The following is a 51,402-nucleotide window of genomic DNA, read 5'->3' on the forward strand; positions in this document are numbered from 1 at the left end:
CGCGCGCAACCGATCCGAGACGAACTCCGCCAGCCGGTTGACCGGGTTCTCGCCCGGGGTCTTCCGGCTGGAGATGAACGTCAGCAGGCATATGGTCGAGAAGATCGCGAAGGGCCAGCCGATCACGGTGGCCGCCGACGCTGCTCCCTTGTCCGCCAGGCTCTGGCCGAGCAGCAGGGAGGTCTGGAACGCAAAGAGCAGCAGGCCGGCGATGGCAAAGGCCGCGCGGGATTGCGCGCGCTTCGCCGAGAGGCCGAAGGGTACGGCCAGCAGGGGCATCAGGGGCAGCACCAGCGCCCGCGCCAGTCGCGAGTAGAGTTCGGCCAGCAGGGTCTCGCGAGGGAGGGCCGGCGTGGGGCCTCCGTAGCCCATACGGGCCAGTTCTGTGAGGGTGAGCTCGGTTTCCTCGCCGCTGCCGCGGCTGCGCAGCAGCCGCGCTGCCGGAGCCAGGGGAAGGCGCACGGTCAACTCAGAGAAGGTCAGGAGATGCGGTGCGCCGGTCGGGTTCGTGCTCAGCTGCTGACCGTCCCGTAGATCGAGGGTCACACTTAGGCCGTCCTGGTTGTGATGGATGTCTGCGGTTGCGGCCGTCAGCACGTCCTCGCGGCCGCCAGGCGAAAGCCGGCGCAGGAACACCTTCTGCAGTCGCTGTCCCGTGGGGTCCACGCCCTCGGCGGTCAGCAAGAGGCTGGGGTCTGGTGACAACAGGGCCCTGGGCTGGATCTGGCCGCTCCAACCGGCGTTCTCGGCGGCATGCAATACGGCGCGATAACCGTAGCGGCTGTAGGGCTGGATGAAACCATAGAGCAACAGGCTGAGCAGCATCAGCACCACGCCCAGCGCCACAAACGGCGCTGCGATCCGTCCCAGTGACATGCCGCTGGCCAGCATGGCGTCGATCTCGGATTCGTTGTTCAGACGGTTCACCACCACGAACAGCGCGATGAAGAAGCCGACCGGCAGGATCAGGCCCAGATAGTGCGGAGCAAGGTTCATCATCAGCCCCACGAGGTAGCTGAACCCGTCCTGTGTCTGCGCCAGCAGATCGAACGATCTGAGCACCCGTTCCAGCAGAAAGGCCAGCATGGTGCTCGTCAGGACGGCGGCCATGGGGCCGAAGGTACGGCTGAGCAGGTAGCGGTTCATCAGGCCGCCAATCGTGGGGCGCATCCATGCTGGCTGCGGGGCGGCCCTGGAGGTCCGCGCCGTCGAGGTCATCGGCGGGCGGCGCCCGAACTGCGGACCCTTATCCACAGGACGATGAGCGGGAGCGGCCAGATCCGTGTTCATGTTCGACGACCGTCTGTCCGCAGCGAAGGCATCGCCTGTCGCCGTCTGGACCTGGCAAGAGTGCAAGGCATCACTCGCCCGGCAATGGCCCGGCGGCGGTCAGCCCGCCGTAGGCTGGTTGCAGCAGACGCGGGCCGGAAGCGCGAGTGCGCAAGCCGGGTCGCGGTGCGGCCATGGCTTCACGATAGACGCTCACCATCTGGTCCAGAATCCGGGGCCACAGATAGGCCGCGCTCTCCAGATGTGCCGCGCGGCCCATCGCCAGGCGCCTGGCCGGGTCATCCATGAGGGAGAGGATCGCCTCGGCGTAGGCGCCCGGGTCATGCGAGCGGCAGAGGATTCCGGTTCGCCCCGGCTCCACCAGGGCCCGGCAATTGGGCGCGTCGGCGCATACCATGGCCAGTCCCGAGGCCATGGCCTCAAGGTTCACATTGCCGAACGTCTCGGTACTGCTGGGATTGAAGAAGATATCGCCGCTTGCGATCGCCGTCGCCAGGGCGTCTCCAGAGAGGAAGCCGGTGAACACCGCGTGGGGAAGGCGTTCCCGGAACCAGGGCAGGGCCGGGCCGTCGCCGACCACCAGCACCTGGACCGGACCGCGGGCAGCCTCCAGCGCCTGGATGGTCTCGACGAAGACTCCAAGACCCTTTTCCATAACCACCCGCCCAAGGAACACCACCACCGGGCGATCGTCGGCAAAACCGCGGGCTCGCCGCCAGGCGTCGCTGCGACGTTCCGGATTGAAGAGCTGCGGCTCCACGCCCCGCGCCCAGACCCGCGCGCGCGCGGCCGGCGAGTCCCGCTGCACCTGCTCGGCGATTGATGGGTTGGGGGCCAGCACATAGTCGCAGCCGTTGTAGAAGGCGGCCAGACGCCGTTCCATCCAGGGCTTGAGCAGGCCAAGGCCGTAGTAGTCGAGGTAGCTCTCGAAGTGGGTGTGCAGGCTGGCGACCACAGGCACATCCAGTTTCCGGGCCAGGCTCTGGGCCGCCGAGCCCAGCAGGTCCGGCGCCGACAGATGAATGATGTCGGGTTTGAACGCTCTGACATCCTGTTGAATGTGACGCGGCAGCCCCATGGCCACGCGGTACTCCGGCCGCAGTGGAATGGCGAATGAAGGCACCGAGACCAGTTCTCCGACCGGCGCAAACGCAGGCTTCGGGGCAGTCGGCGAATAGATGCGAACCTCGACGCCGGCCTGCGACTGGAGGTGGTCTACCAATCTGTTGAGGGTCTTGTTGGCGCCGTCGAGTGTGCAGTTATAGTTGCCCGAGAACAGGGCAACGCGCGCCGGTCGCTGCAGGTAGGCGCTGCTTGTGGGCCGCTCTGTGGTCATTGATAGTCTCTCGAACATGAAATTGGCCGCCTGGTGGAGAGGCGCCGTCGAACGGGCGCCATCTCAAGCATCCGGGGCCCGCCCTTCCGGTAAGGCTTTGTGCGCGACGTCCTGTCACGTAGCGGCCTTACGGAGAGCTGGGCGATTCGCCGGTCACTCCGGCGTGACGCAGCGCCAGGGATCTGACGGCCCGGGCGGCATATCAGGGGTGGAAGATGCGAATAGTCGATGTGGCGGAGTTCTATGCGCCGAACGGTGGCGGCGTACGGACCTACATCGATCGCAAGTTCATAGCTGCCGCCGAGGCGGGCCACGAGCTTTTCGTCATCGCTCCGGGCCCGAAGGACGGGTTCGAGGCGCGCCCGGGCGGCGGAGTGATCTGGGTGCGTTCGCCGGGGTTGCCGTTTGATTCCAACTACTGGATGTTTGTCCATGCTGGCCCGGTGCACGCGCACCTCGACCGGCTGAAGCCCGATCTGGTCGAAGCCTCGTCGCCCTGGCGCGGCGCATGGATTGTTGCGAGCTGGGCAGGATTCGCTGCGAAGGCGATGTTCTGGCATGCGGATCCCGTCGCCTCCTATCCCCAGCGTTGGCTGGCCCCCCACGTCGATCCGGACCGAATCGATCAGCTCTTCGCGGGGTTCTGGTCTCACCTCCGTCGCTTAGCGACTTACTTTGACAGTTCGGTTGCAGGCAGCGTCTGGCTTGGCAGACGGCTGCGCGATCTGGACATGGGGCCCCTGGCGACGATCCCTCTGGGCGCCGACTGCAGCGCATTTTCCCCTGCGCTCCGTGACGACGCGCTCCACGCCGGGCTGGTCAGCGATCTGGGCCTGCCGCCGGATGGCAAGGTGCTGCTCGGGGTCGGACGATTTCACCCGCAGAAGCGCTGGCCGATGATCGCCGCCGCCGTTGCTGCGGCAAATCGCCCCGAACAGCCGATTGGATTGCTGATTCTGGGCGACGGTATGGATCGCGCGCGGGTGGCCCGGGCGGCGCGGCGCTATCCCAACGTCCAGTTGATGACGCCCACGCGGGATCGAAGCTATCTCGCCAAGCTGTTCGCCAGCGTCGACGGCCTCGTGCACGGGAGCGAATCAGAGACCTTCGGACTTGTGATCGCCGAGGCGCTGGCTTCGGGTCTGCCAGTGGTCCTTCCGGATCGCGGGGCCTGCTCGGAACTCGCCCCGCCGTCGGTGCGCGAGATCTATCGGTCGGCAGATGTGGGATCCGCAACGGCGGCGATTCTGCGCCTGTTCGCCCGCGACCCGGTTGCGCTGAGGGCCGCTAGCCTGCAGGCCGCAACGGAAGTCCGAAGTGACAGCCAACATTATGTCGAACTGTTCGACCTCTACGACCGGCTGATTCGGGACAGGCACGCCGAAAGCGCCACGGCCGTATGACCCTGGAAACGCCCGATGCATCCGGCGGACCTGAAACCCGCAAGGCTCGACTGAAGCGGATTGCGCTGGCCGCGGCGCCTTGGGCGGGCGGCCTGTTCGCGATCGCGCTGTTCATCGTCACGCTACTGCAACTGAGCCAGGTGTCATCGGAAGCCCTCGCCACCGTTCAGGGGCTGTCGCCCGCTGTCTGGTTGGTGTTCGTCCTGCTCTATCTGGCTCAACCCGTGGCCGATCAGGTGATCTTCCAGCGGCTCTGGCGGCTTCCTGTCCGCAGTTTCGGGGTGATGATGCGCAAGGTGGTCATCAACGAAGTCCTGTTCGGCTACAGCGGCGAGCTCTACTTCTACGTCTGGGCCAAAAGCCGGGCGGATCTCAGCGAGGCGCCATTCGGGGCGGTCAAGGACGTCAACATCCTCTCGGCTCTGGGCGGCAACGTCCAGACCCTGATCCTGCTGCTGGTCAGTGCGATCAGCCTGACCCGGATCGATCTCGCGCATCAGCTCGGTCCCGCGCTGTGGCCCGGTCTTGCGATGGTCGCGCTGACCTTCGGGGTGTTGCTGTTCCGCAAACGGGTGTTCTCGCTGACGCGCCCGGAGCTGGTCTTTGTGGCGTGGATCCATACCGCGCGGATGATCGCGACCACAGGGCTGACGTTGTTGCTCTGGTCGCTGGCGCTGCCTGAGGTCGGGCTGGGCGTATGGCTGGTGCTGCTGGCCAGTCGTCTGCTGCTGGCGCGGCTACCTTTCGTGGCCAACAAGGACCTTGTCTTCGCCAATCTTGTCCTGGTGCTGATGGGTGCGGGATCTCCTGCGGCCCTGCTGCTGGCCACCCTGGCCATCGCAACGCTGATGGCCCATCTGGCCGTAACTCTGATCGTCGGCGCGCCGGATCTGGCTCGTGCGGTGTCACGGATACCGAGCCGCCGCCGCGAGACACTCACCTGAGACCTACAGATCCGGGAGAACGGGAGGGTCCCGGCACCATAGCTTGTCGCCTGCCGCCCCGGGGCCTAACAAAGCGTGGCTTCAGCCTTCCTGCCCCACCGCGAGACCTCCCGCGCATGCGCCAGTTCACCTTCGGAGAGATCACCGAGGCGCTGGCGGGTCTGCGGGACCAGACGCGCGGCGCGGCGGATGAGCGGCTGGCCTTCATCCACTTCTGCCTGACCCACCTGGCCAGCAGCCGCGCGCAGTTCCTGCAGGATCTATGGGTGGCCTGGGAACTTGGGTCGTTGCGCGACGGCTACTTCGTGGAGTTCGGCGCCACCGACGGCGTGAAGTTCAGCAACAGCTGGTATCTGGAGCATGAGCTGGGCTGGCGAGGCATTCTGGCGGAGCCCGCGCACGTCTGGCAGACGGCGCTGCGACAGAACCGCATTTGCCACATCGACACGCGCTGCGTCTGGATCGAAACCGGTCGCACCCTCACCTTCAATCAACCCGAGATCGCCGCCCACGCCACCATCGACAGCTTTTCCGACAGCGACATGCACGCCGAAAGCCGCCGTACGGGCGCGCGTTATCCCGTGGAAACCGTCTCGCTCAACGACCTGCTGGCCTTCTGGAACGCCCCGCGCCGCAGCGACTATATGTCCGTCGACACCGAGGGCTCGGAGCTCGACATCCTGCAGCATTTCGACTGGTCCGCCCATGATGTGCGGTTGATCACGGTGGAACACAACCATACCGAACGCCGGGCGCTGATCCACGCGTTCCTCACCTCGACGGGCTATGTGCGCAAATTCGAGGCTCTGTCCAACGTCGACGACTGGTACGTCAAGACAGGCGCCGGGTAGGGCGTCCGTGGACCTCAAGCGCAGCGCCCGATTGCTTCTGATCACCAAGGCGATCCGGGGCTATGGCGATGGCTTCACCGCCCTGCTGCTGCCGGTCTATCTGACCAGCCTGGGCCTTGGGCCGTTCGAGGTGGGTCTTGTGGCGACAGCCGCCATGCTGGGTTCGGCCATCCTGACCCTCGCAGTTGGCATGGCCGGCCACCGGGTCAGCGCGCGCGGCCTGCTGATGCTGAGCTGCCTTCTGATGTTGATCACCGGCCTGGCGTTCTCCCAGGCCCAGAGCTTCTGGCCTCTGATAATCGTGGCGTTTGTCGGTACGCTCAATCCGTCCAGCGGCGATGTCAGTGTCTTCGTGCCGTTGGAACAGGCTATGATGGCCAACGCCGGACCCGACGCAGACCGGACGACCCGCTTCGCCATGTACAATGTGGTGGGCGCCGTGGGCGTGGCGCTGGGGGCCCTTTCGGTCGGCCTGATCGATCCGCGACCCGCCTGCTGGCCCGGCCCCGCAGCGATATGCTGGAGGCTGCCTTTGCGCTCTATGGCCTGATCGGCATCGCCGCCTTCCTGCTTTATCGCCAGCTGCCGAAGGAGGCGGCGGAGGTCACGGCCCAGCGCACGGGCCTTGGCCCTTCGCGCAAGCGGGTGTTCCAGCTGGCCGCGCTGTTCAGCCTGGATTCCTTCGGCGGGGGCTTTCTGGTGCAGTCGCTGCTGGCGCTTTGGCTGTTCCATCGGTTCGACATGTCTCTGGCCACGGCAGGCGTCTTCTTCTTCTGGACCGGGCTGTTGGGTGCGGCCTCGCAGTTCCTCGCCGGGCGGATCGCGGGAAGGATTGGACTGATAAACACGATGGTCTTCACCCATGTGCCCGCCAACCTCTGCGTCATGGCGGCAGCTTTTGCGCCGACACTGCCGATCGCGCTGGGCCTGCTGATTGTGCGCGCGGCCCTCTCCAGCATGGATGTGCCGGCCCGCACCTCATACGTGATGGCGGTGGTGACGCCGCCCGAGCGGGCGGCGGCGGCGGGGATCACCAATGTACCACGCAGTCTGGCCGCAGCTTTAAGCCCGGCGCTGGCTGGAGCCCTCTTCACCGTCTTCGTATTTCCCTGGCCGCTACTGATCGGTGGCGGCCTGAAGGTGGCCTATGATGTGCTGTTGCTGAACCAGTTTCGGCACGTGAAGCCGCCGGAGGAGCTTTAGGTCGCCAGCAGCTCATCCACCCTGCGGATGTCCATGACTTCCGACGCAATCCCGCCGTCCAGCCGCATCACCTTGTTGCAATAGAGCTTGAGCAGCGGCGCCTCGTGGGTAGCCAGCACCAGGATGCCCGCCCGCTCCACCAGCTTCAGAAGCCGCTTGTGCGCCAGCTTCTGGAATTCGGCGTCCCCGACGGCGATCCACTCGTCCATCAGCAGCACATCGCAGTCCACTGCCGTGGCGGCGGCAAAGGCCAGACGGCCCTGCATGCCCGCCGAGTAGGTCTTTACCGGCATCGCCAGGAACGGTCCGAGACCGGTGAAGGCGGCGATCTCGTCCATCCGCGCATCGATCTCCTTCGCCGTCAGCCCTGCAATGCGGCCGCGCAGACGGATGTTCTCATAGCCAGTCGCCGAGGGGTCGATACCCAGCCCCAGGTCCAGCAGGGCTGCGATCCGCCCCTGTACCTCGATCACGCCTTCATCCGGCTCATAGGCGCCGGACAGGGCCCGCAGCAGGGTGGTCTTGCCCGAGCCGTTGTGACCGATCAGGCCGAGCCGGTCGCCGGCCTCCAGCTTCAGGCTGACGCTCTGCAGGGCGGTGACGTCGGTAACGCCCGAATGGCGGCCCAGTCGCCCGCCTACGGCCACGCGCGCCAGCGCCTTCTTCAGCGACTTGGCGTCGACGCCATAGACCGGGAACCTGAGCGTCAGGTCCGTACAGGTGATGGAGACGGGGGGCGGCTTCATAGGTAGTGCACAATCCGGCGGCGCGTCCGGGCGAAAATCAGGAAGGTGACGAGCCAGCCTGCCACCGCCATGCCGACCAGAAACAGATAGGTTCCAGGCGCGACCGGCGTACCCAGCAACGGCGCGCGTACCGCCTCCAGCAGGTGGTAGAACGGGTTAAGGTCCAGGAACGCCTGATAGTCCTTCAGACGATCCGGTTTCCAGAAAACCGGGCTCATGAACAGGGCGAACTGCATCACGGACATCACGATCTGCGGAATGTCGCGGAATCGCGCCGAGGCGATCCCCACCAGCAGCGACAGCCAGCTGGCGTTCGCCACCATCAGCACCAGCCCCAGCAGCGCCATGGGCGCGTCGGCGGTCCGCCAGTAGCCGTAGAAGATCAGCACCCCGACCACGATCACCAGATGGTGCGCCAGGTTGATCAGGTTGCGAAACACCGTGCGCCAGACAAACGTCAGCATCGGCAGGCTGGTCTGGGAAAGGATCCCCGCCGCCTGCACAAAGGTGTCGCAGCCCTCGTTGATGGTGCCGGTCATCACCGCGAAAAACACGATCCCCAGCGCCACATAGGGCAGGAAGATGTGCAGTTCGATGGAGAACAGGTTGGCGTAGAGAAACCCGATCCCCAGGGTCATCAGACCCATCGAGAGCGTGATCCAGAAGGGTCCCAGGATCGACCCGCGATAGCGCGAAGACACATCATGCCAGGCCAGCGACCAGGCCAGCCCCAGCCGTCCGAACGAATTGCGCAGGTCCCGTCCGGCCATCTGTAGCTGGAACAGCGTCCCGCGCTGTCCAGTCCGCAGCATATGGGTGGCGGTATCCATGGCCTCTCCCGGGCGAAGGCGGGGAGGTAACAGGCAGAGTCGCGGGGCGCAAGGCAGAGGGTCGGCCCGAACAGCGGTAACGCGCCGTGCAACCGTGCAGCGCCCGCGTCAGACCATCACCCGCAGTTGAACTGGATACGCTGTCGCGGTTGTTCCGGACTGGTCACGCTCTACTTTGTGGTCTTCTGACGCGTCGAAGCCAGCAGGCCGATCAGTGCGGCTGCCGCCGTGAGCAGGGCCGCAGTCGAGGCGATGGGATGGGCCTTGACCTCGGCCACCGCCTTGCGAGCAACCGCCTTGGCAGGCTCCGGTGTGTTGTTACCGATCATCGTGGCGGCATCGCGCAGCGCCTTGGCCGCAGCGGCGACGGCGTGTTCAGCGTCATCGGAGAGCCCGTCTGCGGCCTTGTGTAGCGCCTTGGCGAGATCTTCCAGTGAGTCTTCGGCATTGTGCTTGATTTCACGAACCAGTGACTTGGACATGGGGTGGGCTCCGTAGGGTTGTGCGGCTCCAACTGAGGGCGCCTGACGGGGATCGGCATTGATGCGCATCAAGGGCTGACGTGTCGCCACACAAACCAAACGCTCCGCATCGGCTTGGCGCCGCACCGGGGTTGGCTGTAAGCCGGGTGCCGTGGCCATCCCCCCGACCCACATGCCCGCGCGACGACCGCCTGCTGAGCCAGGTCTGGCCTATGCGTCGCATTCGCTCAGCCTGGAGGGTTCGGGCGTCTGGCTCATCGTGCCTTGCTACAAGGTGGGCGAGCGCGTCCTGCGGGTTCTGGCGAAAACGCCCAACTGGATCGAGGGCGTAGTCTGCGTGGACGACGCCTGTCCCGACGCCACCGGCGACTTGATCGAGGCTCGAAACACCGATCCCCGCGTGGTGGTGATTCGCCTGGCGCTGAACCAGGGGGTGGGCGGCGCCACACTGGCCGGTTACGCCGAGGCTGTCGCACGAGGCGCCCGCGTGCTCGTCAAGGTCGACGGCGACGACCAGATGGACCTGGCCCACGCGGCCCAGCTGGTGGCACCCATCCTGCTGGGCGAGGCCGATTACACCAAGGGCAATCGCTTCACCTCGATCAGCCATCTGACCGCAATGCCGACCGTCAGGGTGCTCGGCAACGCCATGCTCAGTTTCGCCGCCAAGCTCTCGACCGGCTACTGGAACATCTTCGACCCGACCAACGGCTACACGGCGCTGGAAGCCAATGTGGCCCGGCTGGTGTTGGAAAAGCAGGTGTCGCGCCGTTTCTTCTTCGAGACTGACCTTCTGTATCATCTGGGCACGCTGCGCGCGGTCGTCCGCGATGTTCCAATGCCGGCACGCTACGCTGACGAGATTTCCAACATCCGGATCAGCCAGATCGTGGGCCCGTTCGCACTCCAGCACGCGCGGAACTTCGCCCGGCGGGTGGTGGGTCAGTATTTCGTGCGCGACTTCAACGCCGCCACGCTGGAGCTGGTGTTCGGCCTGATGTCCACCCTGTTCGGGGTGGCCTATGCGCTGAGTTATCTCGCCAACCGGACGCCGGGCCAGGCCGCGTCGGCCGGTGTGGTCATGCTGGCCGCCCTTCCGGTGATTCTGGGCGCCCAGTTTCTGCTGCAGGCGATGAACTTTGATGTCCTGAACGCTCCCAGCCGCCCGATCCATCCTTATCTCGCCGTCCTGCGGGATCTTGCGACCGAGGATCAACCTTGATTTCGGCCCGAGGCGTCCCCGCGCGCTGGGCCCTGTGGCTGGTACTGGCGTCTGCGCTCATCGGAATGCTGGCGCTCAACTGGCCGGGACATATGTCTGTCGACTCAGTGCTCGCCCTGCACGAGGGGCGCTTCCAGGTGCGCGAGACCTGGAATCCCGCGATCTTCGGCTGGCTACTGGGCGTTCTGGACGGCCTGCATCCCGGCGGAGCGCTGGCGACCGTGCTCAGTGGCGTGCTGCTCTTTGGCGCCTGGATGGCGCTGCCGTGGCTCAGGCCGCGCACCACCTGGCTGGCCCCCGTTCTGGCGCTGGCGGTGATCGTCCTGCCGCAGGTGTTGATCTATCCGGGTATCGTCTGGAAGGACGTCTGGTTTGCCGTGGCGACGCTGGCCGGCTTCGTGACGCTTGCCTTCAGCGTCCGCGATCCTCAGCGGCGGGTTCCCTGGGTCGGTCTGGCGATCGCGGCGCTGCTCTTCGCGGTCGCAGGCTTACTCCGCCAGAACGGTCTGATCTTCGCCTTGCCCGCGGCACTGGCGCTGGCCGGGGCGCGATCCCGCTTAGGCTGGGGTTCGGGTATCCGCCTGGCGCTGGGCTGGCTGGTCGCCGTACTCGCGCTGGCGCTGATCCTGAGCGCTACGGCCCGCCCACAGGGTGTCGGCGCACCGGACAATGCGGGCGGCAAGGGGGTGCGACTTCTCCAGAGCTACGACCTGGCCGCCGCGGCTGCAATCAGCCCGAACCGGCCCACGCCCAGGATCGACGCTGTCGCGCCCGATGTCGGGGCCTACCTCCGCGCCAACGCAGACCGGCTCTATTCGCCTGAGCGGGTGGATGTGCTGACAGCCGACGCCTGGCTGGGCCAGAATTTGCCGCGTGTGCCACGAGACGTCGTCCAGGCCGAGTGGCTGGACCTGATCACCGGTGATACAGGCGTCTATCTGCAGGGTCGCCTGCTGGCGTTCCAGCAAGTGGTCGCAACGCCGGCGATAATGCGTTGTCTTCCGGTCCACGTCGGGATTACCGGCCCGGCCCGGGCGCTGGGCGAACTGGGTATTCCCGGTCGGGCCGACGCCCACGACGGGCGAATCTACAACTACGCCACCTGGTACTTCGACACCCCGGCGATGTCACATCTCGTCTACGCCGGGATCGCGTTCATCGTCTTCGTCTGGCTAATGGTCCGGCGAGATCCGGCGGACCTGGTGATCGCCGCGATGATGGCTGGTGCGCTGGGCTTTGCGGCCAGCTTCTTCGCGATCTCCATCGCCTGCGACTATCGGTACCTCTACGTGCTCGATCTGGCGGCGATCACGGGCGCGCTCTACCTGGCCATTGATCCTGCGCTGCGCCGCCAGAGATCGTAGGGGCGTCTATTCGACAGCCAGAGCTGCGTCCATCTGGGCGTCAAGCTGGGACAACAGGGTGAGTGCGTCCTGCAGTTGCGCCTGATCGGCCCGCCAGCCGGCTTCCAGCCGTTCGATGTCGGCGCGCAGCTCGGCCTGAAACGCCGTTGCGCCTTCGAGCTGTTGCCGGGTCGCCAGCAGGTCTGCGCGTGCCGCCGCCAGGTCCCGCGCCGCGGGCGACACAAGCATGCCAAACTCCCGGTTACGGCGCTCCAGCTCGGCGGCGGCTGCGTCCAGCACAGCGCGATGCGGCGATGCGCCGGCGGCGGCGGCCTCGAACCAGCCCAGAACGTCTGCAGCCAGCCGCCCCGCCCAGCCCAGCGCCTCAAGCCCGCCCGCGCTGGCATTGTGCCGCAGTTCTGGAGTCAGGAAGGTGTCGATCTTGCGGGCTGCAGCCTCGGTCAGCCCTGGCAGGGGCGCCCCATGCGCCGCCTCGATCCGAGCGGCCTCCTTACGCCAATCGGCCAGCAACGCGTCATAGCCGGTGAAGGCGCGTGGCAGATCGCGGGTGTAGGCCTCCGCCGCCAGCATGTAGGCGCTCCAGACGAGGACGGACTTCTCAAGCGCGAAGCCGTCGCGCCGCCCCAGCGAGCCGGCCACATCCAGCGGATGACGCACCGGGATCACGCACCGCACAGCAATCTGGCGCTCCGCCAGCACCGCCCGCCACATGGGCAGGAGCACCGTTGCGCGCGGGTCCTTCATCAGGGGCCAGGTCGTCTTGCGAAACTCGACGTCGAACAGCCGGCCCGCCCGCATCTGCCAATCGGCCTCGAGCGCGGGGGGCAACGGCCGATAGGGGTAGGCAAACACATCGTCCCATGCCGAGCCGGCGGCGCGCAGCCGCTCATCGTTGAAGATCGCGATCTTCCAGGGTTCGAAGTAGCCCTTCTGGTTGTGCTCATCGCCCGGCATCACATTGGCCGGCAGCGACGCTCCCGCCAGAGCCAGCAGCTGGGTCACCGCCGAGGTGCCCGAACGATGCATGCCCAGCACCAGATAAGCCACGCGCGGGCGCGGTGTCCTGACCGGTTTGGGCGTCGACCTTGAGGGTGCGGGTGCGCGGCTCATCCTGATGCAGGTGGTACGGTTCAGGCGCGGCCGCCGCAAGCGGTTGATCGCGCCGGGCAACTGTTGCAAACCAGCCGGGCTGCCCCGAACAGGAACCGTGTCGCCATGGCCGCCCCGGCCCGAGCTCTCTCACGACCGAGCGCCGAGGACCTCCATCGGGTGATCGCCAGCGTTTTCGACGAGGCGTTCTACCGGGCGGTCTACGACGACTTGCCGGCCGAAATTGATGCGCTTTGGCACTACCGCGTCCAGGGATGGCGTGAAGGCCGTGACCCGGCCCCGTGGTTCTCCACGCGCAGCTACTTCTTGGATAATCCCGACGTTAAGCGGCTACGCCTCGAGCCGCTGTTTCACTATCTCACCCAGGGCCGCGACGAGGGCCGGGAGGTCGCACCTTCTAGCGACGCGCGCGCCTACTATGTCGCCGCCGCCTGGTCGCCGCAGCCGTGGCGACCCCTGTCGCTCGGACAAGCCCCCGAATCGCGGGCAGCCACCATTTCCGAGGCGGAATCAGACGCCGCCATTGCCCGGGAGTTCGACGCGACCTTCTACCTTGCGGCCAATCCGGACGTGGCCGCCTCCGGGATGGATCCCCTCGTTCACTTCCGCCGTACAGGTTGGCTTGAGGGTCGCGACCCGACGCCTGGCTTCTCGGTCCGCGACTACCTGGACGCCCACCCGGACATAGCCGTCAGCGGCCTCAACCCGTTTGCGCACTACGTCATCGCTGGTCGCGCCGAAGGGCGGGCCCCGCGGCATGACCTGGGCCCGGAGTTTGACGTCATCTCGCGGCTGCGTCCGATCGCGGACCGTATCGAGCGCGCGGTGCGGGTCGGCGCCAATCTTCAGACTGATCCGGAAGAGCGCCTGAGCGCCGCCCTGATGGCTCTGCGGCCGGGCCTGCACATCACCTTCAGCCACGACAACTACGTCGAACATTCCGGCGGCCTCCAGCTCTGCGTCCGCCGTGAAAGCCTGCGGTTTGCGCAGTTGGGACGGGATCATATGCATCTCTATCCCGCCGCTTGGTGGCCCACTGTGCGTCGGGACGATGAGCCGGGGCCTCTGGGTGTCATGTTGAACGGCGTGAACCTGGGCGTGTTCGAGCCACACGCGATTCGTATGGTTCTGGGGAGGCTGCCGCCCGGCGGCCGTCGCTCTTTTGCGATCCACAGCCTGCTGGGCCACGCGCCGGACGAAACGGCTGACATCCTCGAGGCAGCCGGGTTGCGCGAAGGATTCTTCTGGCTCCACGACTTCGCCAGTCTCTGCGCAGGCTTTCACCTCCAGCGAAACGATGTGACGGACTGCGGCGCGCCGGCTTCCGACAGCGCGGCCTGCGGCGTCTGCCTCTATGGCGACCACCGCGCCCGCCACACTGAGGCGCACCAGCGGCTCTTCGAGCGCCTCTCGCTGACGGTCGCCGCGCCTTCACAGAACACGCTCGACTTCTGGCGTGCCCGGACCACGCTCATGCCGCCGCGGGACGTGGTTCTGCCCCTGGCGCGTCTCGTGTCGGCAGGTCCCGCGCCGGCGGCTTCGGGGGCCAGGCCCCTACGTGTCGCCTTCGTCGGCATGCCCGTGCCTCTGAAGGGCTGGCCGGTATTCAGCGCCCTGGCCCGTTCCTTTGCTACGGACCCGCGGTACGCGTTTCTTCACCTCGGCGGACGCCCGGATCCTGCGACTCCTGCCGCCTTTCACCGTGTTATGGCGACGTTGGAGCGACCCCAGGCCATGCAGGACGCGGTGGAAGCGCTCGAGATCGACGTAGCCCTGATCTGGCCGGCCTGCCGCGAGACCTTCTCCTTCACCGCCTACGAGGCGGCAGCCGGCGGCGCCATGGTCGTGACCGGCCCGGACAGCGGCAACGTGGCGGCCTTTGCCGCGCAGCGAGGTCGGGGTCTGGTTCTGGATGGAGAGGCGGCCCTGAGCCATGCGTTCAGCACGGGCGAAATCCTGTCTCTCCATCGCCACCGGCGCAAACCCCGGCGCTATCGGCTCGCCTATAGCGGCATGACCGGTGACCTGGTTGGAGCGGGCTCATGAAAGCCCGGATCGAGATGTTCGCCGCGCGGCTTGGCTGGAAGGCAACGCGCCCGGAGCTGGACCCGGATAGCCGGGTCGTCGCCCGCGCCTTCGACCGCGCCTTCTACCTGACACGCTATCCCGATGTCGCGGCGTCTGGCGCCGACCCTCTGGAACACTTCATGGCGCACGGCTGGCACGAAGGTCGGGATCCCAACCCTGACTTCTCGGTTCTGGAATATCTCGCGGCCTTTCCGGATATCGCCGCATCAGGCGCCAACCCGTTCCTCCATCATCTCACTCACGGTCGGCCAAAAACTGCGCCGCAGGAGGCTCCGCTTGGATTCCGGTTTGAGCTGATCGAGGGTCTGACGCCCATTGAAGTCCGCCTCGCCCGGCTGCAATCGATCAACGTGCCGCTTCTGCCCGAAGACGATCTGTATGCCGTGCTTTCCACAGCGCCGGACGGGCTGGCGCGGGTCCATGTGACCTTCAGCCAGGACAACTACGCCACCAATACGGGCGGCCTGCAGTTCACGATCCGACGGGAGGCTGCGCGGCTTGCCGAGCTTGGCCGGGACCATCTGCACCTGCACGGTGCGCGACCCTGGACCCTGGTGCGCGGACCGGATGACGTCGAAGCCCTGGCCGTCGTCTGGAACGGTCAGCCACTGGGCGCTGTCTCGCCGGACACCTTGCGGCGGGTTCTGGCATTTGTAGCCAACGACGACGCCTCCGGGCGCAGTTTCGCGATCCACAGCCTGCTTGGCCACGCGCCGGATGAGGTCGCCGACATTCTGGCTGCTCTGGGACTTCGACAAGGCGTGTTCTGGCTGCACGACTTTGCCAGTCTCTGCGCGGGCTTTCACCTGCTCAGAAACGAGGTGGAGGACTGTGGCGCGCCGCCGCCCGGAAGCGCGGCCTGCAACGTCTGCCTGTTTGGTCCCTGGCGTGACCGCCATATCCAGGGGCACGCACGCCTGTTCGAGCGGCTCGATCTCCAAGTCGCCGCGCCATCCCGGAGCGCTCTGGATCTCTGGCGGCGCGCCACGAAGCTGCCGGCGACCGGCACCCACGTCCTGCCGCACGCCCGCCTGATGCCATTGGGGCCGTCGCCGATTCCGCCGGCCCGCCGCCCCTTCCTCATCGCCTACGCCGGTTTCCCCGCGCCACACAAAGGCTGGGCGATCTTTCGCAATCTCGCGGCGCGGTTTGGGCAAGACCCGCGCTACGAATTCATCCACCTCGGCGCCCACCCCGATCTGGCCATGCCCCACCGGTTCGAGCGCGTCGAGGCGGTCGCCGACAACCCTCAGGCGATGAAGATGGCGCTGGAGGCGGTGCAGGCCGATGCCGTGCTGGTCTGGCCGCTCTGTCGGGAGACTTTCTCGTTTGTCGCCTATGAGGCCGCAGCGGCGGGCTGCGCCGTGATTACAGGCCCCGACAGCGGCAATGTGGCCGCCTTTGTCCGGGAGAGGGGCCACGGCCAGGTCATCGACAACGAGGCGGAGCTGGCCGCAGCCTTCGAGACCGGCACCATACTGCAACTTGCCCGCGCGGAACGGCGGCCAATGCTCTATGACCTTGTCTACAGCGCCCTCACCCTCGATCTGGCGACCTCGTCCAGCCCATGAAGATCCTCTGCTACTCCAGCTTCACCTTCTCGTATCTCAATCGGGCGCGGGTGCTGTTCAAGACGCTTCGCAAGTTCCATCCGGACTGGGAGCTGGCGGCGCTGATCACGGATCGTCCTCCGGAAGGTTTCCGGTTTGACCCCGCCAGCGAGCCGTTTGACCGCCTGGTGTGGGCGGGCGACCTGGGTATCCCCGATTTCGACAGCTGGCTTTTCAAGCACGATGTGGTGGAGGTCTGCACGGCGGTGAAGGGCCCCTTCATCCACCAGGCCTGCAGCTGGGGCTTTGACGCCGTGATCTACATGGATCCCGACACGGCAGCGCTGGGAAGTCTGGCGCCGCTGGAAGACTGGCTGGAACACCACGACATCCTCCTGACCCCGCACCTGGTGGACGCTAACGACGATCACGCCGCGATCCTCGACAACGACCTTTCGGCGTCTCGCACCGGCATCTTCAATCTGGGATTTGTGGCGATCCGGACGACGGGTGAGGGCGCCCGGTTCGCAAAGTGGTGGAACGACCGGCTGCTCTCCTACTGCTACGACGACATGCCGAACGGCCTGTTTGTCGACCAGCGGTGGTGCGATCACGTGCCGGCCCTGTTCGACCGTCTGAAGATCATCCGCGATCCCGGCTACAATGTCGCCAGCTGGAACCTTTCGACCCGCAAGATCTCTGTTGAGAAGGACGGGCGTATCACCGTCAACGGCGTGGACCTGCGCTTCTGGCACTTCACCAAGTTGGGCGCAGTGGGCGACGCGATGACCCGCCGGTATGCTGGGCGCAACTTCCCGGTTTATGAGATCTGGGCCTGGTACAAGCGGGAAATCGCTGCGGCCACAGACCCTGCGATTCCCGACCGTTGGTGGGCCTTCGACACCTACGAAGATGGAACGCCGATCACGAAGTCCGCCCGCGTGCTCTATCGCGAACGCGGCGATCTCCAGACGGCCTTCGCCAATCCTTTTGCGTCCGGCCCCGGCAGTTTTCAGTCCTGGCTGGACGCCGAGGGTATCCGATGACGGAACAACGGGCCGGGGAACATCCGCAGCCGTCGGGCCTGCTCCACAAGGCACGCGCCGTCGTCGACCGGATCGGCGCCCTGAAGCGTGACTTTGACGGCGCGCACCGCCTCGCCCATGAAGCGGAGGTCCGCGAGGCGCTGACGCGATCCGAGCTGTCCCTTGCGGTTCAGGAATCGATGATCCAGCGCGCGGAGCTTGAGGTGCGACTGCGTGACCAGGCCGTGGCGGCCCACGCAGCTCGCTATCCTTCGACGACCCGCCGTCACAATCGCCTTAGCCAGCTTGCCGACCGGATTCTCGCCAGGCTGGGGCCAGTGGGCCACGCGATCCTGATCTGGCGCAGTGGTCTGGCTAGCCAGCCCCGCAGCGGCGCAGGTCTTTTCGATGCCGCCTGGTACTTTGCTGCAAACCCTGATGTGGCGACGCGGGGGCTAACGCCTCTGGCCCACTACCTCACCACGGGCGGCCGCGAGGGACGATCGCCCGGACCGCTGTTTGACGATGCATATTACCGCACAGAGCACGCGGAAGGGCTGGCGCAGACCAGCCTGACACCACTGGAGCACTATCTGCGCGTCGGCGCGGCCGGCGCGACCAGCCCTCATCCGCTGTTCGATCCGCCCCACTATCTGGCGCAGTCGCCGGGGCTCGCCCGGGGCGAGGACCCCCTATCCCACTATTTGCGGGAGGGCGGTCGACGGGGCCTCAGCCCTCACCCTCTGTTTGATGTGGACTGGTATGTCCGCCAGGCGCCCGAGGCAGCGGACCAGCCGGCGCTTCTGCACTATCTGGCGTCCGGTTGGAGCCGGGGTCTTTCGCCGCACCCGCTGTTCGACGCCGCCTGGTATCTCGAGCAATGGCCGGATGTTGCGGAAGCCGGCATTCCCCCACTGCTGCACTTTGTCGCGAGGGGCGGATTCGAAGGTCGTAGTCCCAGCCCGTGGTTTGATCTGGCGTACTATGTCGCCGCCCGGGGCGCGGACCTTCCCGCAGGGGTCAATCCTGTCGTGGACTATTTGAGGGGCGGCGCCTGGAAGGTCAGCCAGGCGCAGCCTGGCGCGCCCACCGCCGCCTACATAGTGGCGCGTCCGGAGGTGATTCGCGCCGGGCTCACGCCACTGGAGCACTGGGCGCGGCGGGCTGTTCGCTGAACGCACCGGATAGCCCGAGCAGGCCGAGCTGACGGCGGACCTCATCATAGTATTCGGGAATGTAGTGGAAGGGGCTCAGGCCCCACTGGTGATCCGGATCCGCCAACCGGAACGCATCGGCGTCGATCCTCGCCATAGGCGGCATCAGGCGCAGGAATTCGGCTTCCTGGCGTTCCAGCAGGGCATTGTACGGTGCAATTGCGGTCGGTCTGCCGCTCAGGATCTCGACATCCCGGATCTCGGAGATCGCCCCGGAGGTGTCCCGCTGACGGGTCGCCCACCGCGCCGAGTGCAGGATGGGAACGGCCCGTCGAAGCTCTGATCGCTCCAGCAGCGTCGCGAAGGCGCGCGCCGCGTCGCGCCACACCCGATCGCAGGGCGCCGACAGTCTGGAAATCGGCCGCCAGCTTCTGAACGGCGCGCGCGACAGATAGCCGCTCCGCACCAGCTCTGCACTGTGGGTCACCAGGGTCCCGCGCGTCGAGATGAGGTCGAAGCGCTCATCGATAAAGTCAAAGATCAGGTGGGTCGGCTGGAACGCCACCAACCGCGCCAGAGCCGTCTTCTCGAGATCGGCGACCAGAGCCTTGTGTTCGTGCGCATGCAGGTCGCCCGGCGGGATCCGGGCCGGCCGAAAGTCCGGGAGCGGCGAGGCCAGCAGGCTGGCAAGCGAAGTACGCGAAACATAGAGCAGCTGTTCGCTGCCGCCGCCACGTATCGGCCACAGGTCTCGGGTAATGCAGCTGCCGACGATGGCGATCTTCGGCATCGAACTTCCCGATTGAACCTGACCTGAAATCGCCGACGGCTGCATGTTTGTTCCATCGGCGCAGCGGTCCTGACAAGACGCTTCCTGACAAACCTATGCGCTGACAATTTGCAAGATAGTGTCACGGACGCGGTTGTTTTTTGGCCGCGTTCACCCTTTTTCCCGAAGTATGGTGTATCAGGCCTCCAGGGCCGTCCGCCAACTGCTGGCGGATACGCTCGAGACAACCGCCTGATCAGGGTGCACCCCCTGGCCGGCAGACGTGTCAGCACTCCGGCGAATCAGCGCGCCGGGCGCTGGAGATATGGACTGGACGAGATGAAGTTTCTGACGTTTCTCTCCGACATTCCGGACAATGTGCTGGGTCGCGCCCTTCGTGAGGGCTATCGGCCGGCGCTTGTGGCGTTTGGCTTCAGCCTGGTCTCGAACCTGCTGTATCTCGCGCTGCCGCTGTACACCTATCAGGTCTATGGCCGGGTGATGACCAGCCAAAGTCAGGCCACGCTCTGGAGCCTGACCTTCATCACCCTGCTGGTGTTTGCGGTTTCCAGCGTGATCGACGATTTCCGGGCGCGCATTCTGATCAACTATGGCGTCGCCCTCGACGAGAGGGTCTCGGGCCGCATCTTCGCCAGCCTGTTCGACGCGGCCGTACGTGGCGAGCCCGGCGCCCGGGCTCAGGCACTGCGCGATCTGGATCAGTTCCGCCAGACCCTCACCGGCATCGCGGCGGCGGCGATCTTCGATGTGCCCTGGATTCCGGTGTTCCTTTTCGCCCTGTTTATCATCGACCCCCTGGTCGGTTGGGTGACCCTCGCAGGCGCCCTTATCCTGCTGGGATTGGCCATCGCCCAGGCCCGCGCCACCCAGTCGGCGCTTCGTGACGCCAACGAAGCGGCGCTGAAAAGCTACAGCTTCACCGATGCGGCGCTCCGGAACGGCGAGGTCGTACGCGCCATGGGCATGCTGCCCACGCTCGGCCAGGCCTGGTCGAAGTACCGCGCGGTCACCATCGAGCGCGGGGCGGCGGCGGCTGAAGCCTCGAACATGTACAACGACATCATCAAGGCCGTCCGCATGGCCTTCCAGGTGCTGATCGTGGCCATCGGCGCCTATCTCATCATGAAGGGCACGATCCATATGGGGCTGCTGTTCGCCAACATGATCCTGGCCAGCCGCGCCCTGCAGCCGATCGAGAAGATCGTGGGCTCGTGGGATCCGCTGAACAACATGGTCGCCGCCTATGGGCGCTTGCAGAATCTGCTGGCCAAGGCCGAGGCACCGTCCTCAGCCACTACACTGCCGCGGCCGCTGGGCAAGCTCTCGGTGGAAGGGGTCAACTTCGCGCCGCCCGGAATGCAGCGTCTGGTCCTCGGCAATATCAACTTCGCGCTGGAGCCCAGCGAGATCCTGGGCGTCATCGGCCCGTCCGGCGCCGGCAAGTCGACGCTCGCCCGTTTGCTGGTGGGGATCTGGAAACCTCTGCAGGGTGTCGTTCGACTGGATGGCGCCGACGTCTTCACCTGGGACCGCGCTGACTTCGGACGTCACGTCGGCTACCTGCCGCAGGACACCGAGCTTTTCGCCGGCACCGTCCGCAACAACATCGCCCGCTTCCGCCCCGATGTGACGGACGAGGAAGTTATTCAGGCCGCACAACTGGCTGGGGTTCATGACCTGATCCTGCGGATGCCCAAGGGCTATGACACCGAGGTGGGGGAGGGCGGCACGGTGCTGTCCGCCGGCCAACGGCAGCGCGTGGGCCTGGCGCGGGCCATGCTCGCGAAACCCGCCTTCGTCGTGCTGGATGAGCCCAATGCCAACCTCGACGCCGAGGGCGAGGACGCCCTGATGCGCGCGATCGACGCGATGAAGGCCAATGGCGCCACGGTGGTGATCATTTCTCACAAGCCCGGCGTGTTCCGCGCCGCCGACAAGATGCTGGTTCTGCGAGACGGCCGCGTCGAACTGTTCGGCCCGCGCGATCAGGTCATGGCCCGGCTGGTCAAACCCGCGCCTACCGAGGTGCGTGCGGTGGAGGCCGGCTGATGAAACTCGACTTCGGACAGACCCGGCCCGATCCCGATAACCAGGGCTATGTGGTTCCGACCTTCGGCGCCGAGGATCGCGGCCCGATGGCAAAGGAGCTGCAGACGCGGCTGCGCAAGCCGATGATTCTCGGTGGCATCGTCATCGCGGTGTTCGTTTTCGGCCTGGGGCTCTGGGCCTCTCTGGACAAGCTGGCCACAGGTATCACCGCGGTGGGCGAGGTGCGCGCCGACACCATGCGCAAGACGCTCCGTCAGCGCGAGATCGGCATCGTCAAGCAGATCCTGGTCGCCGAAGGCCAGCAGGTGAAAGCTGGCCAGCCGCTGCTGTTGTTCAACGACGTAGAGGCGCGCGCCACCGTCGATGTGCTGCAGAACCAGTACGACACCATGATCACCCAGAACGCCCGGTTCAATGCCGAGGCGACGGGCGCGGCGGCCATCAACTTCCCGGCCGAGATCATGGCGCGTATCGGCCAGCCGGCCGTCGCCCAGCTGATTCGCGACCAGGAGTTCCTCTTCACCACCCGTCGCCAGGTCTATGAGAGCCAGACGGCTGTGCTGGGCCAGCGTGTCGAACAGCAGCTAACCCAGGTTTCCGGCCAACAGGCTCAACTTGATTCGATCATCGAGCAGCAACGGCTCACCCAGGAAGAACTGGACGGCTATCGCAAGCTGAACGAGCAGGGGTTCGCGCCCAAGACCCTGGTGCTGCGCTATGAGCGCAGCATGGCCGAACTGTCCGGTCGCAAGGGCCAGCTCCAGGCCGATATCGCCCGGATCCGCCAGCAGATGGGCGAAACCCGCCTGCAACTCACCCAGTTGCGCAACGAGCGGCAGAATCAGTCGGCCGAGGGGCTTCGCGACAGTCAGACCCGGCTGGCCGATGTGATCCCGCGCCTGACGGCAGCGCGCCAGTCGCTGGCGGCCACCGTGGTGCGCGCGCCCGTCGACGGTCACATCTTCAACCTGACCCAGTTCACCATCGGCGGCCTGGTCGGCGCCGGCGAGAATGTGATGGATGTCGTACCGCTTGGCGCGCCCCTGACCGTCACGGCGATGATCCGCCCTGAGGATGTGGACGAGGTCCGTGTCGGCATGACCACGAAGGTGCGCCTCACCGGCCTGAACCAGCGGTTCAACGACGCGCTCGATGGTACCGTTTCTGTCGTCTCTGCCGACCGTATGACCAATGAGCAGAATGGCGCCGCGTTCTACCGGATCGATGTGCGAATCGATCCTGCCGAACTGAAGAAACTGAAGAAAGGCGTCCAGATGACGCCCGGAATGCCCGCAACCGTCACCGTCGTCGGTGGAAACCGCTCGGTCATGGGCTATCTGATTTCACCGATTACCAGCACCTGGGAAGACGCGTTCCGCGAGGAGTAGCGGCGCCGGCGCCACACCTCGGCGTGGGAAGACTCCCGGGCCTTTTTCATGTTGCCTAATTGGCGGGCTTCCGATACGTCTCCCCGTGGGCTCGTCCGATCTACGCCGCAGCCATGCTATGGTTATCGGTGTATAGGACCGCTGGGACTGCTCCACTTCGAGTGGGGGTCAAGCGTTCTAGGGGTCCGTGTGACACTGACTGGAGAGATAAATGGCGATTTACAATTTTGAGACCATCACCGACGCGCAGGCGGCAGCCTTTACCGTTGCCGACACCCTGATCTTCGGTCAGACCGGTGAAACGGCGGCCCGCACCACTGTGCGTTACAATGCCGCGACCGCAACCTCGACGGCGACTATCACGATCACCTCGGGCCTGACCGGCAAGTCGGCGACGTTTGCGCCGGCGGTGTCTTCGGCCACGGCGACCAAGGTGCTCTTCACCGACGGCAGCACGCTGGCGATCGACCTCGACACGGCAGGCACCAGCATCACGCCGGCGCTGTTCGGTGGCGACACGGGTTCGTCTGACGCCTACTACGGCGGCGGCGGTGACGACACGCTGGCCCCCGGCACGGGCAACGACTTCGCCCAGGGCAACACCGGCAACGACTCGATCAACGGCGGTTCGGGCAACGACACCACCTATGGCGGTCAGGGCGACGACACCATCGACGGCGGTTCGGGCACGAACTTCGTCCAGGGCAACCTCGGCGCGGACGTTCTGTCCTCCACGAGCGGCACGGCAGCCACGATCCTCGGCGGTCAGGGCAACGACTCGGTGACGGGTACGGCCGGCGCTGACTTCCTGAACGGCAACCTCGGCGACGACACCGTCGCTGGCGGCACCGGCAACGACAGCATCTTCGGCGAAGGCGGCAGCGACACGCTGACCTCGACGGCGACTGAGGCGTCGCTGATCTCGGTTGACGGCGGCACCGGCAACGACAGCATCTCCACCGGTGCGGCTTCGGGCAACATCCTGGGCGGCGACGGCAACGACACCATCGCGGCCGCCGGTGGCGGCACGACTGGCGTGGCCACCAACAACATCCAGGGTGGTGCTGGCGACGACACGATCAGCTCGGCCAACGTCGGCAAGGACAACCTGCTCGGCGGCCAGGGTGACGACACGATCACCTCGACCTCGACCGGCTTCGACCTGCTCAACGGCAACCTCGGCAACGACGTGCTGACGACGACCTCGGCGGCTCAGCTGCTGGGTGAAGACGGCAACGACACCCTCAACGGTGGCGGCGGCAACGACGTCATCAGCGGCGGCGCGGGCAACGACAGCATCACGGCTGGCGCGGGTATCGATAACGTCACCGGCGGTGACGGCAACGACACCATCGACAACACCGGTGGCGGCAACGACATCATCGATGCCGGCGCAGGCAACGACTCGGTCGCCGGCGCGGGTGGTAACGAAAACATCACTGGTGGTGACGGCAACGACACGGTCACGGCCGCTGCGGGGAATGACATCATCTCCCTCGGCGCGGGCAATGACACGGTCGACGGCGGCGCTGACAACGACGTGATCACGGCTGGCGAAGGCAACGACACCGTCGATGCCGGCGCGGGCGCGGACAACGTCGACGGCGGTGGCGGCAACGACGTGCTGACCGGCAACGCTGGCAACGATACGATCCAGGGCGGCGACGGGGATGACAACATCACCGGTGGCGCTGGCTTCGACATCCTCAGCGGTGGCAATGGCAACGACGTGTTCGTCTTCGCCGCGGGTGACTCCGGCACGACCGCCGGCGCCATCGACCGGGTTCTCGACTGGACGGGTGGCACGACCGGCGCTCTCGCCGATCGCCTCGACCTGTCGGTTGCCGGTTCGGCCCAGAACTACATCGAAGCGGGTACGTCTTCGGACTACACGACGGCTCTGGCCTCGGCGAACACCTTCTTCGCCACCAACGGCGCCACCTTCGAGTACTACGTTGTCCAGCTTTCGGACGGCGTGGTGGTCTTCCAGGACAACGCGGGCAGCACGGTGAACGACGGTATCGTTCTCGTCGGCCGCACCCTGTCGGACATCGAGTTCGGCAACATCATCTAAGCCCACGGGCAACGATGACTACGGATCGGGCCGCCCTTCGGGGCGGCCCTTTTCTTTTGGGATCACGACTCGCTCCCGGCCCCGCCGATGTCCTTGCGCGTGATCGCGGCCAGACCCACAACCGTTGTCGAACACGCCCGCCTCAAGTCCCGGACCGAGCCCGTGCCCGACCAAGTTCCTCAGACCTCCGCCGATCTCCTGGCAGCCCAGGTCCAGACCCTCCTTGCCGCTCCCCAGCCACCCGCGGCCCAATGCCTGGCCGTTGCGCGCCAGCTCTATCAGGCGCAGCGTTTCATTGAAGGCGAGCGCCTAACGGCGCACACCGCGCGCCTACACCCCGACGACCGTGATCTCTGGAATATCCGGGGCGTCTTCCTGCGCGTCCTCGGCCGCCCGGATGAGGCCCTCACCGCCTTCGATCAGGCGCTGCGAATCGATCCGCAGTTCGCCGGCGCCGCGATCAATCGAGGCAACGTGTCGCTGGACCAGGGCAACCATACAGCCGCGCTGGACGCCTTCACGCGCGCCCTCGAACTCGACCCGCAGGGCGCCATGCCGCGAACCATGGCCGCCCGGGCGCTGCTTGGTCTGGGGCGGACGGCCGAGGCCATCCAGCGCCTGGGCGAAGCCACCGCGCTTCGTCCCGACTACGCCGAAGCCTGGCGCCTGCTTGCCAGCACGCTGCACGAAGCCGGGCGGTCAGACATGGCGCATGAGGCCCTTTCGCGCGCCCTTGCCGCGAATCCCGATCAGCCGAGCCTCATGGAAGCGATGGCCCACCTCCTCCGTGTTTCCGGTCGCCGTGCTGAGGCAGAGGCGTTCCTGACGGGTCAACTCCAGCGCCAGCCCGACACCCCCTGGGCTCACTTCCACCTCGGCGACCTTTTGGCCACGGCCGACCCCGATCGCGCAACGGCTCACCTGCGCCGCGCCCTCACACTCGCACCCGCTCAGGCCGACTACGCGTTCGCCTTGCTCAAGGCGCTTTGCAGCGATGTGATGCGCGATGACGGTGGAAAGCTGGACGAGGCCTTGTCCCTGGCCCGGAGCCTTGCCGCTCGCCCCAACCCCAAGCCCGCCCAGATCGCCCTGCTCAGGGATGTGTTCGCCCGCACCTGCGCCCATGAAGACATGGCCCGCCTCGGGACCTTTGAAGCCCTCGGACGCGGCTGGGCCGGCGCGGGGCTGAATGCCGCGCTGATGTTCCATCTGGCTCAGGCCGACACCCTGGACCGCGCCGGGGAACTCGTGGCTCAACACAGGCTCTGGGCCAGCGCCGTCGAAAACCGCGCGGCGCGGGCGCCCATCACGCTTGCGCCTCCCCACGCGGGCGGCAAGGTGCGCCTGGGGTTCCTCTCTTCCGACCTGCGGGACCACCCCGTAGGCCGCCTTGCCCTGCCCCTCTTTGATCATATCGACCACGAACGCTTCGAGGTCTTCGTCTACTCGTTCTTCCGTGGCCAAGCGGACGGCGTTCAGGCCCGCATCAGTCGGTCGGTGACGGGCTTCCGCACCTGGCCCGAGATCTCGGCGCGCGACGCGGCCCAGCGGATCGCCAGTGATCAACTCGACATGCTGATCGAACTGGGCGGCCCCACGGACATGAACCTGCCCGAGGTGCTGGCCTGGCGCCCGGCGCCGATTCAGGCCAGCTACATGGGCTATCCCCACTCCACAGGACTGTCGGCTGTGGATCACTACCTCTGCGATCCGTTCAACGCGCCTTTGGCGCCGGATCTGCTGCTGGAAGCGCCACTCCTGTTTCCCAAAAGCTGGATCGCGCTGGGTTCAGCCTCATTCGCCAGCGCCCCCCCGGTCCCCGTGCAGACGCCCGAAGAGCGTCGGGGCTATCTCACCTTCGGAAGCGCCAACAACCCCTACAAGTACACCCGCGATACGCTCACCGCATGGGCTCGCGTCGTCGCCGCTGTGCCGGAGTCCCGCTTTGCTGTCATTCGACCTGAGGCCGGCTCCCAGGCCTTGCGCCAGAACATCACGGCGGCTTTCGCGGCCCAGGGCGTGTCGGCTGATCGCCTTGAATGGCAGCCAACCCGTGGCCATCATCTGGCGGCCTATGGTGACGTCGATATCTCCCTGGATACCTTCCCGTTGACCGGGGGTGCGACCACCGTCGAATCCCTGCTGATGGGCGTGCCCGTGGTCAGCCTCGCCGGAGAAGCTTTCTTCCAGCGCCTCAGCCGGTCTATTCTCATCAACGGCGGCCTGGCCGACCTGTGCGTCGATACGCCTGAAGCCTTCCATGCGACCGCTGTCAGCCTGGCCCAAGACCGCCCGCGTCGGGTGGCCCTACGCCAGACCCTGCGCTCCGACCTCCAGGCCTCGCCCCTGGGCGACACCGAGACATTTGCCCGTGATTTCTACGACATGATCCATCGGGTGGTGACCGCTAAAGCCGGACCTCGAACCGGCGGCTGATGGCCACCTTGCCCTGTCGCCAGACGCGGTAGTCGGCCACATAGGTTCCGCCCGTCCAGCCCGTGACGGGCGCCTTCTTGCCCACATAGGTCACCCACTGTGCTTTCCAGCGGTCCAGCGGCTGCGCCCGGTTGCGCGCCAGGCTGACGCCGTCGGGACCCTTGAGCTCCAGTTCGATCTCGTCTCCGGCCTGCAAGCCGATGCCGCGCGCGTAGACGACGATGTAGGGTGAACTCCGTCCGGGTGGGGCGATCCCGCCGGCCTCCACCTGATCAGGCGTCACCGGGCCCGCTGCAAACCCCGCGTTCAGCACCACGCCCAGCCTGTAGGTCATGGCCGTCCGCGCTTCCGGGGTCCACATGTCGCCCTGTGCGGTGCAGCCGGCGCCGCTCTCGGGTGCAAAGGGATCCACCACCGCGCCATTGAGGCGCACCGTCATGTGCAGGTGCGGATACTCGGTGTTGCCCGACAGGCCCACCCGCCCGATCGGTGCGCCAGCGGCGACCACGTCACCGGGTCTCACCCGGATGCTGCCCCGCGCCATATGGCAGTACTGAGTCTCCCAGCCGCCGCCGTGACTGATGGCCACCCCGTTTCCGCACTCCTGATTCGCCACCGGGGACGCGCCCGGCGCGCGCACCGAGATGTCCGCGACCCCGTCGCGCACCCGCGCCACCGTGCCGGCCGCCGAGGCCAGCACATCCACGCCTCGCCGCTGCGCCGCCATGTCGAGGAGGCGGATGTCGATCCCGTTGTGGCCCTGATAGGTCTGTGTGGTACAGCGGTAGTCGCGCACCCCTGGACCGAGATCGCGGTCCACATAGTGCTGGATCTCGCAGGTCCGCCCCAGCACGCAAGCTACCGGGAAGGCCAGACGAGGGCCGGCCGGGACAGCCCCTTGCGCAGCGAAAGCTGCAAGGCCAGCAAGGGCGCCGAGAGCCAGAATATGCAGCCTTGTCATGATCAAACCCTGTCGGGGCTTCGAGACCAAATTGCGGCCTCAGGGAAACCGGATACCCGTAAGCGCGGCCAGTCGCTCCGCATCGGCGGTGTAGATCTCCCTGAGAAATGCCACATCCTCAGGCGTCAGCTCGGAGGGATAGTCCATCTCCTGACCCACATGCACACGCCGCGGCGTCGGCGCCTGTCCGGGCGGTAGACCCAGAAAGGCTCGCACTGACGCGAGCGCAACCGCCGGGTCAGACTCGAGCCCCGCCGATGTCAGGATCAGCAACTGCTCACGTGGAAACAAGGTCAGGATCCGTTCTACCTGTTCCCCATAGAACCCGCGTTCCACATAGGAAAACTCCCGGTGAAAACCCCAGGGCTCGGCATCGAAAAGCCGCTGCCGACCCTGACGGATGCACCGGGAAAAGCGCTCACGCTCGACGCCGCGTGCGTACTCCATTCGCCAGTGCGACCAGGCCCGTTCCACCGGGTCGCGCAGCACAAGGATCAGTTTCATGGCCGGATTGTAGGTTGCGATGCGCTCCAGCGCGCCTGGCCAGTAGCTGTAGATCGGCGTGGCCTCGCCCAGGGGGCGTCCGGCGGGATCATCGAAGCGGGCGTGGTAGGCGCCATAGTCCGGCGCCGCCCAGTCCTGCGTCTCGTCGTCGAAGAAGTGGAGTTCCTTCTCCCGGCTCAGCGCCACATCGGCATGGTCGCCGAGATAGTCGAACAGCGCCGTGGTGCCGCCCTTCTGGACGCCGATGATCAGGAAATTGACGCGGGGCGAGACGGCCATAGCCTCACATCTCTCGCCAGCGCCCGCCGCGCAAGCCTTCCGGCTTCTGGATCGCGCCCGAACCCGCTATGACGAGGCGCAAAGACGCGGCGCGCGCGAAGGTTCGGCGATGAAGACAGTTATCCTGGCGGGCGGCCTCGGCACGCGCATCTCGGAAGAGAGCCACCTGCGGCCCAAGCCAATGATCGAAGTCGGCGGCCGACCGATCCTCTGGCACATCATGAAGCTGTATTCCCACTACGGCTTCAACGATTTCGTGGTCTGCCTCGGGTACCGGGGTTACGTGATCAAGGAGTACTTCGCCAACTATGTGCTGCACAACGCCGACCTGACCGTCGACCTGGCGAAGGGATCCATCGAGTACCACGCCACGCATCACGAGCCCTGGCGGGTGACCCTGGTGGAGACCGGCGCGGACACCATGACCGGCGGGCGGCTGAAGCGCGTGGCGTCCTATCTGGATCCGGACGAGCCGTTCTTCTTCACCTACGGTGACGGCGTGGCCGACCTCGACATCGGCAAGCTGGCCGCGTTCCACCGGGCCCACGGCAAGGACGCCACACTCACCGCCGTCACGCCGCCCGGCCGCTATGGCGCGCTGGAGATCGAGGACACCCGGGTGCAGCGGTTCATCGAGAAGCCACCGGGAGACAACGGCCTGATCAATGGCGGGTTCTTCGTGCTGAACCCGTCGGTCATCGACCGGATTGCGGAAGACGCGACGAGCTGGGAACGGGAGCCGCTGGAAGGCCTCGCCGCCGACGGCCAGCTGATGTCTTTCCGGCATGACGGCTTCTGGGCGGCCATGGATACGCTGCGCGACAAGAATCAGCTCGAGGCGCTCTGGGCGTCCGGCGAGGCGCCGTGGCGGCGGTGAACCCGGGCTTCTGGGCCGGCAAGCGCGTCCTGCTGACCGGTCATACCGGCTTCAAGGGCGGCTGGGCGGCGATCTGGCTGACCCGTATGGGCGCAGAGGTTACGGGCCTGGCGCTGGCGCCCGACCAGCGCCCGAGCCTCTACGAACTGGCCCGCGTCGGCGCGCGGACGAACTCGCGGCTGTGCGACCTGCGCCGACCGGACGAGGTGGCGGCCGCGCTGGAGGGCGCCGCGTTCGATCTGGTGTTGCATATGGCCGCCCAACCGATCGTGCGCACCTCCATCGAAGACCCCATCGCCACCTTCGACACCAACGTCATGGGCACAGCCCATCTGCTGCAGACCTTACGCCGCCAGACCTCGCTTCAGGCGGTACTGGTGATCACCTCGGACAAGGTCTACGCCAACGCCGAGACCGGCCGTGCCTTTGCCGAGGGCGACAATCTGGGCGGCAAGGATCCCTATTCCGCCTCCAAGGCGGCCGCCGAGATCGTGGTCCAGAGCTACGCGAAGAGCTTCTTCCCGAGTGTGCCGGTCGGCACGGCGCGGGGCGGCAATGTGATCGGTGGCGGAGATTTTTCCCGCGACCGGCTTGTGGCCGACATTGTGCGCGCGGTCCAGGCGGGCGAGGCGGTGACGCTGCGCCACCCGGAAGCCACGCGGCCCTGGCAGCATGTCCTGGATTGTCTGGCCGGCTACTTCCGACACATCGAGGCGCTGGCGACGGACGCGGCGACACCTCGATCGCTGAACTTCGGGCCCCGGCCCGGCGGCCCTGAGGTCACAGTGGGCGAACTGGCGACCCTGGGTGTCGCGGCGCTAGGCGGGCAGCCCTGGCGCCACGAGCCCGATCCCGTATCGCTCGAAGCCCAGGCCCTGGCGATCGACGCCAGCCTGGCGAAGCGCGCCATCGGTTTCGAGAGCCGGCTCGATGCGCCGCAAGCCGTGGCCCTCACCATGGACTGGTATCGCCGTCAGGCGGCGGGCGAGGATGCGCTGGCCTTGTGCGAAGCGCAGATCGCGGACTACGAAAGCCGATCATGAGTCTCTGCCGCTTCTGCCGCGCCCCCCTCAACCGCACCTTCCTGGACCTCGGCCTGCAGCCGTTGGCCAACAGCTACCTGACGCCCGAGCAACTGGCGGCCGGGAATGAGCCGGTGTTTCCCCTGCACACGAAGGTCTGCGACGCCTGTTTCCTGGTGCAGGCTGACCATGAAGTGCCTGCGGACGCGATCTTCGACGACAGCTACGCCTATTTCTCGTCGTTCTCGCCGGGCTGGGTGGAGCATGCGCGCCGATACGCCGAGGCGATGACCGAGCGGTTCGGGCTGGGGCCGCAGTCACTGGTCGTGGAGGTCGCCAGCAACGACGGCTATCTGCTGAAACACTTCCTGGCCAAAGGCATCCCGGTACTGGGCGTGGAACCCACCGCCAACACCGCCGAGGCCGCCCGTGCCATTGGCGTGCGCACGGATGTGGAGTTCTTCAACGCTGATACGGGCAAGGCGCTGGCGGCGCGCGGCGACCTGGCCGACCTGATGGCCGCCAACAACGTTCTGGCCCATGTGCCGGACCTGAATGAGTTCGTAGGAGGTTTCCAGCACGTGCTGAAGCCTGAGGGCGTGCTCACCTTCGAATTCCCGCATCTGCTGAACCTGATCGAGAAGGTGCAGTTCGACACCATCTATCACGAACACTATTCCTACCTGTCGCTAGTGGCGGTCGAGCAGGTTCTGACGGCCCACGGCCTGCGCCCCTTCGATGTGGAGCTGTTGCCCACCCATGGCGGGTCGCTCCGGCTGTTCTGCTGTCACCAGACGGCTCGCCACGTCGAGACCGCAGCCTTGCGGGCCCTGCGCGCCAGGGAAGCTACCGCCGGTCTCGACAAGGCCGAAACCTACGATGGGTTCTCGGCGCGGGTGGAGGCGGTCCGCGACAGCTTCCAGGCCTTCCTCAGGGAGGCCCGTGACGACGGCCAGGCCATCGCGGCCTACGGCGCGGCGGCCAAGGGCAACACCTTCCTGAACTACTGCGGGACCACCGCGGCAGATATCGTCGAGGCCTATGACGCCAACCCGGCCAAGCAGAACCGCTACCTGCCCGGAAGTCACGTACCGATCCGTAGCCCCGACGCGATTCGCGTATCGCGTCCCGATTACGTCCTCATCCTGCCGTGGAACCTCAAGGACGAGATCACCCGCCAGCTCGCATTCATTGCCGATTGGGGCGGCCGCTTTGTGATCGCCTCGCCGACCACGCGGGTGCTGGACTGATGCGGTTCCTGGCCACCGATGTCGTCGGCGTGATGATCATCGAGGCCGAGCCGAATCGCGATGACCGGGGCGGTTTCGCGCGACTGCACTGCCCGGAGGCGTTCGCCGCCGCTGGCATTCCGTTCGAACCCGTGCAGACCAGCCTTTCGACCAATCCGGCCCGGGGCACCCTGCGTGGGCTGCACTTCCAGAAGGCGCCCTACGCCGAAACCAAACTGGTCCGCGCGGTGCGCGGCCGTATCTTCGATGTCGCGGTCGACCTGCGGCCCGACAGTCCCACCCATCGCCAATGGGTCGGGACCGAGCTGTCGGCGACCAACCAGCGCGCCCTGTTCCTTCCCGAAGGCGTCGCCCACGGCTTCCTCACCCTGGAGCCGGACAGCGATGTCCTCTATCAGATCGCCCCGGCCTATACCCCGGGCCATGGTGCAGGCGTCCGCTGGAACGATCCAGCCTTTGGGGTCGTCTGGCCGGCGTCGCCGGCATTGATGTCACCCGCCGATGCGGCCTACGCTGACTACGATGCTCAGGATTGATCCCACCGCCCGCATCTCGCCGATGGCCGACATCGAGGAGTCGGTGCGCGGCACGCTGATCGAGATTGGCCCCCGGGTGATGATCGACAGCTTCGTGAAGATCAAACCCACAGGCGGCATGGGCGATGTGGTGATCGGCGCCGACAGCGCGATAAACTCTGGCACGGTGATCTATACCGGTAACGGCGTGCGCATCGGTATTGGCGTGGCCATAGCCGCCAACTGCACGCTGGCGCCCACCAACCACGCGATTGCTGACCGCGACCGGATGATCAAGGACCAGGGTTTCCAGCCTTCCAGGGGCGGCATCCTGATCGAGGATGATGTGTGGCTGGGGTCGGGTGTGGTGGTGCTGGACGGGGCGGTGATCCGCAAGGGCGCCGTGATCGCCGCCGGCGCCGTGGTGCGGGGCGAGGTGCCGGCCTATGCGATCTATGGCGGTGTGCCGGCGCGCCGCATTGGCGAGCGCGGCGTATGAGCGTCACCGTCGTCGGCGCCCGGGGATTTGTCGGCGCGCGGCTCGCCCGGCGGCTGGCGGCCGAGGGCGCACGACCCTGGACCCCGGCCAAGGGCGACCCTGAATTGCTGAAGCGCGATCTCGGCGTGGTCTACTATTGCGCGGGGCTTACCGCGGACTACGACCGCCGTCCATTCGACGCGGTGGAGGCCCATACCAGCCTGGTCAGCGAGATCCTGCGCGCCGGGCGGTTCGAACGGCTGATCTATTGCTCGTCGACGCGCCTCTACGACGGCCTGCCGCAGACCGAGGTGGACGAAACCGCCTCCCTGGTCTTCGATCCTGCCGACCCACGCCGGGTCTATGACCTGTCAAAGGCCCTGGGCGAAAACCTGATCCTTGCCCGCTCCGGGGGCCGAGGCGTGGTGGCCCGCCTGTCCAACGTCTATGACGTCGCCGAAGGCGCGCCGGGGTTTCTCTCCGAATGGCTGATCAAGGCGGGGCGCAGCCGCGACCTCACTCTTGAGTCCAGCCCGCATATCCGCCGCGACTACATCCACCTGGATGACGTGGTCAGCGGCCTCATCGCCGTGGCCGGCGGATCGGGTATCTACAATCTGTGTGCAGGCGCCCTGACCTCCAACGCCCAGATCGCCGAGACCTTCGCCGCCGAAGGCTGGCGCGTGGGCTTCACCGGCGTCGCAGATCCGCCGCCGCCGCCGAACGCCTCCGCCAACCGCCTGGCCGGTCTTGGCGTGCGCGCCCGGCCGGTCAGGGATGTGGTGCGCACCTACTTGAGAGGCCTTGGGACGTGAAGCTGATCGACCACACTCGCGAGAGCCTGCTGGACTATCTCACGGCCCAGTGCGCCGCCATCGTCCCCGATGGACGCGAGGCGGCCTTCCGCGCTACCGCCGATGCTCATCTCGATGAGGCCCTGGAGCGGATGCATGTCTGCATTAACGCCTGTGCGCCCTGGCGGCCCGACCAGTTCAATGTGCTGCAATCGTCGCAGCATTGCATCTTCCTGTATTTCCTGTCGAATTCCATCTACGTGCGGTCCGGCGATACGGCCGCCGCCACGCGGCTGTTTCTGATGAACAAGGCGTTCAACGGAATCGACCTGTTCTACGAGATCGCCATGCCGCCGATCTTCTACATCGGCCATAGCGTCGGCATCGTGCTGGCCAAGGCCACCTACGGCAATCGGCTGGTGCTCTACCAGAACTCCACCATCGGCCGTCACAAGGACCGGATTCCAGTCATTGGCGAAGGCGTGGTGGTCTATCCCAATTCGGCCATCATCGGTCGCTGCGACGTCGGCGACGGGGCGGTCATCAGCCAGGGGACCAGCGTTCTGGACGCCGGGGTTCCGCCCAACCGCCTGGCCTTTGCCGGCGCCGATGGGCGTCTCGCCTTCCGGCCGGCTCCCACGGCCATTCTCGAAGAATACTTCCGGGCCTGAGATCAGCCGGCGGGTCGCACCGTGCGGTAGATCATGTCGTAGAAATCCCGGGCGAACTGGTCAGTCTGACCCAGCGGCCCGTTGCGCATCCGGTCCCGCAGCGAGCCACGCAGTTCCAGCCGGCGTTCGCGGTTTCCTGCCAGCGCCACGGCGGCCGCCAGATAGTCGTCCAGGGTGTTCACGGCCAGGTCGCCGATCCCGCTGTTGGTCATGATCGAGGCGCTGAGGCGCTCATAGAAGGCCGGACCGATCAGGCTGATCAACGGCACGCCCATCCACAGTGTCTCCGCTGTGGTGGTGCCGCCGGTCAAGGGGAACGGGTCCAGCGTGATGTCCACCTCGTTGTAGAACGGCATGTGAGCGCCCCGGATCACATGGAAGATCACGCGGTCGGCTGAAACGCCCTCGGCCGCGAACTGGCGCAGGATATTGGCGCGGAAGCTCTCGCCGCTGCCTTCCGGGCGAATGAAGGCGAACTTCGAGCCGGGTGTTGCGGCCACCACGCGCGCCCACATCTGCAGGACCTCCCGGGTGTACTTGTGCGGATTGTTCGCGGTGCCATAGGTGATGAACCCGTTCCGAAGCTCCGGCGCCTCCTTGATCTCCACGGTATTGGAGAAGAACCGCGACCCCAGCGCGATCCAGCTCTTCGGCATCATCAGGGGCTTTTCGACCAGCAGCTCACGCTCCGGCGGCACCGTGATCGGATCGCAGACCAGATAGTCGATCGCCTCCAGTCCTGCGGAGTGCGGATAGCCCAGCCAGCTCGCCTGCACCGGCGCGGGCTTGTAGGCCATCACCTCCAGCTTGTTCATGTGCGTGGAGCCGCCCAGTTCGATCAGCATATCCAGCTGATCCTCGGCGATCTTCTCGGCGGCGCCGGCCACGGAGATGTCCGGCCACCAGCGGTACGCCGTCACCCGCTCGGTGATGTGGCGTTGGGCTGCGTCTTCCTGGCCGGTATAAAACGAATAGACGAACACCTCGAACCGCTCGTGATCCACGTGGTCAAACAGGGGCAGGGCGAAGTAGCCCACCGGGTGTTGCCGCAGATCCGATGACATGAAGCCCAGGCGGACCTTGCCGCCGGGTGACCGCGGCGGAGGTCGCTTGATCGGCCGCCGGGATGCGGGAACTTCCACCCCGCGTCCCCAGATGCGGTGCTGCTCGAGCAGTTCCCGACGATCCTCATCGGTCCGAACCCGCGCCAGTTGCTTCAGCAGCGCCGTATGACGCCCGCTGCCCGCCCAGCCGCGCCCCAGCGTCCGGAAGTCCCCCACCTGGTCCAGGCCGTCGAAGTCGCACACCCGGATCATGATCTCGCACAGGATCTTGGTGACGCTTTCGGTGAACTCGGCGCTGCGGTGAAGGATGGTCTTGGCGAGCTGATAGCCTTCCTCGATATGGCCGCCCTCGTCGCCGCTACGGGTGCGCTCCAGGCTCTCGATCAGGGCCGTGACATATTCGATCCGGCCGGGATCCAGGGCGATGGCGCGGCGCAACAGCACATTGCCCGCTGCCCGGTCCTGCTCCGAGACCATGATGCCCAGCTGGTGATGCACCCAGGCCGCGTCCGGCTGGGCGGCCATCACCTCGCGGGCGAAGGCCTCGGCGCGCGCCACCTGACCGGTGCGGCGCAGCACCATGGTCTTGCCTTCCAGCAAGCGCGCATTGCCGGGATTGGCGGCAATGGCCCTGTCGAGCTGGGCTTCGGCGTCTGCGGTGCGGTGCTCCTCGCCCAGGATGCCCACCATATCCAGCCAGGCGTCGATCAAGCCCGGCTGCACCGTCACCGCCTGCCGGAACCGCACCAGCGCCGGCTCCAGCTTGTTCTGCTTGTGCAGGGCGCGCGCCAGCTGGCGCTGGTACTCCCCGTTGCGCGGATCGATCCGGACCAGCCGGCTGAACACACCCTCCGCCTTCGCGCCTTCGTTCAGGTCCAGCAGGACATTGCCGTAGTTCTGCAGGCCGCCCAGGTTCTTGGGCGAGACCCGCGTGGCCAGCTCCAGCGCCGCCAGCGCTTCGGGCAGGCGCTTCAGTTTGCGCAGATTGACGCCGCGCACATTCAGCAGGTCAAAGTCGCGCGGAAAGCGCTCCAGCCCCCTGGCCCCAAAGGCCGCGCCCTCGTCGTAGCGTCCGGCCTGATAGAGATGCACCGTGAGCGTGCGATATACCTGCACAGGCCGCGCGGGGTCGTCGCCGACGGCCGCGATCATGTGCCCGATCGCCTCGTCCCGACGGCCGCCGTTCAGGGCCGCCTGCGCCGCCGCCAACCGATCACTCATGCGCTGGTTATCCTTGTGGCACCCATAGGCCACGACTTACGGCGCGCGCCGCGTCGCTTCAACGCCTTGATTGGGGTGGGTGCGGACAAGGCGCGCCTTGACCCCACAGGGCAGCCACGCCAAAGCCGCGTCCCATGAACATCCTGCTTGTTGGCTCGGGCGGCCGCGAACACGCGCTCGCCTGGAAGATCGCCGCCTCGCCTCTGGTGACCCGGATCGTCGCTGCGCCCGGAAATCCCGGCATGGCCGAGCACTGCGAACTGCGGGCCGTCGCCGCCACGGATGTGTGCGGCCTGCTGCAGCTGGCCCGCGAGATCGCCGCCGATCTTGTGGTGATCGGCCCGGAAACCTCGGTCGAGGCGGGGCTGGCCGATGCGCTGGCCGAGGCGGGGATCCCCTGTTTCGGGCCGACCGCGCAGGCGGGCCAGCTGGAATCCTCCAAGGCCTTCACCAAGGCCTTCTGCGACCGCCACGGCCTGCCCACCGGCGCCTATGCGATCTGCGAAACGGCCGCCGAGGCCAGGGCGTCACTGGCCCGGTTCACCCCGCCCTATGTGATCAAGGCCGATGGCCTGGCCGCCGGCAAGGGCGTGGTCGTCACGCCCGATCTGGCCGAGGCGGAGGCCGCCATCGACGACGCCTTCGGCGGCCGGTTCGGCGCCGCCGGCGCGCGGGTGGTGATCGAGGAATTCCTGGAGGGCGAAATCGGCTCGCTGTTCGCGCTCTCCGACGGCAAGACGGCCATGATGTTCGGCTGGGCCCAGGACCACAAGCGCGCCTTCGACGGCGACCAGGGCCCCAACACCGGCGGCATGGGCACCTATTCGCCGGCCCCGGTGTTCACGCCGCAGCTGGTGGAGCAGGTGCGCACGCGCCTGGCCGAACCCGCCTTTGCCGGCATTGCGCGGGATGGCGCACCCTATCGCGGCGTGTTGTTCGTGGAACTGATGGCCACCCGGGATGGCCCGAAACTGGTGGAGTTCAACGTCCGGTTCGGCGACCCGGAGTGTCAGGTGCTGATGCTGCGGCTGGAGAGCGACCTCGTACCCTACCTCCTGGCCTGCGCCACGGGCACACTGGCCGACCTGCCCCCGCCGGTCTGGCGCGACGAGGCGGCGGTCTGCGTGGTGCTGGCGGCCGAGGGTTATCCAGGCACGCCGCGCGCCGGTGGCGAGATCCGGATTCCGATGGAGCTGGGCGAGGGTGTAGCCGTCTTCCACGCCGGTACGCGCCGAGACGAGGCAGGCGTCCTGCGCGCCGCCGGAGGCCGGGTGCTCAACGTCTGTGCGCGGGGGCCGACGCTGCAGGCGGCCCGCGACCGGGCCTACGCTGCGGTGGATGCGATCGATTTCCCCGACGGGTTCTGTCGCCGGGACATCGGTTGGCGCGCGCTGGGGTAGGGGCTTTATCTTCATCCCTCGGGGGTCGAAGGCGATCTTGAGCCCGGGGGGCTCGCGAGCACCGCAGCGGACCGCCCGAAGGGTGATGGAGGAAGCTTCCTTCACAAGGCTTGAGGCGTAACCGTCAATCATCCCGAGCGCCGCCTCGAGACCCCCGAACACCAGGGGGGCCAGGAACCTGAGCGTCCGGACGCCGCGCTGGGCAGGCCACGCAGAGAGACCACCGATCGTCAGGAGTTCAGGGCTCGATAGACATCATTGCAGCGTCAAATGTTCTTGTTTTGTTCTTGACATTCTGACTGTCCTGGGGGAGATTTGGCCTTGCGGCTTTCGCGCCGGGCAATCTGACGCCCGCAGCGCTGGCCGCCTCATTCGTATCGTCAACTTGGGGGCAGAATGGCAGAATCTGGTTCATACGCTCGTGGTGGGCAGGCGCGCAGCGTACCCGATACGCTGGCGGGTCCGTACGCGAAGATGGTGGCTGCACAGCGGAGCTATAACGCGAAGCAAGCCACCGATATTGCGGCGCGTAGGTCTGGCCCGGACAGATTGCGCCCGGTTTCGGCCCCGGTCCGGACGGCGCCCATAGCGCCGCTGGCCGACCGGATGTATCGCCCACCGGCTGACGACCTTGTTGAACTGCGCCGGCAGCAGGCGGCGTTTCAGGAGACGAAACGCGCGATCAGTCGTGACAACGCCTGGATGGCCGTCCCGGCCCTGGCGCCTGTCGCGGTCGTCGCCGGGTTGGAGGCAGCGGGCGCTTTGGCGACGCGTCTTGCTCCCGAAGCGATAAAGCGTGCTCCGTTCCAGTTCACGAAGCAGGATCCCTATTTGCGGGTCGGCGACAACTACGCAACACGCGCCGGGCGTCGGGCCCATGCGGAATTGAAGAGGCGCGTGGAGGACAAATTGAACTGGGAGCCGGATGCAGATCTTCCACTCAATGACGGGCGTGTCGTGAGGCCTGATGTCCGCACGCCGCTGAGAATGCGACCGAAGGGTGACAAGCCCCGTCCCTATCAGATGGAACTCAAACCCGATACGGTGACAGGCCGCAAAGCCGCAGCCAAGGCCGTCAAGATGTACTCGAGCACCGGCGTCAAGACCCGCGCCATCTTCTACGATCCGAAGAAGTATCGATGACCCGCCTTTCCTACACGAGGGCGCTGGACAACCTGTTGCTTCCGCTAGGCTTTGAGCGCCAGAAAAACATGTGGACGCGTGTCTCGGGCGACATTGTAGAACAACTCAACCTTAAAAAGAGTTGGGTAGATGGGTCGGTGACCGTGAACCTGTTCGCCAAGGACCGCGAGACCGAACGGATCATCAAGACGATCCCGTGCAAGCACCCGCTGTGGATCATTCAGTATGGTGTCCGGTTTCCCCAACTGATCGAAGGGTCTGATGGCCGGGACCTTTGGTGGAAGAATAATCCTGAAGGCCCGGCCGAAGTGGCCGGGCTGGCGCAGCGCTATGCATTGCCCTGGTTCGCCAGCGTGGTCTCACTCGAAGATCAAGCGCGCGAATGGTACGTTGTACCGGCTGGGCGAACTGGACGCAGCGCTGGCGCTGTTCGATGAGCCCATCCCGCGCACGGCAAATCCGGTGATGGTCGAGAAGGCCCGATGCATCGAGAGCTGGGTGAAGGCGCAAATCCAGTTGCGAGACGGCGGGCAGGGTTAGGCGCAGCCAGCCCCTGGGCCAGGATAGGTGCCGGGGCGGGATTGAAGGGGGAGCGCCAGTGGCGTTAGCGTCGCTTGCGGCGTTGCGAGCGAAAGCCACAGCCTACCCCCCGCCCTCCGCCACCGCCTTCAGCGCCGGCAGCGCCACGGTGTGCCAGGCCCGCCCCATGCCGCCGCGCAGGTCCTCGCTGTCCCAGGCGTCGAACTGGTCCCAGCCGGAATGCGTCAGGCGCACGTGGGTGCCGCCGGGAATCCGGCGCAGACGCAGTTCCACCCAGGTATCGGGAATGTCAGGCACGCCCCAGCTGAAGGTCAGGCGCCGGGGCGCATCCAGCACCTCGATCCGGCAGGCGATGGCGCCGGTGACGTCGTCCGCCGTCCGCAACGCCCGGTCCGGCTGCAGGTAAAACACATGTCCCGCCGCCGGCTGGAACCGCAGGCAGCCCATCCATTGCGTCACTAGCTCCGGCCGCGTCAGCGCCTGCCACACCTGTTCGCGCGGGGCGGCGATCTCGATGATGGACAGGACGTCGTCGACCATGCCTTGCTCCGGGGCCGGGCGCTTCTGTAGAAGACTTCAAACAAACGTACGAGAGGCAGGGAAACGCCATGGCCGATGCAGACGCCGAAGCCCTCGCCGCCGAGCAGGCGCGCGAACAGGCCAACACGGGCACCAAGGAGGTGGCCGAGAGCCATCGCTTCGATGAGGCCGCCCTGATCGCCTGGATGCAGGCCAACGTCGAGGGCTTCTCCGGGCCGCTGGAGGTCCGCCAGTTCAAGGGTGGCCAGTCCAATCCCACCTATCAGCTGATCACCCCGGGCAAGAAATACGTCCTGCGCCGCAAGCCGCCCGGCAAACTGCTGCCCTCGGCGCATGCGGTGGACCGGGAGTTCAAGGTGATCTCGGCGCTCTACCCCACCGGCTTCCCGGTGGCGAAGCCCTACGGCCTGTGCACCGACGACAGCATCATCGGCACCTGGTTCTACATCATGGACATGGTGGAAGGCCGGATCCTTTGGGACCAGAGCCTGCCGCAGTACCAACCCGCCGAGCGCAACGCGATCTTCAAGGCCAAGATCAAGACGCTCGCCGACCTGCACAACACCGACTACGAGGCCGTGGGCCTTGGCGACTACGGCAAGCCCGGCAACTACATGGGCCGCCAGGTCGACCGCTGGACCAAGCAGTACAAGGCCTCCGAGACCGTCCACATCCCCGAGGTCGAGCGCCTGATCAAGTGGCTGCCGCAAAGCCTGCCGGTGCAGGACCGCACCTCGGTGGTCCACGGCGACTACCGCCTCGACAACATGATCTTCCACCCTACCGAATCGCGCGTGACGGCGGTGCTGGACTGGGAACTCGGCACCCTGGGCGATCCCATGGCGGATTTCACCTATGTGCTGATGGGCTGGGTGAACGGCACCATCTCCACCATCCCGGATCTCAAGGCCCATGGCATCCCCACGATCGAGGAGGCGGTGGAGCACTACTGCGCCATCACCGGGCGGTCGGGGATCAAGGACCTCAACTGGTTCTTCGCCTACAACGCCTTCCGTCTGGTCGGCATCCTGCAGGGGATCCTCGGCCGGGTGCGCGACGGCACCGCCAACCACCCGGACGCCGCCAACATGGCGCCCCGCGTGCTGGGCCTGGCCGAGATGAGCTGGGCCTACGCGAAGAAGGCGGGGGCGAGTTAGGCTCGCGCTTGAATTCTTCCCGGACGGCGGCGCAATGGCACGGATCAGGACTGCATCGGCGGCGGACGCACCGGCCATAGCGGCGATTTACGCGCCCTATGTCCTTGAGACCGTAATCTCATTCGAAGAGACCCCTCCGTCAGTGGATGAAATGGGAGAGCGGATCCGGTCCACGCTTCGGTCTCATCCCTTCCTGGTTTTCGAAAGCGACCGTGGCGTTGCCGCTTATGCCTACGCCAGCCCTCACGGTGGGCGCCAAGCTTACGGATGGTCGACCAATGTGAGCGTCTATGCGGAAAGCGGCTCACATCGGAGGGGCATCGGTCGCGCGTTGTATCTGGTCCTGCTCGGTTTGCTCGAACGACAGGGGTTCCACTCAGCCTTCGCGGGCATCGCCCTTCCAAACGAGAAAAGTGTCGGCCTTCATGAAGCCATGGGGTTTGAGCGGCTTGGCGTCTATCGAGAGGTCGGCTTCAAGTTCGGCCAGTGGCACGACGTCGGGTATTGGAGGCGCTCCCTCAAAGGGGGGCTTCCAGACGCCGGACCAATTCCATTCACGCAGATCGGTTTCGAGACGATCGAGGACGCTTGAGGGGCGGTGGCGCAGGGGTTCCGGCTTCGAGCGCAGCGTCCAAGGTCGTCTTGAGGAGCGCCTCCAGCGCCGCCTCGTCCTCGAAGACCGCGCGCACAGGCCACGCCGCGATCCGGCCTTGCCAGGTGGCGGGGAGCCGCACCCAGTCCTTCTCGGTGGTCAACAGTCCGGCGCCGTACTGGGCGGCGCGATCAGCCAGGCGCTGGAGTATCGCCTCGTCATAGGCATGGTGGTCCGGGAAGGGCCAGAAGTCGGCCAGATCGCAGCCCGCCGCCTGCCAGGCGCGCTCGACCTTCCAAGGCTTGCCGATGCCAGCGAACCCGACCTGCGGGCCCTGCGGTGGATCGGACGCTGGGACCAGGCGGGCAATCAGGACGGGCAGGGGGCTGAACAGGCCGACGAGTTCCGCGTCCGGCGCGGCCATATCCGCGGGCAGCAGCAGGACCACCGCGTCAGCCCGCGCCAGCCCGACCTTCAACGGCTCGCGCATGGGCCCCGATGGGAAAACTCCGCTAGCGCCAAAGGGCCACTCTTCCTCGCGCGTCTCGCCATCGACGACAATGAGCGAGAGGGTCTTCTTCACCGAAGGATTCTGATGGCCGTCATCCATGACGATGATCCGGGCGCCGTCCTGCGCGGCGGCAATGGCCCCGTCGGCCCGATCGCGTGAGACCCAGACGGTCAGGTCGCGGGCCAGCATCAGCGGCTCGTCGCCCACCTCGGCGCTGGTGTGTTGCTCGGGATCGACGCAGATCGGACCAGCCTGCGATCCGCCATAACCGCGCGACAGCACCACCGCGCCCAGCCTGCGGGCGATCTCGCGCACCACCGGGGTCTTGCCGGTTCCGCCTACTGTCAGGTTGCCGACGCAGATCACCGGCACGCCCGGATCAATCGGGCGTCCGCGCGCGATGCGGCGGGCGGTGACGGCGGCCCAGATCCAACCGACCGGCGTCAGCAGCATGCGCACCACCCCGCCCGTGCCCCGTCGGCTGCGGCTGTACCACCATCGCGGCGTCGAGAGCTTCATGGCGCGAGCAACGGATCGAGCAAGGCGAGGGCCTGGTCCAGCGCCGCGCCCTGCCGACCGGCATAGGCCAGGGCGGCTTCGCTCATCCGCCGGGCGATGGCGGGATTGTCCAGCAGGCCCTGGATATGGCGGGCCAGCGCCGCGCCATCTGCGGCCTCGATGGCCGCCACCTCGGCGAACATGTCGGCGTAGACGTCGGCAGCGTTGAAGGCATAGCGGCCCGTCAGGATCGGTCGCCCGATCCGGGCGGGCTCCAGTGGATTGTGGCCGCCGATGCCGGGCACGAAGCTGCCGCCCATCACCACGATATCTGCCAGCCGGAAGAACAGACCCATTTCGCCCAGCGTGTCGGCCACATAGACCGGCGCCATCGCCTCCCCCTGGCTTCTCAAGGCGCCCCCCAGCATGGCGGCGATCTCCGGCCCCCGCTCCGGATGGCGCGGCGCCACGATCAGCACCACGCCCGGCGCAGCCTTGCGCACGGCGTTGGCGATCAACGCGTCTTCCCCCGGATGGGTGCTGGCCGCCAGCACCACCTTCCGACCGGCGATCTCGCCACGCAGACGTTCCAGTTCGGCCGGATCGGCCGGCAACGGCTCGCCGATGAGTTTTAGGTTCAGGCGCGGGCCGGTGGTCGCGCCGAGGCGGGTCAGTCGCTCCTGCGTGCCCGTATCCTGAGGCATGATCAGGTCAAAGGCCGAGACCAGAGCCCGCGCCGAGGCCGACCATCTTGACCAGCCGTTGGCGCTGGCCGCCGTCATCCGCGCCGACAGCAGGGCCAGCCGCACGCCTCGGGCGCGGGCCGCCAGGATCAGGTTGGGCCAGAGCTCGCTCTCGACAAACACGGCTGCGGTCGGCCGCCAGTGATCCAGAAAGCGGCGCACTGCGCCCGGGCCGTCCACCGGCGCGTACTGATGGATCACGCCTGCGGGAAGGCGCTGTTCCAGTAGAGCTGCGGCGGTCGTGGTGCCGCAGGTCACCAGGATCGTGAGGTCGGGCCGCCGGTGTTTCAGTGCGCTCACCAGCGGCAGCAGCGAGGTGGCTTCCCCCACGCTCACACCATGCAGCCAGACCAGCGGGCCTTCGGGCCGTGGCGCGCGGGCGCGTCCGAGCCGTTCGTTCAGGCGCGCCGGGTCTTCCTTGCCCCGCCGGGCGCGGGCGCGCAGCAGGGACGGCGCCAGCGGTTCCAGCAGGCTCATTGCGGCGCCATAAAGAGCAAGAGGCAGGCTCATTCCGGTTGTCCCACCAGCGCCTCGGCCTGTCGGGTGGCGGCGGAGAGGCGCGCGGACCAGTCCGCGATCAGGGTTTCTATCAGGGCGTCGTCGGCGTCAGACGGCACTTGCAGCGGCCCCTCCCAGACCACGGCCCCGCGCCCGAAGGGAGCTGCAAACATCACCCGGTCCCAGCTCTTGCGGCTCTGCCAGGCCGGATGGGCGGCGATGCCCATCAGGAAGACGGGCTGGCCCGACCGCCGGGCGATCTGCAGGGACCCGGCGGCGATCACCTCGTTCGGCCCGCGCGGCCCGTCAGGGCTCACCACCAGGGCGCCGCCGCCCTTCACCCAGGCCACCGCCTCACGGATCGCGCCTACCGCCTGCCGCGCCTTGGCCGCGTCTCCCGGCTTGGCGGACGAGGCGCGAATGGCGCCGAACCCCGACATGGCCAGCGCCCGGGCGATGAACTCGCCGTCCGCCGAGGGCGAGATCAGACACTTGGTCCGCTTGCGTCCCCACTGCGGCGTGGGGGCCAGGCCCAGCGGGATCCGGCCGTGCCAGAAGAGGGCTATGGCCCCGGATGACCCGGCCAGCACCGGCTCCACGCAGTCGACGTTTTCATGGCGCCAACGCACGGACTTCAGGATCAGGCGCATGTAGGTTCCCAGCAGCCAGCCCAGCACCGCCTGTACGCCGTCGCTGCGCAGGAACGCCTTCAATCCGCCGGCCCCGGCTCCAGATCCTGGCTTCGGGCCAGGCGCGCATAGAGGCCGCGCTTCTTCACCAGGCTGGCGTGGTCGCCGGTTTCCACGATCCGTCCCTTGTCCACCACATAGATCCGGTCAGCGCCGCGCACCGTGGACAGCCGATGGGCGATCAGAATGGTCGTGCGTCCGGTCATCAGACGCTTCAGCGCGGCCTGCACCTGCGCCTCGCTCTCCGTGTCCAGCGCGCTGGTGGCTTCGTCCAGCAACAGGATCGGCGCATTCTTCAGAAAGGCCCGTGCAATGGCGATCCGCTGCCGCTGGCCGCCGGAGAGGCGCGCGCCGGCCTCGCCCACCGTGGTAGCGTAGCCCTGGGCCAGACCGGCGATGAAGTCATGAGCCGCCGCCGCGCGGGCCGCCGCCTCGATCTCGCCGTCGCTGGCCGTGGGTCTGGCGTAGGCGATGTTGGCGCGGATGCTGTCGTCGAACAGGAACGGCTCCTGGGTCACGAGCGCGATCTGGTCCCGGAGCGAGGCCAGCGCCACATCGCGCACATCCTGCCCATCGATCAGCACCCGACCGGAACTTGCGTCATAGAACCGAGGGATCAGGTTCAGGATGGTGGTCTTGCCGCCGCCGGACGGTCCCACCAGGGCCACGGTTTCCCCGCGCCGGACCTCGAATGACAGGTCGCTCAGGGTGGGCGAGGCGTCATCATAGGCAAAGCCCACGGCCTCGAACCGGATCGTCGCCTGATCCAGCGCCAGCGCAGGCGCGCCGGGGCGTTCGCGGACCTCCGGCTCTACATCCAGCGCCGAGAACAGGCGCCGCGCTGCCGACATTCCCTCGGCGAACACGGTCTGCAGATTGGCGATCTGGCGCAGCGACTGGGACGCCACCCCCAGCGCCGCCATGAAGGCCACGAAGGCGCCCACGGTCATGCCGCCCTGATGGGCCCGCCAGCCGGCATAGCCGATCACGATCGCCACGATGATGGTCATGAGCAGTTCCGTGGCCGGCGCGGCCCGGGCGCGGGCGTTGGCGCCCTTGGTCAGATGCTTCTGGCGCCGCCGCACCACCTCCTCGACCCGCGCCTCCTCATAGGCCTCGCGGTTCTCCAGCTTCACCACGCGTACGCCGTCCAGGCTTTCCATGATTGCGGTGGACAGCGCCGACGTCTCGGCCATGGCGCCTTTTGCGGCCTTGGTGGTGCGCTTGGCGAACCGGCGCATGATCCAGGTGGCCACCGGCGCTACCACGATCAGCAGGATCGACATCAGCCGGTCGTTGGACACCATCACGCTGATGGCCCCGATCACGATCAGCACGTTCTGTGTGTAGTTGATCACCCCCGAGGTCGCCGCCTCGCGGATCAACCCGGCGTCATAGAGCACCGACGACACATAGCTGCCGGAATGGCGGCTTCGCAGATGCGCCAGATCGGCCCGCACCAGCCGTCCGAACAACTGCACCTGGATGTCGCCGACGACAGCGTTGCCGATCCGGTTCACCAGCGTCGCCTGAATGACCTGGGCCGCTGCGCGCGCGATGGCGTAGACCACGATGGTCAGCGGCAGGATCAGCAGGGTCCCGGGCTTGGGATTGGCCATCAGATCGTTTGTGGCCGGCTCCAGGATTTGCACCAGAAGGGTGGTGAACACCGCCGCCGCGATCGCCGCGAAAAACGCGCCCGTCCACCCCAGCCAGCGCGGCCGCAGATAGACGCCGGCCACCCGCGAGATCAGGGCTCGGGTGGAAAGCTCGGCCGGGGCGCGCTCGCTCATCAGGCTGGGTTCGGATTTTGCGAGGGCCAAGTCAAGCTTGGGCAGGGCGGATAGGTGGTTCGTTGCGAAACTGGCGTTCCAAGGGAACGTTGTGTGTGGACGCAAGCAGGCTCCGCCCACATTGCGCGACCTACGGGACGATGATCCTATGCAATATGATCAGGTCCATTCTCATTGCGAGCGTGCTCGTTTGCACGTCTTCCGGCGCGGTTTCAGCGCAGTCGTCCGCCCCGCCGCGAGAAGTTTCGCTCGCAAGTCTGATCGGCAACCCGGGAGCGCATGATGGCCAGCGGGTGAAAGTCACAGGTTTTTTCAGCGGGTGGCACTTCGAGGACTGCGGCCTCTATCTTAGCAAGGCCGACTTCGAGCAGGCGATACAGGCCAGCGCCGTGCAGGTTGATTGGCCGGGATGCCTTGATCGGCGCGCCCGTGAGTTGAATCGCCGCTATGCCGTCGTCGAAGGCGTATTCCACGCCGACCGGGGCCCTTACGTTGGAGCTTTCACGGGGGTCATCCGGGACGTAGCGTCTGCGCATCGAAATGAATCGCTCGCAGAATTCCGCCAGCGCACGGGCGCCTCTTGGTGGTATGAATACTGGATGGAAGTCACCGCGGCCGTGCTCTTCACGCTGGCATCAAGCTGGCTATCCTACGCGGTCGCTCGGTCGCGACAGGGCTAGCGAACCACCAACAACCCGGCGTAGTGCCTCTTCGGCAAGCCACGGCATTTTCGCTGGTATGTCGCAGTGCGTCGCGGGCCCTTCCAGTAGGCTCATTCTCCAGCTTGAGCAGCGTTCGGGAACCTGAGAGATACGTCGTATGGTTCTTCACGATGCGCCATCGGAAGTGCTCTTCGTTGCAACGTTTGACGCTGGTCGGTTCCCCTACAACGATGCAACGGCAGCTTCTGCGTTGATCAGCCAAGGGTGGGCAATCTCGCTCAACGCTGCTTGCTGCGTGTTGAACGAAATATGTAGGCCACCCTTCCATGATCAACGCCCAAGCAAAAGACGCCTGCGCGAGCTCCTTTCAGAGTGGCGGGCGGGCCCGCACCACCCGCTAAAATTCGCTCTTCTGCGATGCGCGAACGCTCTCATCGCTGACACGCCCCTCGGCTGGAAGGACGGTTTGCGAGTTATGTGGGCAGTCAGCGAGTACGGGGCGCAGCGCGCGGCGTTGCTGATTGCCTATTCTGCCTGCGACTGTTCGGATGCTGAAGCAGACACGGCTCTTGAAGCTGCCCGTCATGAGATAGTGGCTGCATGGGAGGCAGCCAATATCTGACCGATGCCCACGCCTTACGCCTTGCCGGACGTTACTGGTACTTCCCCCAGAACGCTGCTCCCGGTGCCCCTTGGAGAGGAGAGGGTGCCCGGACTTTCGCGTGATCGCGGCTAGGGTTACCTAGGTTCAATGATGGATGCCCCAAACAAACCCGGCTTCAACCTGACCTCCCCACTGGGTCGGGCGCAGGCGGTGGCCGACTATCTGTGGAACGACCACGCGTATCTCCGACTGGGCTTCTCCAACGCCCACTGGATCTCTGAGGAACTGGTCCGCGCCAACCAGCCCTGGCCTCACCAGCTGGCCGACTGGAAGGCGCGCGGGATCAGGACCGTGGTCAACCTGCGCGGCGGTTTCGACGCCAGCTTTCATGCTCTCGAAAAAGACGCCTGCGCGCGGCTGGGCCTGATCCTCGTCGACTTCACCATCACCTCACGCGAGGTTCCCTCACGCGAGCGGGTGCTGGGCGCGAAGGCCCTGTTCGAGACACTGGAATATCCGGCCTTCATGCACTGCAAGTCCGGCGCAGACCGGGCGGGCATCATGAGCGTGCTCTACATGCACTTTCGCAAAGGCCTGCCGATCCGCGAGGCGATGGAACAGCTCTCGTTCCGCTACCTGCACATCCGTCACGGCAAGACCGGGGTACTCGACTACACCTTCGCAAAGTACCTGACCGAAGGCGAACCGGCGGGAATGACGTTCCTCGAGTGGGTCGAAAGCCCCCTCTACGACCCCGCCGCCATGAAGGCCGAGTTCCGCACCAACATGTGGGGCAACATCCTGACCGAAAGCGTCCTGCGGCGGGAGTGATCTTCCCCTCCTGTCCGATAGAAACTGTCGGATTCAGACACTGTGGTTCGAGGCCGGTCGTTCCCTTCGCCCATTGTGGGAGAAGGTGGCAGGCGAAGCCTGACGGATGAGGGGTCGAAAATCGGGTCAGGATAGGTCACCCTGCGTCATGGTTCGCCCCACGACCGTTCCTCAGGCCCGCGCTCTGCGCCGCCAGGCGTCGGAGACCGAACGCATGCTGTGGAAGCTGCTGCGGGATCGAAAGCTGGAAGGACTGAAGTTCCGGCGACAGTTCCCACTCGGCCCCTACGTTCTGGATTTTGTCTGCCTGCGACACCGGCTGGTTATCGAGGCGGATGGCCCGTTTCACGATTCTGAACAGGATGCCGTCCGGGACGCCTGGCTGGCAGCCCAGGGCTTTCGTGTCCTGCGGTTCCCGAACACCGAGATCCAGCTCAGGGACTGGCAGGTCATTGGGCGCATTCTCGAGGTCGTCGGAGCGCCGCCATCCCGGTCATAGGCCGGTGCGACCCCTCATCCGACCGCCTGCGGCGGCCACCTTCTCCCACAGGGGGAGAAGGGCATGGGCGGCCTCTATAACTTGCTGACAATTCGCCGGGATGAGCGGTGTTGGGCGGACCCTCGCCGTGTTCCTGCAAACCCGCTACACCTGCCGCGAACACATCAGGCGCGGCCCAACGCGCCCTCAAGGGAGTCTCGACACATGACCGCCAGCCGCCAGATCCACCTCGTCCGCCGCCCCTCCGGCGTTCCCGTCGTCGAGGACTTCGCCGTGGTCGAGGTCGACACCCCGGATGCCGCCGAGGGTGAGGTCCAGGTCCAGAACGTGCTGATGTCGGTCGACCCCTACATGCGGCCCCGCCTGACCGCTGACCAGCCGCTGGACGCCCCCATGCTGGGCGGCGGCATCGGCCGGATTGTCCAGTCCCGTAATCCTCGCTTCAAGGAAGGCGATCTGGTCCGCCACGGCGCCGGCATGCAGGAGCGCTTCAATTCCGACGGCAAGGGTCTGCAGGTGCTGACCCCCGACCCGGCGCTGTCGCTCAGCGTCTACATGCATGCGCTCGGCGGCACCGGCATCACGGCCTATGGCGGCCTGCTGGAAACCGGCGCCTTGAAGGACGGCGAGCAGGTGTTCGTCTCCACCGCCGGCGGCGCGGTTGGGTCCGTCGTCGCCCAGATCGCCAAGATCAAGGGCTGCTATGTGGGGGGCTCCACGGGCGCCGACGACAAGGCCGCCTGGCTGCGCGACGAGGTCGGCCTCGACGCCGTCGTCAACTACAAGACCACCCCGCTCACCAAGGTCCTGCGCGAGGCGATGCCCAAGGGCATCGACGTCTATTTCGAAAACGTCGGCGGCGGTCATCTGGACGCCGTCCTGCCCCGCATGAACCAGCGCGGACGCGTCGCCGTTTGCGGCATGATCTCCACCTACAACGGCGGCGGCGAGGGCGTGCGCAACCTCTCGACCATGATCTACAGCCGGATCCGCATGGAAGGCTTCGTGGCCAGCGACTTCCCGCACCTGCAGGCGGCCTTCGTCAGCGACATGACCGGCTGGCTGAAGGACGGCCGCATCAAGTATCAGGAGACCATCCTGGACGGCTTCGAGCGCGCGCCGGAGGGCCTGATCGGCCTCTTCTCCGGGCTCAACAGCGGCAAGATGCTGATCCGCGTTTCGGCGTAGCGCTTAGCCGGGCTGACTGCACCCCACCCCAAATCCGCTCATCCCGGCGAATGCCGGGACCCAGATGGAATAGCGCACAGGCGGGTGCGACCTGCGCGGCGGTCTTCCAAACCACCGCTGAGCTCTGCGATCTGGGTCCCGGCATTCGCCAGGATGAGCGGTGGTGGGGGATGTCAGAGCGAGTGGATTGTGCTCCAGGCGTCAGGTTCCGGCCACCGGCCTCGACAGCCGGTGCGCCAGGAACGTCGCGCCCAGCCTAAGTCCCATCTCGTCGATGCTGTGCCCCAGCCTTGGCGAGACGTGGGTCACGACATCCAGGCCGGCCGCCTCCAGCCCCTCTTTGGCCCTGGGCAGCGAGGCTACCGGCAGCACCTCATCGGCGTCGCCGTGGATCAGCAGCACCGGTGGCCGGGTGACGACCTCGACCGTCAGTTCGTCCGGGTCGGCCAACATGCCCGAGAAGCCCACGATCCCGGCCAGCGCCTGCGCCCGGCGCGGCCCCACATGCAGCGCCATCATCGTTCCCTGGCTGAACCCCACCAG

At 66.5% G+C, this 51,402-nt stretch carries 46 protein-coding genes and 1 pseudogene; 30 read left to right on the forward strand and 17 right to left on the reverse strand.

Annotation, left to right across the window (positions count from 1 at the left end; translation table 11 throughout):
• Positions 1–1,170, reverse strand: a 1,170-nt coding sequence (locus tag ACIQ42_RS00295) for an LptF/LptG family permease (RefSeq protein WP_397420229.1), incomplete at its 3' end; no start/stop codon positions are given.
• 190 nt (positions 1,171–1,360) lie between these two features.
• Positions 1,361–2,626, reverse strand: a complete 1,266-nt coding sequence (locus tag ACIQ42_RS00300) for a glycosyltransferase family 4 protein (RefSeq protein WP_397420230.1) — start codon at positions 2,624–2,626, stop codon at positions 1,361–1,363.
• A gap of 215 nt (positions 2,627–2,841) precedes the next feature.
• Between ACIQ42_RS00300 and ACIQ42_RS00305 the strand changes: the two genes are divergently transcribed.
• From ACIQ42_RS00305 to ACIQ42_RS00325, 5 genes are all read left to right on the forward strand, one after another.
• Positions 2,842–4,029 carry a glycosyltransferase gene (locus ACIQ42_RS00305; RefSeq protein ID WP_397420231.1) on the forward strand — a complete coding sequence of 396 codons (1,188 nt, stop codon included), beginning with the start codon at positions 2,842–2,844 and terminating at the stop codon, positions 4,027–4,029.
• Entirely contained in the window at positions 4,026–4,973 is a 948-nt protein-coding gene (locus tag ACIQ42_RS00310) for a hypothetical protein (protein ID WP_397420232.1), read from the forward strand. The genes ACIQ42_RS00305 and ACIQ42_RS00310 overlap by 4 nt, the downstream gene beginning before the upstream one ends.
• A 116-nt stretch (positions 4,974–5,089) precedes the next feature.
• Positions 5,090–5,824: an FkbM family methyltransferase gene (locus tag ACIQ42_RS00315; RefSeq protein WP_397420233.1), complete on the forward strand. Its 735-nt coding sequence runs from the start codon at positions 5,090–5,092 to the stop codon at positions 5,822–5,824.
• A 7-nt stretch (positions 5,825–5,831) separates the two neighbouring features.
• Positions 5,832–6,374 (forward strand): MFS transporter, encoded by a 543-nt coding sequence (locus tag ACIQ42_RS00320; RefSeq protein WP_397420234.1) that lies wholly within the window; start codon positions 5,832–5,834, stop codon positions 6,372–6,374.
• Positions 6,341–7,027: a hypothetical protein gene (locus ACIQ42_RS00325; protein WP_397420235.1), complete on the forward strand. Its 687-nt coding sequence runs from the start codon at positions 6,341–6,343 to the stop codon at positions 7,025–7,027. Before ACIQ42_RS00320 ends, ACIQ42_RS00325 begins: the two co-directional genes overlap by 34 nt.
• Here the strand turns inward: ACIQ42_RS00325 and ACIQ42_RS00330 are convergent.
• The 3 genes from ACIQ42_RS00330 to ACIQ42_RS00340 all read right to left on the reverse strand — a co-directional run bounded on the left by ACIQ42_RS00330 (position 7,024) and on the right by ACIQ42_RS00340 (position 9,085).
• On the reverse strand, positions 7,024–7,773 hold the full coding sequence (locus ACIQ42_RS00330; protein WP_397420236.1) for an ABC transporter ATP-binding protein: 750 nt from the start codon (positions 7,771–7,773) through the stop codon (positions 7,024–7,026). The two genes, ACIQ42_RS00325 and ACIQ42_RS00330, sit on opposite strands and share 4 nt — an antisense overlap.
• Positions 7,770–8,603, reverse strand: a complete 834-nt coding sequence (locus ACIQ42_RS00335) for an ABC transporter permease (protein WP_397420237.1) — start codon at positions 8,601–8,603, stop codon at positions 7,770–7,772. Before ACIQ42_RS00335 ends, ACIQ42_RS00330 begins: the two co-directional genes overlap by 4 nt.
• A 170-nt stretch (positions 8,604–8,773) precedes the next feature.
• Positions 8,774–9,085, reverse strand: a complete 312-nt coding sequence (locus tag ACIQ42_RS00340) for a hypothetical protein (protein WP_397420238.1) — start codon at positions 9,083–9,085, stop codon at positions 8,774–8,776.
• A gap of 151 nt (positions 9,086–9,236) precedes the next feature.
• On the opposite strand from ACIQ42_RS00340, the gene ACIQ42_RS00345 reads away from it, so the two are divergent.
• Positions 9,237–10,307 carry a glycosyltransferase family 2 protein gene (locus ACIQ42_RS00345; RefSeq protein WP_397420239.1) on the forward strand — a complete coding sequence of 357 codons (1,071 nt, stop codon included), beginning with the start codon at positions 9,237–9,239 and terminating at the stop codon, positions 10,305–10,307.
• Positions 10,304–11,671, forward strand: coding sequence for a hypothetical protein (locus ACIQ42_RS00350; protein ID WP_397420240.1), 1,368 nt, complete (start codon positions 10,304–10,306; stop codon positions 11,669–11,671). Before ACIQ42_RS00345 ends, ACIQ42_RS00350 begins: the two co-directional genes overlap by 4 nt.
• Before the next feature lie 6 nt (positions 11,672–11,677).
• On the opposite strand, the gene ACIQ42_RS00355 is transcribed toward ACIQ42_RS00350, so the two are convergent.
• Positions 11,678–12,718, reverse strand: a complete 1,041-nt coding sequence (locus tag ACIQ42_RS00355) for a sulfotransferase family protein (protein ID WP_397420241.1) — start codon at positions 12,716–12,718, stop codon at positions 11,678–11,680.
• A gap of 168 nt (positions 12,719–12,886) precedes the next feature.
• Here ACIQ42_RS00355 and ACIQ42_RS00360 point away from each other — a divergent pair, with 168 nt between their 5' ends.
• The 4 genes from ACIQ42_RS00360 to ACIQ42_RS00375 are packed head-to-tail and all read left to right on the forward strand — an operon-like array spanning position 12,887 to position 18,619.
• On the forward strand, positions 12,887–14,827 hold the full coding sequence (locus ACIQ42_RS00360; RefSeq protein WP_397420242.1) for a hypothetical protein: 1,941 nt from the start codon (positions 12,887–12,889) through the stop codon (positions 14,825–14,827).
• Positions 14,824–16,440 (forward strand): hypothetical protein, encoded by a 1,617-nt coding sequence (locus tag ACIQ42_RS00365; RefSeq protein WP_397420243.1) that lies wholly within the window; start codon positions 14,824–14,826, stop codon positions 16,438–16,440. The genes ACIQ42_RS00360 and ACIQ42_RS00365 overlap by 4 nt, the downstream gene beginning before the upstream one ends.
• Complete coding sequence (locus ACIQ42_RS00370) at positions 16,437–17,465, forward strand: hypothetical protein (protein WP_397420244.1); 1,029 nt, start codon at positions 16,437–16,439, stop codon at positions 17,463–17,465. The genes ACIQ42_RS00365 and ACIQ42_RS00370 overlap by 4 nt, the downstream gene beginning before the upstream one ends.
• Entirely contained in the window at positions 17,462–18,619 is a 1,158-nt protein-coding gene (locus ACIQ42_RS00375; protein WP_397420245.1) for a hypothetical protein, read from the forward strand. Before ACIQ42_RS00370 ends, ACIQ42_RS00375 begins: the two co-directional genes overlap by 4 nt.
• On the opposite strand, the gene ACIQ42_RS00380 is transcribed toward ACIQ42_RS00375, so the two are convergent.
• Positions 18,579–19,388, reverse strand: coding sequence for a DUF6270 domain-containing protein (locus ACIQ42_RS00380; RefSeq protein WP_397420246.1), 810 nt, complete (start codon positions 19,386–19,388; stop codon positions 18,579–18,581). The two genes, ACIQ42_RS00375 and ACIQ42_RS00380, sit on opposite strands and share 41 nt — an antisense overlap.
• A 318-nt stretch (positions 19,389–19,706) precedes the next feature.
• Here ACIQ42_RS00380 and ACIQ42_RS00385 point away from each other — a divergent pair, with 318 nt between their 5' ends.
• The 4 genes from ACIQ42_RS00385 to ACIQ42_RS00400 all read left to right on the forward strand — a co-directional run bounded on the left by ACIQ42_RS00385 (position 19,707) and on the right by ACIQ42_RS00400 (position 27,335).
• A complete protein-coding gene (locus ACIQ42_RS00385) occupies positions 19,707–21,437 on the forward strand; it encodes a type I secretion system permease/ATPase (protein ID WP_397420247.1) in 1,731 nt (576 codons plus the stop codon).
• A complete protein-coding gene (locus ACIQ42_RS00390) occupies positions 21,437–22,825 on the forward strand; it encodes an HlyD family type I secretion periplasmic adaptor subunit (protein WP_397420248.1) in 1,389 nt (462 codons plus the stop codon). The genes ACIQ42_RS00385 and ACIQ42_RS00390 overlap by 1 nt, the downstream gene beginning before the upstream one ends.
• 211 nt (positions 22,826–23,036) lie before the next feature.
• The gene (locus ACIQ42_RS00395) at positions 23,037–24,899 is read left to right on the forward strand and encodes a calcium-binding protein (RefSeq protein ID WP_397420249.1); all 1,863 of its coding nucleotides are present in this window, start codon (positions 23,037–23,039) and stop codon (positions 24,897–24,899) included.
• Positions 24,900–25,061: 162 nt separating this feature from the next.
• Positions 25,062–27,335 (forward strand): tetratricopeptide repeat protein, encoded by a 2,274-nt coding sequence (locus tag ACIQ42_RS00400; protein WP_397420250.1) that lies wholly within the window; start codon positions 25,062–25,064, stop codon positions 27,333–27,335.
• On the opposite strand, the gene ACIQ42_RS00405 is transcribed toward ACIQ42_RS00400, so the two are convergent.
• Together ACIQ42_RS00405 and ACIQ42_RS00410 are read right to left on the reverse strand one after the other, a co-directional pair.
• The gene (locus tag ACIQ42_RS00405) at positions 27,307–28,296 is read right to left on the reverse strand and encodes a M23 family metallopeptidase (protein WP_397420251.1); all 990 of its coding nucleotides are present in this window, start codon (positions 28,294–28,296) and stop codon (positions 27,307–27,309) included. The two genes, ACIQ42_RS00400 and ACIQ42_RS00405, sit on opposite strands and share 29 nt — an antisense overlap.
• Positions 28,297–28,335: 39 nt before the next feature.
• Positions 28,336–29,079 (reverse strand): sulfotransferase domain-containing protein, encoded by a 744-nt coding sequence (locus ACIQ42_RS00410; protein ID WP_397420252.1) that lies wholly within the window; start codon positions 29,077–29,079, stop codon positions 28,336–28,338.
• 109 nt (positions 29,080–29,188) lie between these two features.
• On the opposite strand from ACIQ42_RS00410, the gene rfbF reads away from it, so the two are divergent.
• Genes rfbF through ACIQ42_RS00445 form a run of 7 tightly spaced genes read left to right on the forward strand, consistent with a single transcriptional unit; the run spans position 29,189 to position 34,686 of the window.
• Entirely contained in the window at positions 29,189–29,956 is a 768-nt protein-coding gene (gene rfbF / locus ACIQ42_RS00415) for a glucose-1-phosphate cytidylyltransferase (protein WP_397420253.1), read from the forward strand.
• On the forward strand, positions 29,944–30,999 hold the full coding sequence (gene rfbG / locus ACIQ42_RS00420) for a CDP-glucose 4,6-dehydratase (RefSeq protein ID WP_397420254.1): 1,056 nt from the start codon (positions 29,944–29,946) through the stop codon (positions 30,997–30,999). Before rfbF ends, rfbG begins: the two co-directional genes overlap by 13 nt.
• Positions 30,996–32,228: a methyltransferase domain-containing protein gene (locus tag ACIQ42_RS00425; RefSeq protein ID WP_397420255.1), complete on the forward strand. Its 1,233-nt coding sequence runs from the start codon at positions 30,996–30,998 to the stop codon at positions 32,226–32,228. The genes rfbG and ACIQ42_RS00425 overlap by 4 nt, the downstream gene beginning before the upstream one ends.
• Positions 32,228–32,764, forward strand: coding sequence for a dTDP-4-dehydrorhamnose 3,5-epimerase (rfbC, locus tag ACIQ42_RS00430; RefSeq protein ID WP_397420256.1), 537 nt, complete (start codon positions 32,228–32,230; stop codon positions 32,762–32,764). The genes ACIQ42_RS00425 and rfbC overlap by 1 nt, the downstream gene beginning before the upstream one ends.
• A complete protein-coding gene (locus ACIQ42_RS00435; protein WP_397420257.1) occupies positions 32,751–33,242 on the forward strand; it encodes an acyltransferase in 492 nt (163 codons plus the stop codon). The genes rfbC and ACIQ42_RS00435 overlap by 14 nt, the downstream gene beginning before the upstream one ends.
• A complete protein-coding gene (locus tag ACIQ42_RS00440; protein WP_397420258.1) occupies positions 33,239–34,036 on the forward strand; it encodes an NAD-dependent epimerase/dehydratase family protein in 798 nt (265 codons plus the stop codon). The genes ACIQ42_RS00435 and ACIQ42_RS00440 overlap by 4 nt, the downstream gene beginning before the upstream one ends.
• The gene (locus ACIQ42_RS00445) at positions 34,033–34,686 is read left to right on the forward strand and encodes a hypothetical protein (protein WP_397420259.1); all 654 of its coding nucleotides are present in this window, start codon (positions 34,033–34,035) and stop codon (positions 34,684–34,686) included. The genes ACIQ42_RS00440 and ACIQ42_RS00445 overlap by 4 nt, the downstream gene beginning before the upstream one ends.
• A gap of 2 nt (positions 34,687–34,688) precedes the next feature.
• On the opposite strand, the gene ACIQ42_RS00450 is transcribed toward ACIQ42_RS00445, so the two are convergent.
• Positions 34,689–36,971 carry a tetratricopeptide repeat protein gene (locus ACIQ42_RS00450; protein WP_397420260.1) on the reverse strand — a complete coding sequence of 761 codons (2,283 nt, stop codon included), beginning with the start codon at positions 36,969–36,971 and terminating at the stop codon, positions 34,689–34,691.
• Positions 36,972–37,105: 134 nt separating this feature from the next.
• On the opposite strand from ACIQ42_RS00450, the gene purD reads away from it, so the two are divergent.
• The 3 genes from purD to ACIQ42_RS00465 all read left to right on the forward strand — a co-directional run bounded on the left by purD (position 37,106) and on the right by ACIQ42_RS00465 (position 39,951).
• Positions 37,106–38,371 (forward strand): phosphoribosylamine--glycine ligase, encoded by a 1,266-nt coding sequence (gene purD / locus ACIQ42_RS00455; RefSeq protein ID WP_397420261.1) that lies wholly within the window; start codon positions 37,106–37,108, stop codon positions 38,369–38,371.
• Positions 38,372–38,920: 549 nt separating this feature from the next.
• Complete coding sequence (locus ACIQ42_RS00460; protein ID WP_397420262.1) at positions 38,921–39,514, forward strand: hypothetical protein; 594 nt, start codon at positions 38,921–38,923, stop codon at positions 39,512–39,514.
• Positions 39,511–39,951 (forward strand): DUF4304 domain-containing protein, encoded by a 441-nt coding sequence (locus tag ACIQ42_RS00465; protein WP_397420263.1) that lies wholly within the window; start codon positions 39,511–39,513, stop codon positions 39,949–39,951. The genes ACIQ42_RS00460 and ACIQ42_RS00465 overlap by 4 nt, the downstream gene beginning before the upstream one ends.
• 205 nt (positions 39,952–40,156) lie before the next feature.
• On the opposite strand, the gene ACIQ42_RS00470 is transcribed toward ACIQ42_RS00465, so the two are convergent.
• Positions 40,157–40,594: an SRPBCC domain-containing protein gene (locus ACIQ42_RS00470; RefSeq protein ID WP_397420264.1), complete on the reverse strand. Its 438-nt coding sequence runs from the start codon at positions 40,592–40,594 to the stop codon at positions 40,157–40,159.
• 68 nt (positions 40,595–40,662) lie between these two features.
• Here ACIQ42_RS00470 and ACIQ42_RS00475 point away from each other — a divergent pair, with 68 nt between their 5' ends.
• Both ACIQ42_RS00475 and ACIQ42_RS00480 read left to right on the forward strand, forming a co-directional pair.
• Positions 40,663–41,751, forward strand: coding sequence for a phosphotransferase family protein (locus ACIQ42_RS00475; RefSeq protein ID WP_397420265.1), 1,089 nt, complete (start codon positions 40,663–40,665; stop codon positions 41,749–41,751).
• A 34-nt stretch (positions 41,752–41,785) separates the two neighbouring features.
• Complete coding sequence (locus tag ACIQ42_RS00480; protein WP_397420266.1) at positions 41,786–42,343, forward strand: arsinothricin resistance N-acetyltransferase ArsN1 family B; 558 nt, start codon at positions 41,786–41,788, stop codon at positions 42,341–42,343.
• 49 nt (positions 42,344–42,392) lie between these two features.
• On the opposite strand, the pseudogene lpxK reads toward ACIQ42_RS00480, so the two are convergent.
• The 5 genes and pseudogenes from lpxK to ACIQ42_RS00505 all read right to left on the reverse strand — a co-directional run.
• Positions 42,393–43,373, reverse strand: a pseudogene (gene lpxK, locus ACIQ42_RS00485) (tetraacyldisaccharide 4'-kinase); the annotation flags it as partial.
• On the reverse strand, positions 43,370–44,605 hold the full coding sequence (locus ACIQ42_RS00490; protein WP_397420267.1) for a 3-deoxy-D-manno-octulosonic acid transferase: 1,236 nt from the start codon (positions 44,603–44,605) through the stop codon (positions 43,370–43,372). The pseudogene lpxK and the gene ACIQ42_RS00490, both read right to left, overlap by 4 nt.
• The gene (locus tag ACIQ42_RS00495) at positions 44,602–45,306 is read right to left on the reverse strand and encodes a lysophospholipid acyltransferase family protein (RefSeq protein ID WP_397420268.1); all 705 of its coding nucleotides are present in this window, start codon (positions 45,304–45,306) and stop codon (positions 44,602–44,604) included. Before ACIQ42_RS00495 ends, ACIQ42_RS00490 begins: the two co-directional genes overlap by 4 nt.
• Complete coding sequence (locus ACIQ42_RS00500) at positions 45,303–47,075, reverse strand: ABC transporter ATP-binding protein (protein WP_397420269.1); 1,773 nt, start codon at positions 47,073–47,075, stop codon at positions 45,303–45,305. The genes ACIQ42_RS00495 and ACIQ42_RS00500 overlap by 4 nt, the downstream gene beginning before the upstream one ends.
• A gap of 212 nt (positions 47,076–47,287) precedes the next feature.
• Positions 47,288–47,548 (reverse strand): hypothetical protein, encoded by a 261-nt coding sequence (locus tag ACIQ42_RS00505; protein ID WP_397420270.1) that lies wholly within the window; start codon positions 47,546–47,548, stop codon positions 47,288–47,290.
• Positions 47,549–48,488: 940 nt separating this feature from the next.
• Between ACIQ42_RS00505 and ACIQ42_RS00510 the strand changes: the two genes are divergently transcribed.
• The 3 genes from ACIQ42_RS00510 to ACIQ42_RS00520 all read left to right on the forward strand — a co-directional run bounded on the left by ACIQ42_RS00510 (position 48,489) and on the right by ACIQ42_RS00520 (position 50,859).
• A complete protein-coding gene (locus tag ACIQ42_RS00510) occupies positions 48,489–49,172 on the forward strand; it encodes a protein tyrosine phosphatase (RefSeq protein WP_397420271.1) in 684 nt (227 codons plus the stop codon).
• Between the two features lie 148 nt (positions 49,173–49,320).
• Positions 49,321–49,671, forward strand: a complete 351-nt coding sequence (locus ACIQ42_RS00515) for an endonuclease domain-containing protein (protein WP_397420272.1) — start codon at positions 49,321–49,323, stop codon at positions 49,669–49,671.
• Positions 49,672–49,875: 204 nt separating this feature from the next.
• Entirely contained in the window at positions 49,876–50,859 is a 984-nt protein-coding gene (locus ACIQ42_RS00520; protein ID WP_397420273.1) for an NADP-dependent oxidoreductase, read from the forward strand.
• Positions 50,860–51,060: 201 nt separating this feature from the next.
• Here the strand turns inward: ACIQ42_RS00520 and ACIQ42_RS00525 are convergent.
• A partial coding sequence (locus tag ACIQ42_RS00525; protein WP_397420274.1) for an alpha/beta hydrolase occupies positions 51,061–51,402 on the reverse strand: 342 nt, incomplete at its 5' end.

Source organism: Phenylobacterium sp., from assembly GCF_044372605.1.
In the GTDB taxonomy this organism is placed as follows: Bacteria; Pseudomonadota; Alphaproteobacteria; order Caulobacterales; family Caulobacteraceae; genus Phenylobacterium.

What these genes read in the sequence shown, in the direction of transcription:
- ACIQ42_RS00480 (WP_397420266.1), top strand. Translation starts at nt 41,786, where the DNA reads ATGGCACGGATCAGGACTGCATCGGCGGCGGACGCACCGGCCATAGCG.
- ACIQ42_RS00360 (WP_397420242.1), top strand. Translation starts at nt 12,887, where the DNA reads ATGGCCGCCCCGGCCCGAGCTCTCTCACGACCGAGCGCCGAGGACCTC.
- ACIQ42_RS00405 (WP_397420251.1), bottom strand. Translation starts at nt 28,296, where the DNA reads ATGACAAGGCTGCATATTCTGGCTCTCGGCGCCCTTGCTGGCCTTGCA.
- ACIQ42_RS00305 (WP_397420231.1), top strand. Translation starts at nt 2,842, where the DNA reads ATGCGAATAGTCGATGTGGCGGAGTTCTATGCGCCGAACGGTGGCGGC.
- purD (WP_397420261.1), top strand. Translation starts at nt 37,106, where the DNA reads ATGAACATCCTGCTTGTTGGCTCGGGCGGCCGCGAACACGCGCTCGCC.
- ACIQ42_RS00515 (WP_397420272.1), top strand. Translation starts at nt 49,321, where the DNA reads ATGGTTCGCCCCACGACCGTTCCTCAGGCCCGCGCTCTGCGCCGCCAG.
- ACIQ42_RS00300 (WP_397420230.1), bottom strand. Translation starts at nt 2,626, where the DNA reads ATGACCACAGAGCGGCCCACAAGCAGCGCCTACCTGCAGCGACCGGCG.
- ACIQ42_RS00390 (WP_397420248.1), top strand. Translation starts at nt 21,437, where the DNA reads ATGAAACTCGACTTCGGACAGACCCGGCCCGATCCCGATAACCAGGGC.
- ACIQ42_RS00410 (WP_397420252.1), bottom strand. Translation starts at nt 29,079, where the DNA reads ATGGCCGTCTCGCCCCGCGTCAATTTCCTGATCATCGGCGTCCAGAAG.
- ACIQ42_RS00380 (WP_397420246.1), bottom strand. Translation starts at nt 19,388, where the DNA reads ATGCCGAAGATCGCCATCGTCGGCAGCTGCATTACCCGAGACCTGTGG.
- ACIQ42_RS00500 (WP_397420269.1), bottom strand. Translation starts at nt 47,075, where the DNA reads ATGAGCGAGCGCGCCCCGGCCGAGCTTTCCACCCGAGCCCTGATCTCG.
- ACIQ42_RS00375 (WP_397420245.1), top strand. Translation starts at nt 17,462, where the DNA reads ATGACGGAACAACGGGCCGGGGAACATCCGCAGCCGTCGGGCCTGCTC.
- ACIQ42_RS00395 (WP_397420249.1), top strand. Translation starts at nt 23,037, where the DNA reads ATGGCGATTTACAATTTTGAGACCATCACCGACGCGCAGGCGGCAGCC.
- rfbC (WP_397420256.1), top strand. Translation starts at nt 32,228, where the DNA reads ATGCGGTTCCTGGCCACCGATGTCGTCGGCGTGATGATCATCGAGGCC.
- ACIQ42_RS00465 (WP_397420263.1), top strand. Translation starts at nt 39,511, where the DNA reads ATGACCCGCCTTTCCTACACGAGGGCGCTGGACAACCTGTTGCTTCCG.
- ACIQ42_RS00475 (WP_397420265.1), top strand. Translation starts at nt 40,663, where the DNA reads ATGGCCGATGCAGACGCCGAAGCCCTCGCCGCCGAGCAGGCGCGCGAA.
- ACIQ42_RS00330 (WP_397420236.1), bottom strand. Translation starts at nt 7,773, where the DNA reads ATGAAGCCGCCCCCCGTCTCCATCACCTGTACGGACCTGACGCTCAGG.
- ACIQ42_RS00335 (WP_397420237.1), bottom strand. Translation starts at nt 8,603, where the DNA reads ATGGATACCGCCACCCATATGCTGCGGACTGGACAGCGCGGGACGCTG.
- ACIQ42_RS00425 (WP_397420255.1), top strand. Translation starts at nt 30,996, where the DNA reads ATGAGTCTCTGCCGCTTCTGCCGCGCCCCCCTCAACCGCACCTTCCTG.
- ACIQ42_RS00370 (WP_397420244.1), top strand. Translation starts at nt 16,437, where the DNA reads ATGAAGATCCTCTGCTACTCCAGCTTCACCTTCTCGTATCTCAATCGG.
- ACIQ42_RS00435 (WP_397420257.1), top strand. Translation starts at nt 32,751, where the DNA reads ATGCTCAGGATTGATCCCACCGCCCGCATCTCGCCGATGGCCGACATC.
- ACIQ42_RS00315 (WP_397420233.1), top strand. Translation starts at nt 5,090, where the DNA reads ATGCGCCAGTTCACCTTCGGAGAGATCACCGAGGCGCTGGCGGGTCTG.
- ACIQ42_RS00325 (WP_397420235.1), top strand. Translation starts at nt 6,341, where the DNA reads ATGCTGGAGGCTGCCTTTGCGCTCTATGGCCTGATCGGCATCGCCGCC.
- ACIQ42_RS00510 (WP_397420271.1), top strand. Translation starts at nt 48,489, where the DNA reads ATGATGGATGCCCCAAACAAACCCGGCTTCAACCTGACCTCCCCACTG.
- ACIQ42_RS00340 (WP_397420238.1), bottom strand. Translation starts at nt 9,085, where the DNA reads ATGTCCAAGTCACTGGTTCGTGAAATCAAGCACAATGCCGAAGACTCA.
- rfbF (WP_397420253.1), top strand. Translation starts at nt 29,189, where the DNA reads ATGAAGACAGTTATCCTGGCGGGCGGCCTCGGCACGCGCATCTCGGAA.
- ACIQ42_RS00365 (WP_397420243.1), top strand. Translation starts at nt 14,824, where the DNA reads ATGAAAGCCCGGATCGAGATGTTCGCCGCGCGGCTTGGCTGGAAGGCA.
- ACIQ42_RS00440 (WP_397420258.1), top strand. Translation starts at nt 33,239, where the DNA reads ATGAGCGTCACCGTCGTCGGCGCCCGGGGATTTGTCGGCGCGCGGCTC.
- ACIQ42_RS00310 (WP_397420232.1), top strand. Translation starts at nt 4,026, where the DNA reads ATGACCCTGGAAACGCCCGATGCATCCGGCGGACCTGAAACCCGCAAG.
- ACIQ42_RS00470 (WP_397420264.1), bottom strand. Translation starts at nt 40,594, where the DNA reads ATGGTCGACGACGTCCTGTCCATCATCGAGATCGCCGCCCCGCGCGAA.
- ACIQ42_RS00385 (WP_397420247.1), top strand. Translation starts at nt 19,707, where the DNA reads ATGAAGTTTCTGACGTTTCTCTCCGACATTCCGGACAATGTGCTGGGT.
- ACIQ42_RS00520 (WP_397420273.1), top strand. Translation starts at nt 49,876, where the DNA reads ATGACCGCCAGCCGCCAGATCCACCTCGTCCGCCGCCCCTCCGGCGTT.
- ACIQ42_RS00490 (WP_397420267.1), bottom strand. Translation starts at nt 44,605, where the DNA reads ATGAGCCTGCCTCTTGCTCTTTATGGCGCCGCAATGAGCCTGCTGGAA.
- ACIQ42_RS00450 (WP_397420260.1), bottom strand. Translation starts at nt 36,971, where the DNA reads ATGAGTGATCGGTTGGCGGCGGCGCAGGCGGCCCTGAACGGCGGCCGT.